The sequence below is a fragment of the Pseudomonas sp. ES4 genome (assembly GCF_050586665.1).
GTDB classification, from domain to species: Bacteria; Pseudomonadota; Gammaproteobacteria; order Pseudomonadales; family Pseudomonadaceae; genus Aquipseudomonas; species Aquipseudomonas frederiksbergensis.
In genome coordinates, this window is record NZ_JBOBDO010000002.1 from 55,021 (window position 1) to 111,928 (window position 56,908).

The 56,908-nt window shown below is 60.6% G+C and carries 52 protein-coding genes (2 of these 52 running past the window's edge); 34 read left to right on the forward strand and 18 right to left on the reverse strand.

The annotated features are described in order from the left end of the window. The 12 genes from ACQ4OB_RS02400 to ACQ4OB_RS02455 all read right to left on the reverse strand — a co-directional run. Positions 1-789: the 5' end (the start) of a methyl-accepting chemotaxis protein gene (locus tag ACQ4OB_RS02400; protein ID WP_102614417.1), read on the reverse strand. Its footprint begins 831 nt before the window's first position; the window shows 789 of its 1,620 coding nt (coding positions 1-789); its start codon is at positions 787-789; the stop codon falls past the left edge of the window. 93 nt (positions 790-882) lie between these two features. Further along, positions 883-1,578: an anaerobic ribonucleoside-triphosphate reductase activating protein gene (locus tag ACQ4OB_RS02405; protein WP_430955046.1), complete on the reverse strand. Its 696-nt coding sequence runs from the start codon at positions 1,576-1,578 to the stop codon at positions 883-885. After that, positions 1,575-1,742, reverse strand: a complete 168-nt coding sequence (nrdD, locus tag ACQ4OB_RS02410) for an anaerobic ribonucleoside-triphosphate reductase (protein WP_017338867.1) — start codon at positions 1,740-1,742, stop codon at positions 1,575-1,577. Before nrdD ends, ACQ4OB_RS02405 begins: the two co-directional genes overlap by 4 nt. A gap of 32 nt (positions 1,743-1,774) precedes the next feature. Beyond that, positions 1,775-3,790: a ribonucleoside triphosphate reductase gene (locus ACQ4OB_RS02415; protein ID WP_430955047.1), complete on the reverse strand. Its 2,016-nt coding sequence runs from the start codon at positions 3,788-3,790 to the stop codon at positions 1,775-1,777. Between the two features lie 262 nt (positions 3,791-4,052). Beyond that, a complete protein-coding gene (moaA, locus tag ACQ4OB_RS02420) occupies positions 4,053-5,045 on the reverse strand; it encodes a GTP 3',8-cyclase MoaA (RefSeq protein ID WP_430955048.1) in 993 nt (330 codons plus the stop codon). 25 nt (positions 5,046-5,070) lie between these two features. After that, positions 5,071-6,030, reverse strand: a complete 960-nt coding sequence (locus ACQ4OB_RS02425) for a peptidylprolyl isomerase (protein ID WP_430955049.1) — start codon at positions 6,028-6,030, stop codon at positions 5,071-5,073. Positions 6,031-6,040: 10 nt separating this feature from the next. Further along, positions 6,041-6,721 carry a respiratory nitrate reductase subunit gamma gene (gene narI / locus ACQ4OB_RS02430; RefSeq protein WP_074877127.1) on the reverse strand — a complete coding sequence of 227 codons (681 nt, stop codon included), beginning with the start codon at positions 6,719-6,721 and terminating at the stop codon, positions 6,041-6,043. Next, positions 6,714-7,469, reverse strand: coding sequence for a nitrate reductase molybdenum cofactor assembly chaperone (gene narJ, locus ACQ4OB_RS02435; RefSeq protein ID WP_102614424.1), 756 nt, complete (start codon positions 7,467-7,469; stop codon positions 6,714-6,716). Before narJ ends, narI begins: the two co-directional genes overlap by 8 nt. A 2-nt stretch (positions 7,470-7,471) precedes the next feature. Then, positions 7,472-9,010 (reverse strand): nitrate reductase subunit beta, encoded by a 1,539-nt coding sequence (gene narH / locus ACQ4OB_RS02440; protein ID WP_430955050.1) that lies wholly within the window; start codon positions 9,008-9,010, stop codon positions 7,472-7,474. 1 nt (position 9,011) lies between these two features. After that, positions 9,012-12,785 carry a nitrate reductase subunit alpha gene (locus ACQ4OB_RS02445; RefSeq protein ID WP_430955051.1) on the reverse strand — a complete coding sequence of 1,258 codons (3,774 nt, stop codon included), beginning with the start codon at positions 12,783-12,785 and terminating at the stop codon, positions 9,012-9,014. A 69-nt stretch (positions 12,786-12,854) separates the two neighbouring features. Next, complete coding sequence (locus tag ACQ4OB_RS02450) at positions 12,855-14,252, reverse strand: NarK family nitrate/nitrite MFS transporter (RefSeq protein ID WP_074877133.1); 1,398 nt, start codon at positions 14,250-14,252, stop codon at positions 12,855-12,857. Next, positions 14,230-15,534: an MFS transporter gene (locus ACQ4OB_RS02455; RefSeq protein WP_074877135.1), complete on the reverse strand. Its 1,305-nt coding sequence runs from the start codon at positions 15,532-15,534 to the stop codon at positions 14,230-14,232. Before ACQ4OB_RS02455 ends, ACQ4OB_RS02450 begins: the two co-directional genes overlap by 23 nt. A gap of 305 nt (positions 15,535-15,839) precedes the next feature. Here ACQ4OB_RS02455 and ACQ4OB_RS02460 point away from each other — a divergent pair, with 305 nt between their 5' ends. From ACQ4OB_RS02460 to ACQ4OB_RS02475, 4 genes are all read left to right on the forward strand, one after another. After that, positions 15,840-17,642: a HAMP domain-containing protein gene (locus ACQ4OB_RS02460; protein WP_074877137.1), complete on the forward strand. Its 1,803-nt coding sequence runs from the start codon at positions 15,840-15,842 to the stop codon at positions 17,640-17,642. Beyond that, entirely contained in the window at positions 17,639-18,286 is a 648-nt protein-coding gene (narL, locus tag ACQ4OB_RS02465) for a two-component system response regulator NarL (protein ID WP_076030943.1), read from the forward strand. The genes ACQ4OB_RS02460 and narL overlap by 4 nt, the downstream gene beginning before the upstream one ends. Before the next feature lie 86 nt (positions 18,287-18,372). Continuing rightward, complete coding sequence (locus ACQ4OB_RS02470) at positions 18,373-19,047, forward strand: Crp/Fnr family transcriptional regulator (RefSeq protein WP_074877141.1); 675 nt, start codon at positions 18,373-18,375, stop codon at positions 19,045-19,047. A 74-nt stretch (positions 19,048-19,121) separates the two neighbouring features. Beyond that, complete coding sequence (locus ACQ4OB_RS02475; protein ID WP_074877143.1) at positions 19,122-19,517, forward strand: putative zinc-binding protein; 396 nt, start codon at positions 19,122-19,124, stop codon at positions 19,515-19,517. Between the two features lie 54 nt (positions 19,518-19,571). Here ACQ4OB_RS02475 and glcC read toward each other — a convergent pair whose 3' ends face one another. Then, a complete protein-coding gene (gene glcC / locus ACQ4OB_RS02480) occupies positions 19,572-20,339 on the reverse strand; it encodes a transcriptional regulator GlcC (RefSeq protein ID WP_102614426.1) in 768 nt (255 codons plus the stop codon). A gap of 234 nt (positions 20,340-20,573) precedes the next feature. On the opposite strand from glcC, the gene glcD reads away from it, so the two are divergent. From glcD to yghX, 5 genes are all read left to right on the forward strand, one after another. Then, the gene (gene glcD, locus ACQ4OB_RS02485; protein WP_430955052.1) at positions 20,574-22,073 is read left to right on the forward strand and encodes a glycolate oxidase subunit GlcD; all 1,500 of its coding nucleotides are present in this window, start codon (positions 20,574-20,576) and stop codon (positions 22,071-22,073) included. After that, positions 22,073-23,137, forward strand: coding sequence for a glycolate oxidase subunit GlcE (glcE, locus tag ACQ4OB_RS02490; RefSeq protein ID WP_430955053.1), 1,065 nt, complete (start codon positions 22,073-22,075; stop codon positions 23,135-23,137). Before glcD ends, glcE begins: the two co-directional genes overlap by 1 nt. Positions 23,138-23,140: 3 nt before the next feature. Continuing rightward, the gene (gene glcF / locus ACQ4OB_RS02495; RefSeq protein ID WP_430955054.1) at positions 23,141-24,358 is read left to right on the forward strand and encodes a glycolate oxidase subunit GlcF; all 1,218 of its coding nucleotides are present in this window, start codon (positions 23,141-23,143) and stop codon (positions 24,356-24,358) included. A 20-nt stretch (positions 24,359-24,378) separates the two neighbouring features. Continuing rightward, the gene (locus tag ACQ4OB_RS02500) at positions 24,379-24,780 is read left to right on the forward strand and encodes a heme-binding protein (RefSeq protein WP_074877152.1); all 402 of its coding nucleotides are present in this window, start codon (positions 24,379-24,381) and stop codon (positions 24,778-24,780) included. A 422-nt stretch (positions 24,781-25,202) separates the two neighbouring features. Continuing rightward, the gene (gene yghX, locus ACQ4OB_RS02505) at positions 25,203-26,090 is read left to right on the forward strand and encodes a YghX family hydrolase (RefSeq protein ID WP_430955055.1); all 888 of its coding nucleotides are present in this window, start codon (positions 25,203-25,205) and stop codon (positions 26,088-26,090) included. A 64-nt stretch (positions 26,091-26,154) separates the two neighbouring features. On the opposite strand, the gene ACQ4OB_RS02510 is transcribed toward yghX, so the two are convergent. Beyond that, positions 26,155-26,472 carry a carboxymuconolactone decarboxylase family protein gene (locus ACQ4OB_RS02510; RefSeq protein WP_008157167.1) on the reverse strand — a complete coding sequence of 106 codons (318 nt, stop codon included), beginning with the start codon at positions 26,470-26,472 and terminating at the stop codon, positions 26,155-26,157. Between the two features lie 212 nt (positions 26,473-26,684). Here ACQ4OB_RS02510 and ACQ4OB_RS02515 point away from each other — a divergent pair, with 212 nt between their 5' ends. The 6 genes from ACQ4OB_RS02515 (at position 26,685) to ACQ4OB_RS02540 (ending at position 33,311) form a co-directional block, all read left to right on the forward strand. After that, positions 26,685-28,058: a glutamine synthetase family protein gene (locus ACQ4OB_RS02515; RefSeq protein WP_102614430.1), complete on the forward strand. Its 1,374-nt coding sequence runs from the start codon at positions 26,685-26,687 to the stop codon at positions 28,056-28,058. 10 nt (positions 28,059-28,068) lie between these two features. After that, positions 28,069-29,460 carry an aldehyde dehydrogenase family protein gene (locus tag ACQ4OB_RS02520; protein WP_430955056.1) on the forward strand — a complete coding sequence of 464 codons (1,392 nt, stop codon included), beginning with the start codon at positions 28,069-28,071 and terminating at the stop codon, positions 29,458-29,460. Between the two features lie 3 nt (positions 29,461-29,463). Beyond that, positions 29,464-30,624, forward strand: coding sequence for an iron-containing alcohol dehydrogenase (locus tag ACQ4OB_RS02525; protein ID WP_074877174.1), 1,161 nt, complete (start codon positions 29,464-29,466; stop codon positions 30,622-30,624). Positions 30,625-30,779: 155 nt separating this feature from the next. After that, entirely contained in the window at positions 30,780-32,345 is a 1,566-nt protein-coding gene (locus ACQ4OB_RS02530) for an amino acid permease (RefSeq protein WP_430955057.1), read from the forward strand. A 186-nt stretch (positions 32,346-32,531) separates the two neighbouring features. Beyond that, complete coding sequence (locus tag ACQ4OB_RS02535) at positions 32,532-32,987, forward strand: VOC family protein (protein WP_074877179.1); 456 nt, start codon at positions 32,532-32,534, stop codon at positions 32,985-32,987. Between the two features lie 162 nt (positions 32,988-33,149). Continuing rightward, the gene (locus ACQ4OB_RS02540) at positions 33,150-33,311 is read left to right on the forward strand and encodes a DUF2986 domain-containing protein (protein WP_074877181.1); all 162 of its coding nucleotides are present in this window, start codon (positions 33,150-33,152) and stop codon (positions 33,309-33,311) included. Positions 33,312-33,368: 57 nt separating this feature from the next. Here the strand turns inward: ACQ4OB_RS02540 and ACQ4OB_RS02545 are convergent, their stop codons facing one another. Further along, a complete protein-coding gene (locus ACQ4OB_RS02545; protein WP_102614434.1) occupies positions 33,369-35,270 on the reverse strand; it encodes a potassium transporter Kup in 1,902 nt (633 codons plus the stop codon). A 310-nt stretch (positions 35,271-35,580) separates the two neighbouring features. Here ACQ4OB_RS02545 and ACQ4OB_RS02550 point away from each other — a divergent pair, with 310 nt between their 5' ends. The 15 genes from ACQ4OB_RS02550 (at position 35,581) to ACQ4OB_RS02620 (ending at position 51,044) form a co-directional block, all read left to right on the forward strand. Further along, entirely contained in the window at positions 35,581-37,020 is a 1,440-nt protein-coding gene (locus ACQ4OB_RS02550; RefSeq protein WP_430955058.1) for a M15 family metallopeptidase, read from the forward strand. A 99-nt stretch (positions 37,021-37,119) separates the two neighbouring features. Further along, entirely contained in the window at positions 37,120-37,791 is a 672-nt protein-coding gene (locus ACQ4OB_RS02555; protein ID WP_174553771.1) for a GntR family transcriptional regulator, read from the forward strand. 114 nt (positions 37,792-37,905) lie between these two features. Continuing rightward, positions 37,906-38,838, forward strand: coding sequence for a 4-hydroxyproline epimerase (locus ACQ4OB_RS02560; protein WP_430955059.1), 933 nt, complete (start codon positions 37,906-37,908; stop codon positions 38,836-38,838). Further along, a complete protein-coding gene (locus ACQ4OB_RS02565; protein WP_430955060.1) occupies positions 38,835-39,950 on the forward strand; it encodes an NAD(P)/FAD-dependent oxidoreductase in 1,116 nt (371 codons plus the stop codon). The genes ACQ4OB_RS02560 and ACQ4OB_RS02565 overlap by 4 nt, the downstream gene beginning before the upstream one ends. After that, on the forward strand, positions 39,943-40,179 hold the full coding sequence (locus tag ACQ4OB_RS02570; RefSeq protein ID WP_102614438.1) for a (2Fe-2S)-binding protein: 237 nt from the start codon (positions 39,943-39,945) through the stop codon (positions 40,177-40,179). Before ACQ4OB_RS02565 ends, ACQ4OB_RS02570 begins: the two co-directional genes overlap by 8 nt. Then, complete coding sequence (locus ACQ4OB_RS02575; RefSeq protein ID WP_430955061.1) at positions 40,176-41,432, forward strand: FAD-dependent oxidoreductase; 1,257 nt, start codon at positions 40,176-40,178, stop codon at positions 41,430-41,432. Before ACQ4OB_RS02570 ends, ACQ4OB_RS02575 begins: the two co-directional genes overlap by 4 nt. Before the next feature lie 74 nt (positions 41,433-41,506). Beyond that, on the forward strand, positions 41,507-42,256 hold the full coding sequence (locus tag ACQ4OB_RS02580; RefSeq protein WP_430955062.1) for a helix-turn-helix domain-containing protein: 750 nt from the start codon (positions 41,507-41,509) through the stop codon (positions 42,254-42,256). 250 nt (positions 42,257-42,506) lie between these two features. Beyond that, a complete protein-coding gene (locus ACQ4OB_RS02585; RefSeq protein ID WP_430955063.1) occupies positions 42,507-43,325 on the forward strand; it encodes a transporter substrate-binding domain-containing protein in 819 nt (272 codons plus the stop codon). 10 nt (positions 43,326-43,335) lie between these two features. Further along, the gene (locus tag ACQ4OB_RS02590) at positions 43,336-45,114 is read left to right on the forward strand and encodes an aconitase X (RefSeq protein WP_430955064.1); all 1,779 of its coding nucleotides are present in this window, start codon (positions 43,336-43,338) and stop codon (positions 45,112-45,114) included. Further along, positions 45,107-45,772 carry an amino acid ABC transporter permease gene (locus tag ACQ4OB_RS02595; protein ID WP_074877198.1) on the forward strand — a complete coding sequence of 222 codons (666 nt, stop codon included), beginning with the start codon at positions 45,107-45,109 and terminating at the stop codon, positions 45,770-45,772. The genes ACQ4OB_RS02590 and ACQ4OB_RS02595 overlap by 8 nt, the downstream gene beginning before the upstream one ends. 10 nt (positions 45,773-45,782) lie before the next feature. Beyond that, a complete protein-coding gene (locus ACQ4OB_RS02600; protein WP_074877199.1) occupies positions 45,783-46,433 on the forward strand; it encodes an amino acid ABC transporter permease in 651 nt (216 codons plus the stop codon). Then, on the forward strand, positions 46,426-47,148 hold the full coding sequence (locus tag ACQ4OB_RS02605; RefSeq protein WP_008157200.1) for an amino acid ABC transporter ATP-binding protein: 723 nt from the start codon (positions 46,426-46,428) through the stop codon (positions 47,146-47,148). The genes ACQ4OB_RS02600 and ACQ4OB_RS02605 overlap by 8 nt, the downstream gene beginning before the upstream one ends. 117 nt (positions 47,149-47,265) lie before the next feature. After that, positions 47,266-48,294, forward strand: a complete 1,029-nt coding sequence (locus ACQ4OB_RS02610; RefSeq protein ID WP_415767312.1) for a trans-3-hydroxy-L-proline dehydratase — start codon at positions 47,266-47,268, stop codon at positions 48,292-48,294. Positions 48,295-48,432: 138 nt separating this feature from the next. Beyond that, positions 48,433-49,350, forward strand: a complete 918-nt coding sequence (locus tag ACQ4OB_RS02615) for a dihydrodipicolinate synthase family protein (protein ID WP_059402454.1) — start codon at positions 48,433-48,435, stop codon at positions 49,348-49,350. A 113-nt stretch (positions 49,351-49,463) separates the two neighbouring features. Then, entirely contained in the window at positions 49,464-51,044 is a 1,581-nt protein-coding gene (locus ACQ4OB_RS02620; RefSeq protein WP_430955065.1) for an aldehyde dehydrogenase (NADP(+)), read from the forward strand. 277 nt (positions 51,045-51,321) lie between these two features. On the opposite strand, the gene ACQ4OB_RS02625 is transcribed toward ACQ4OB_RS02620, so the two are convergent. Further along, a complete protein-coding gene (locus tag ACQ4OB_RS02625; RefSeq protein ID WP_430955185.1) occupies positions 51,322-52,329 on the reverse strand; it encodes an Ldh family oxidoreductase in 1,008 nt (335 codons plus the stop codon). A gap of 236 nt (positions 52,330-52,565) precedes the next feature. Here ACQ4OB_RS02625 and ACQ4OB_RS02630 point away from each other — a divergent pair, with 236 nt between their 5' ends. From ACQ4OB_RS02630 to ACQ4OB_RS02640, 3 genes are all read left to right on the forward strand, one after another. Then, on the forward strand, positions 52,566-53,018 hold the full coding sequence (locus tag ACQ4OB_RS02630) for an Ohr family peroxiredoxin (protein ID WP_074877204.1): 453 nt from the start codon (positions 52,566-52,568) through the stop codon (positions 53,016-53,018). Positions 53,019-53,115: 97 nt separating this feature from the next. Then, entirely contained in the window at positions 53,116-53,556 is a 441-nt protein-coding gene (locus ACQ4OB_RS02635; protein WP_074877206.1) for an Ohr family peroxiredoxin, read from the forward strand. A 133-nt stretch (positions 53,557-53,689) separates the two neighbouring features. Continuing rightward, positions 53,690-54,151: a MarR family winged helix-turn-helix transcriptional regulator gene (locus tag ACQ4OB_RS02640; protein WP_074877208.1), complete on the forward strand. Its 462-nt coding sequence runs from the start codon at positions 53,690-53,692 to the stop codon at positions 54,149-54,151. 13 nt (positions 54,152-54,164) lie between these two features. Here ACQ4OB_RS02640 and ptrR read toward each other — a convergent pair whose 3' ends face one another. Then, positions 54,165-55,049, reverse strand: a complete 885-nt coding sequence (gene ptrR, locus ACQ4OB_RS02645) for a putrescine utilization regulator PtrR (protein WP_046046804.1) — start codon at positions 55,047-55,049, stop codon at positions 54,165-54,167. 100 nt (positions 55,050-55,149) lie between these two features. On the opposite strand from ptrR, the gene ACQ4OB_RS02650 reads away from it, so the two are divergent. Then, on the forward strand, positions 55,150-56,541 hold the full coding sequence (locus ACQ4OB_RS02650; protein WP_430955066.1) for an aldehyde dehydrogenase family protein: 1,392 nt from the start codon (positions 55,150-55,152) through the stop codon (positions 56,539-56,541). A gap of 45 nt (positions 56,542-56,586) precedes the next feature. Here the strand turns inward: ACQ4OB_RS02650 and ACQ4OB_RS02655 are convergent, their stop codons facing one another. After that, on the reverse strand, positions 56,587-56,908 hold the 3' portion of the coding sequence (locus ACQ4OB_RS02655; RefSeq protein ID WP_074877212.1) for a nuclear transport factor 2 family protein. Its footprint extends 50 nt past the window's final position; only the last 322 of its 372 coding nucleotides appear in the window; the start codon falls outside the window, past its right edge; the stop codon is at positions 56,587-56,589.

Consider the following 56,908-nt stretch of genomic DNA (forward strand, 5'->3'; position numbering starts at 1 on the left):
GTGCTTGACCATGGCATTCAGACTTTGCTGCATCTGGTGCATGTTCATCATCACGCTGCCGCCGACACTTGAGTTCACGGGCACCTGAATCGTCAGGTCGCCCTGAGCGATCTGACTCAAAAACCGTGCGGCATCATCCGGCTCGCCGCCCAATGGCCGGGTCACACTGCGTGTGACGATTACCGCGGCGGCGATGACCAGCGCCACACAGAACAAAAACAACCCGAGCATATTGCGCCGGGCATCGCTGTACAGCTCCTGCGCCGACTGTTCCCGGTCGGCGAATATTTTGCCTTGCAGCGCCATCAACTGATCCAGGCTGCCATAAACCTCGCGTTCAGCCGGCACGACCTTTTGCTTCAGCTGTGCCATGGCGTCATCGAAAGCACCTTGCCGGATCAGCACCTGCACTTGAGTGAACGCCGCCACGTAGGCTTCGCGATTCTTCTTCAGCGCGGCATAAGCGCTTTTGCCCTCCGGCAAATAGAACAAAGGTTCAAGCGTTTCGAGTGCCTGGGTGATGCGTTTCTTGGTGGCGTCGATTGACTGCTGCACTTGCTGATTGTCTTTATCGATCAGCAAATCCCGGGTGTTCCGGGCGTTATCGCGCACACCGGTGGCGATGACCATGATCGGGTCGATCTTCGGCCAGTCCTGCTTGACGATGACGACCGCCTGTTCCTTGAGCGTCGCCAGATCGTGCAACGCGTAAAACGCCATGCCCATCAAGGCCAGCGGCGCGATTGCAAAGCCGATGACGATACGTTGTGCCGTGGTTAATTTGGCCATATCAAATGCTCCCCGTTTGATACCTGCCGATTGGCAGCGCATTTGAAAACCTAATGTTGGATATCCCTGTCAAACGTTAAACCTCAGCCTCGGTTACCCCCGTAATACAAAGGCTGGAAACAACTCGCGCATGGCATCCCATAAGTCAGGAAGCAAGGCTTGTGCCGAAACACTCGGCAGCAACGGATCAAACATCCGCTCGGTGCGAACCAGTTGCACGGCGAAGCGTTTGACGCCGAGTTCGCTCAAGCGCCTGGCGAGGATCAGCAGACGCTCCGGTTCGAACAGATGCCAATGCACGGTGGTGCGACATTCGTAGTCGACGCCGCTGGCCAGCAGATGCTCAAGGCTGTGCCAGTTGGCCGTTCCGCTGCCTTCGACCCGGGTGATCGCCTGGCAATCCTCGGGCAACGCCTTGACATCGAAACCGACCCAATCGGCCCCGGTCAGCGCCTTGGCAAATGCAGCAGGCTTGATCCCGGCGCTGTGCAAACCGATGCGAAATCCCATCGCCCGCACTTCATCCATGGCGCCGAGCAAACCGTCCTGCAAGGTCGGCTCACCGCCGCTGAACACCACCGCATCGAGCAGGTCCTGACGCCGTTGCAGAAACGCCAACACCCGCCGCCAATCCACTTCGTCTGTGCCACGAGGCGGGATCAACTGCGGGTTATGGCAGTAACGACAACGCCAGGCGCAACCCTGGCAAAACAGCACGCAGGCGAGCTGTCCCGGATAGTCGATAGTGGTCAGGGGCACCATGCCCCCGACCCGAAGCGTTCGACTCATTGGCGCCCGGCCAGTGCCGCGCTTTCAGTGAAGTGCACCCGCTCGCGGTGTTCCGATTGTTTACCCGGATTGAACGCCGACACAGGGCGGTGATAACCCATTACCCGGGTCCAGACTTCGCAGCGTTGACGTTGAGCCTGGGGCAGTGTTTGCGATGCAGTCATGGTGAAGCTCCTTGCGGTTGAGTGGATCGAAATCAATGAACGCTGCCGAGCTTTTGCTCTTTCAGCAGCAGTGCCTCGTCGCACTTGGGGCAGAACTCATGCTCGCCATCGAGGTAGCCGTGCACCGGGCAGATGGAGAACGTCGGGGTCACGGTCAGGTACGGCAGGCGGAAGCGGCCAAGGGCTTTGCGCACCAGTTGCTTGCAGGCCTGGGTCGAGGAAATCCGCTCGGCCATGTACAGGTGCAAGACCGTGCCGCCGGTGTATTTGCATTGCAGTTCGTCTTGAAGTTCCAGGGCCTCGAAAGGGTCTTCGGTGTAGCCCACGGGCAGTTGCGAGGAGTTGGTGTAATACGGCGCTTGCACGCTGCCCGCCTGGAGAATGTCGGGGTAGCGCTTGAGATCTTCCTTGGCGAAGCGGTAGGTCGTGCCCTCGGCCGGCGTCGCTTCCAGGTTGTACATGTGGCCGGTTTCTTCCTGGAATCGCAGCAACGTGGCGCGCACGTGATCGAGCATCTTCAGGGCAAACTGCCGGCCCTTCTCGGTGTGCATGCCCTCCTCGTCACCGGTGAAATTGCGCAGCATTTCATGCATGCCATTGAGGCCGATGGTGGAAAAATGGTTACGCAAGGTTCCGAGGTAGCGCTTGGTGTACGGGTACAGACCGGCATCCATGTGGTGTTGAATCACCTTGCGCTTGACCTCCAGGCTTTCCATCGCCAGTTCCATCAACGTGTCCAGGCGCTGCAGCAAACCGCTGGTATTCCCCTTGAACACATAGCCCAACCGCGCGCAGTTGATGGTGACGACGCCGAGCGATCCGGTTTGCTCCGCTGAACCGAACAAGCCGCCGCCACGCTTGAGCAACTCGCGCACATCCAGCTGCAAACGGCAGCACATCGAGCGCACCTGATTGGGTTGCAGGTCCGAATTGAGGAAGTTCTGGAAATACGGCAGGCCGTAACGCGCAGTCATCTCGAACAGGCGATCGGCGTTTTCACTGTCCCACGGAAAGTCGTGGGTGATGTTGTAGGTCGGGATCGGAAAGGTGAACACCCGCCCTTTCGCATCGCCGGCCTGCATCACCTCGATGTAGGCGCGGTTGAGCAGCTCCATTTCGACTTGCAGGTCGCCATAGGCAAACGGCATTTCCTCACCGCCGATGACGGGTATCTGCTCGCGCAAATCCTGCGGGCACACCCAATCGAAAGTCAGATTGGTGAACGGCGTCTGGGTGCCCCAGCGTGACGGCACGTTGAGGTTGTAGATGAACTCCTGGATCGCCTGGCGCACCTCTTGATAACTCAGCTGATCCTTGCGCACATAGGGCGCCAGGTAGGTGTCGAACGAGCTGAACGCCTGGGCCCCGGCCCATTCGTTTTGCAACGTGCCGAGGAAATTCACCATCTGCCCCAGGGCACTGCTCAAGTGCTTAGGCGGACCGGCTTCGACACGCCCCGGCACACCGTTGAGCCCTTCGTGCAACAGGGTGCGCAGCGACCAGCCGGCGCAGTAACCGGCGAGCATGTCGAGGTCGTGCACATGCAAATCCGCCTCACGGTGAGCCTGGCCAATAGCCTCGCTGTACACCTCGTCCAGCCAGTAGTTGGCGGTGACTTTGCCTGATACGTTCAACACCAGCCCGCCCAGTGAGTAGCCTTGATTGGCGTTGGCCTGGACCCGCCAGTCTTCGCGGTCGAGGTATTCGTTCATCGAGGTCGCGACTTCGACCAAGGTCCGGCGGTCACGCCGCAAGCGCCCGTGCTGTTCGCGGTAGACGATGTAGGCGCGCATCGCGAGGAAAAAACCGGCGTCCATCAACACCCGTTCAACACGGTCCTGGATTTGCTCGACATGCAGCCTCGGCAACCCTTCGAGCCTGGCCAATACCGCGTCGAGCAAACCTTCGACCTCAACCTCGCCGTACTCCCCTGTCGCCTTGCCGGCGGCGATCAATGCCTGACGGATCTTGTCGGCATCGAAGGCGACCTGACTGCCATCGCGCTTGTGCAAGCGGTTACTTCCTACTGCGATCAGCGTGCTCTGCATTTGGCCTCCAGACACTACATATAGACTTAAACAAACTTAAAACCACAACATGCAGTGAAGGCTACGGACAAAGTGCTGATCTGCAATTGATCGATATCAAGATTTGGCGGTGAATCTGTGACAAGCGCGGGTCCCATGTGGGAGCGGGCTTGCCCGCGATGGCGGTCTATCTGTCAACATTGATGTTGGATGTAATGGCCTCTTCGCGGGCAAGCCCGCTCCCACATGGATTGGTTGTATTTTTTGAATCGTGCAAGACAGCTCAACCCCCACTCATGTTCATGAACCGCACAATCTGTACCTCCCGGTCGGGGCTGAAATCGTGGCGCAATGGCTTGCCGCGCAAGGCCTTCTGCACCGCGTTGATCACCGGCTGGTCATCCAACGGATATCGCCTCAGCAATCCACGCAAGTCCAGCGCATCGTCCTGCCCCAGGCACAACAACAACTTCCCTTCAACCGTCATCCGCACCCGATTACAGCTGCCACAAAAGTTGTGGCTGTTGGGCGAAATGAACCCGATCCGGGTATCGGGATGGCGTTCCAGGCGCACGTAGCGCGCCGGTCCGCCGCTGTTTTCGGTGCTGTCGAGCAAGCGATGCTGGCTGGCGATCAGCGTGCGCACTTCGTCGCTGGAACAAAACGATTCACCCCGGGAACGACCGACGTCGCCCAAGGGCATTTCTTCGATGAAACAGATGTCGATGCGCTGGTCGATGGCGTACTGCACCAACGCCGGGACCTCATCGAAGTTACGCCCCTTCATCACCACGCAGTTGAGTTTGATCCGCTCAAACCCCGCGTCCCGAGCCGCTTCGATGCCGTTGAGCACCTGGTCGAGATCGCCGATGCGGGTGATCGCGCGAAATTTCTGTCCGTCCAGGCTATCGAGGCTGATGTTCATCCGCTTGACCCCGGCGTCGACCAACGGCCGGGCCAGGCGGCTCAGTTGCGAGCCGTTGCTGGTCATCACCAGTTCGCGCAAACCGGGCAGCGCGGCGATGTTGCGACACAGTTCGACAATGCCCGGACGAATCAGCGGCTCACCACCGGTCAGACGGATTTTGCGTACGCCCAACCCGACGAACAGCGTCGCCAAACGCTGCAACTCTTCCAGGGTGAGCACCTGCTGACGCGGCAGGAACGTCATGTTTTTCGCCATGCAATACACACAGCGAAAATCACAGCGGTCCGTCACCGACATCCGCAGATAATCGATCTGCCGCCCAAAGCCATCCTGCATTACAGCGTTCATCACATCTCCCGGTTTGCCTCGAGGCTCACTGCACCAGCGGTGAGTCGGCGCCCTGCAAGTGGATACCGCGAATATCCGCCGCACCGATCAGGGTTTGCAGGTACTGCACCAGCGCTTTTTGCCAGACGCCTTGCTGCAACTGCGTGCGAATCGCCGTCGACACCACTTCATAGGGCAACGGCATGCCTTCGATTCGCTGATCGACGCTGATCACATGCCAGCCGTAGCGACTTTCCAGCGGTTTGCTGGCCAGGCCCGGTGCCAGGGTGAACAACTGACGCTCCAGCTCGGGCACGGTCTGGCCCTTGCTGATCTGTCCCAAAGAACCGCCCTGGGCTTTCGACGGGCAGGCCGAATATTTCACGGCCAGCTCGGCGAAACTGCCGGGGAATTCATCCAGCTGTTGCAGCAGGACTTCGGCCTGACCCTGCGCCAGCTCCCGGGCCTCGACATCGTCCGGCGCGCATTCGAGCAAGATGTGCCGCACCGCCAGCAACGGCGCGCTGTGGAAGCGTCCGCGATTGTTTTCGTAGTAACGCAGACTCGACTCCTCGTCGCACTGCGGCACTTTCACCTCACGTTCGAGCAACAAACGCGTGGCCGCTTCTTCTTCGTTCTCACCGGCGCCGATCTCCAGCGACACACCGAGTTCGGTGATGCGCTGCTGCAACAACTCGCGGATCACCAGCGCCCGGGCGGCCAGGAAGACCGCCTCCTCGCGGCTTTCGGCCGGGTGATATTGCAGTTCCTGGGCCATCGCCTCCGGGGTGATCAACACCTCGTTGACGCTGACGATCGGCCATTCCTGTTCACTGCTGGCGATCAACTGCGCCGGAGCGTCATCGGCCGCGGCGGGCTCTACCGGCAGCGCTTCGAACTGCGCCGCTGCGACCGGCGCGATGTCGAGAACGACCTCGGCTTTTTTTGAAGAACCGCAGCCACCGCTGCCCCCGTTACCGCCACCACATCCACATCCACCTGACATGATTGTCTCCTCAGTACTTCTGACGAACGATTTGATAACGACGCCCCAGGTACCAGATCGGTGCGCTGATCATGTGTACGAGACGGGTGAAGGGGAACAGCACAAACAGGGTCAAGCCGAGAAACACATGCAATTTGTAGATCAACCCGACCGGCGCGATGGCCGCCGCTGCTTCCACCGGCCGCAACAGCACGGTGTTCTGCGCCCAATCGGCGAGCATCACCATCACCGAGCCGTCCATGTGGCCGGTGGACGCGACGATGGTCAGCAGACCGAGCAGCAATTGCGCCAGCAGCACCAGCAGAATCAGGATGTCCGAAGGGCTGGAAGTAGCGCGGACCCGAGGGTCGTTGAGCCGCCGGTTAACCAGCATCAGCAGGCCGATCAGGCACAGCAGGCCGAAGAACCCGCCCGAGACCATTGCCAGCAACTGCTTGTTCTCAGTGCTGATCACGTGGTGATAAATCGACGCCGGGGTCAACAGGCCGACGAAGTGTCCGGCCAGCACGAACAACACGCCGACGTGAAAGAGGTTGCTCGCCACGCGCATGCCGCGCTGATTGAGCATCTGGCTCGAACCTGCTTTCCAGCTGTATTGCGACAGGTCGAAGCGCGCCCAACTGCCGATCAGGCAAATGGCCAAAGCGACGTAGGGATAGACCCCGAACAACAACAGGTTCCATTTAGACATTGCCTACCTCCTTGGCTGGCGCTGCGGCCAGCCCTTCATGCTGAAAATCCACCCAGTGCAACGGCACTGCGCTTTCCTCACGGGCCTTGCCCGGTGCGCTTGGCAGTGAACTGCAACGGTCCTGCTGTTCGGCCTGGAGGAAGTCCACGGCCTCCTCTTCCCAGATCTTGTCGAGAGCTTCGAGGGAGTCGTCACGCGGTTCCGCCGCCACCTGCGCCCGCAGGTCGGCCACCGCCTGATGCGGTTCGGCCCCGGCGATTTGCAGCAGCGCCCGGAAGCAACTGGCATAGGCGCTTTCCCGCTCTTCCAAGCGTGCGGCGAGCAAGGCCAGCAAGTGCGAAACATCCGCCAGGCCCTCGCGGGCCTCGATGTCTTCACGGGTGGAGAGGAATTCCAGGTACAGCGGGATGTAGTCCGGCAGCTCTTTGACGCCGATGGCAAAACCGGCTTCTTCGTACTGCGCCATCATGTCGACCATCGCCTGGCCACGGTCGCGGGATTCACCATGCACGTGCTCGAACAACAGCAGCGACAACGAGCGCCCCCGGCCGAACAGCGCACCGTAGTGCTCCTGCCCATCCATCAGGTCATTGGCGCAGATCAGCTCGAGCAATTCGAACAACGCGCCGCGCTGTTTAGGGCTGATTTCCCGTGACTGGATGATCGCTTTCTCCAGTTCGTCGCGACCGCCAATCAGCGTCTCGGTCGGGTAATCAAGCAGCAGCGAAATCACTTTGAGAATTTGCATGCTCATTCCTCCCACAACTGGACGGTTTTCAGGATGTCGCGGCGGTTGGCTTTCTTCGCACCGAACATGTTGGTGTCGGAGCTGCCGCTGCAACCGCTGCCGAAACTGAAGCCGCAACCGGAGCGTTCGGCAAAGGCGTCACTCATGGCGTCTTCACGGTGCGCGCTCGGTACCACAAAGCGGTCTTCATAGTTGGCGATCGCCAGGTAGCGATACATCTCCTCGACCTGGGCCACACTCAGGCCGACGTCCTTCAGTACTTGCAGGTCCTGAACGCCATCGACTTGCTCGGAGCGTTTGTAGGCGCGCATTGCCAGCAAGCGTTTAAGCGCACGCTTGACCGGTTTTTCATCGCCGGCGGTCAGCAAGTTCGCCAGGTACTTGAGTGGAATACGCAGGCTGTCGACGTCCGGGATCACCCCGTTCATGCCGACGGTGCCGGCAGTGGCAGCGTTCTGGATCGGCGACAGCGGCGGTACGTACCAGACCATCGGCAAGGTGCGGTATTCCGGGTGCAGCGGCAGTGCGAGTTTCCAGTCCACGGCCATTTTGTAGACCGGCGAACGCTGGGCTGAATCAATCACCGACTGCGGTACTCCATCGGCCAGGGCCTGACGAATCACTGCCGGGTCGTTCGGATCGAGGAAGATCTCCAGTTGTTTCTCGTACAGATCCTGCTCATTGGCGGTGCTCGCCACTTCGCTGATGCGGTCGGCGTCATACAGCAGCACGCCGAGGTAACGGATGCGCCCGACGCAGGTTTCCGCGCAAACGGTCGGCATCCCGGCTTCGATACGCGGGTAGCAGAAGATGCACTTCTCGGACTTGCCGCTCTTCCAGTTGAAATAGATCTTCTTGTACGGGCAGCCGCTGATGCACATCCGCCAGCCCCGGCATTTCTCCTGGTCGATCAGGACGATGCCGTCTTCTTCTCGCTTGTAGATCGCCCCGCTCGGGCACGCCGCTGCGCACGTCGGGTTGAGGCAGTGTTCGCACAGGCGCGGCAAATACATCATGAAGGTGTTTTCGTACTCGCCGTAAATGTCCGCCTGGATCTTGTCGAAGTTCTTGTCCTTGCGACGCTTGGCGAATTCGGTGCCGAGGATCTCTTCCCAGTTCGGGCCCCACTCGATTTTTTCCATGCGCTTGCCGGAGATCAGCGAACGCGGACGCGCGGTGGGTTGATGCTCGCCCAGCGGCGCGGTGTGCAGGTGCTGGTAATCGAAGTCGAACGGTTCGTAGTAGTCGTCGAGGCTCGGCAGGTCCGGGTTGGCGAAGATGTTCGCCAACACGCGGAATTTACCGCCGATGCGTGGGTTGATCGTGCCGTTGGGGTTGCGAATCCAGCCGCCCTTCCACTTGTCCTGGTTTTCCCATTCTTTCGGATAGCCGATCCCGGGTTTCGATTCGACGTTGTTGAACCAGGCGTATTCCATGCCTTCGCGGCTGGTCCAGACGTTTTTGCAGGTGATCGAACAGGTGTGGCAACCGATGCACTTGTCCAGGTTCAGAACCATGCCGATTTGTGAGCGAATCTTCATCTCAGTTCTCCTCGATATCGGTCGGCAGCGGACGTGGCAGGTCATCGCCACTTGAACCATCGAGCCAGTCGACTTTGGACATTTTGCGCACCACGACGAATTCGTCGCGGTTACAACCGACCGTGCCGTAATAGTTGAAACCGTAGGCTTGCTGGGCATAGCCGCCGATCATGTGGGTCGGTTTGAGCACCACTCGGGTGACCGAGTTGTGGTGCCCGCCACGGGTTTTGGTGGTTTCCGAACCGGGCACGTTCACGATTCGTTCCTGTGCGTGATACATCATCACCATGCCGTCCTTGACGCGCTGGCTGACCACCGCCCGGGCGGTCAGTGCACCGTTGACGTTGAAGCATTCGATCCAGTCGTTGTCCTCGATGCCGGCGCTTTTCGCGTCGTTCTCCGAGAGCCAGACAATTGGCCCGCCACGGCTGAGGGTGAGCATCAGCAGGTTGTCGCTGTAGGTGCTGTGGATGCCCCACTTCTGGTGCGGGGTGATCCAGTTCAGGACGATTTCCTTGTGGCCGTTACTGCGCTTGCCTTTCACCCCTTCGATGGTGCGGGTGTTGACGGGCGGGCGATAACTCATCAGTTGCTCGCCGAACGCCTGCATCCACGGGTGATCCTGGTAGAACTGCTGGCGACCGGTGATGGTGCGCCATGGGATCCCTTCGTGAACGTTGGTGTAGCCGGCGTTGTAGCTGACGTGATCGTCTTCTAGCCCCGACCAGGTCGGGCTGGAAATGATCTTGCGCGGCTGTGCCTGAATGTCGCGGAAACGGATGGCCTCGTGGGCTTTGGACAGCGCCAGGTGGCTGTGGTCGATGCCGGTGAATTCCGACAGTGCGGCCCAGGCCTTGACCGCTACCTGGCCGTTGGTTTCCGGTGCCAGCGACAGAATCACTTCGGCGGCGTCGATGGCCGTGTCGATTTTCGGACGGCCGTGACTGATACCGGCGTCGCCTTCTTTGTGATTGAGTTCACCGAGGAATTTCACTTCGTCTTCGGTGTTCCAGTTGATGCCTTTGCCGCCGTTGCCGTTTTTCTCCAGCAATGGCCCGAGAGACGAGAACTGCTTGTAGATGTTCGGGTAGTCACGCTCGACTACGTGCAGGTTCGGCGCGTTCTTGCCTGGCTCCGGTGCCACACCGGCGCTTTTCCAGTCGGTGCCGCCAAACGGTTGGGCCAGTTCGCCGACGCTGTCGTGCATCAACGGGATGGTCACCAGGTCCTTTTCAACGCCCAGGTGCCCTTCGGACATGCTGGAAAACGCCTTGGCGATGCCTTTGTAGATTTCCCAGTCGGAACGCGATTCCCACGCTGGGTCGATGGCAGCCGACAACGGGTGAATGAACGGGTGCATGTCCGAGGTGTTCATGTCGTCTTTTTCGTACCAGGTTGCGGTCGGCAACACGATGTCGGAATAGACGCAGGTCGAAGACATGCGGAAGTCCAGCGTGGTGACCAGATCGAGCTTGCCGATGGCGCCCTCGTCCACCCATTCGGCTTCTTCGGGTTTGCAATCGCCGACCTGGCCGATGTCTTCGTTCATCACCCCGTTCTTGGTGCCGAGCAGGTACTTGAGCATGTACTCGTGGCCCTTGCCCGAGGAGCCCAGCAGGTTGGAACGCCAGATGAACATGTTGCGCGGGAAGTTGACCGGGCTGTCCGGCTGTTCGCAGGAGAAACGCAGCGAACCGTCCTGCAGCGACTTGACCACGTAGTCTTTCGGGTCCATGCCGGCGGCAGCGGCGTCGCGGCAAATGTGCAAAGGGTTGGTGTTGAGTTGCGGTGCGCTGGGCAACCAGCCGGCGCGTTCGGCGCGGATGTTGTAGTCCAGGGCATGCTCGGGGAATTGCGATTTATCGGCCAGCGGCGAGAGCACGTCGTGCATGCTCATCTTCTCGTGGCGCCACTGCGAACTGTGGGCGTAGAAGAAGCTGGTGCCGTTCATTTGGCGAGGCGGACGGTTCCAGTCCAGGCCGAACGCCAGGGGCAGCCAGCCGCATTGCGGACGGAGTTTTTCCTGACCGACATAATGCGCCCAACCGCCACCGGTCTGACCGACACACCCGCAGAGCATGAGCATGTTGATCAGCCCGCGGTAGTTCATGTCCATGTGGTACCAGTGGTTCATCGCCGCGCCGACGATGATCATCGAGCGACCCTTGGTCTTGTCGGCGTTGTCGGCGAATTCACGGGCAATCTGGATGGCTTTCTCACGGCTGACGCCGGTGATCTGCTCTTGCCAAGCCGGGGTGCCGGGTACCGAGGCGTCGTTGTAATCCTTGGCCACGTTTTCGCCGCCGAGGCCGCGATCGATCGCCAGGTTGGCGGCCGACAGGTCGAACACGGTGGCGACTTTGGCCATGCTGCCGTCCGCCAGCACCACGTTATGCACCGGCACGCGGCGGTATTGCACCGCATCGCCGGCCACGTGCTGGAAGTGTTCGTGGGATTCGCCGGCAAAATACGGGAACGCCACTTCGGCCACGTCATCGCCGATCAGGCTCAGCTTCAGATCGATCTCACGGCCTTCGCCGCCTTCACGGGGCAGGATGTTCCACTTGCCCTTCTCACCCCAGCGATAACCGATGGAACCTTGAGGGGACACCAGTTCGCCGCTGACATCGAGGGCGATGGTTTTCCATTCCGGGTTGTTTTCCTGGCCGAGGTTGTCGGTCAGGTCGCTGGCGCGCAGGAAGCGGTCCGGCTGGTAACCGGCGCCCGGTGCCTTGTCGGCCATTTGCTTGAGCAGCACCAGCACCGGCAAATCAGTGAAACGCTTGGCGTAGTCAGTGAAATAGGCGCTCGGCTTGTCCAGGTGGAATTCTTTGAAGATCACATGGTTGAACGCCTGGGCCAGCGCCGCATCGGTGCCTTGCTTAGGGTTCAGCCACAGGTCGGTGAGCTTGGCGACTTCCGAGTAGTCCGGAGTGATCGCCACAGTCTTGGTGCCCTTGTAGCGGACTTCGGTAAAGAAGTGCGCATCCGGGGTACGGGTCTGCGGGACGTTGGAGCCCCAGGCAATGATGTAGTTGGAGTTGTACCAGTCGGCCGATTCCGGCACGTCGGTCTGTTCGCCCCAGACCATCGGCGAGGCCGGTGGCAAGTCGCAGTACCAGTCGTAGAAACTCAGGCAGGCGCCGCCGATCAGCGACAGGTAACGCGAGCCTGCGGCGTAGCTGACCATCGACATGGCCGGGATCGGCGAGAAGCCGACGATCCGGTCCGGGCCGTATTGCTTGATGGTGTAGACGTTGGCCGCGGCAATGATCTCGTTGACTTCTTCCCAGTTGGAACGAATGAAGCCACCCATGCCGCGCTTGCTTTTATAGGAGTCGGCCTTGGCCTTGTCCTCGACGATGCTGGCCCAGGCTTCGACCGGCGCCATGGTTTGCCGCGCATCGCGCCAGAGCTTGAGCAACGGCTTGCGGATTTTCGGGTACTTGAGCCGGTTGGCGCTGTAGATGTACCAGCTGTAACTGGCACCACGCGGGCAGCCACGGGGCTCATGGTTCGGCAGGTCGTTGCGGGTACGCGGGTAGTCGGTCTGCTGGGTTTCCCAGGTGATCAGGCCGTTCTTGACGTAGATTTTCCACGAGCACGACCCGGTGCAGTTCACCCCATGGGTGGAACGCACGATCTTGTCGTACTGCCAGCGCGAACGGTAGACGTTCTCCCAATCGCGAGACTCTTTGCGGGTCTCGCCATGACCGTCTGAAAACTCGTTTTGCTTGCGATTGAAAAACCGCAATTGATCCAGTAAATGACTCACGGTGTAGTCCTCTCAGGCTTTGTCGCGGAGTCTGTGCCCCGCCCACGCAATGATTGAATTCGGGCTTTCTCAGCAGGGTGTCGCGGCGCCTTTGCGCGCGTACCACCACCAGGTCACCACGATGCAGCTCAGGTAAAAGCCGACGAACATGTAGAAGGCCATCTCCGGGCCGCCGGTCAGGGCCATCGAAGAGCCGAAGGATTTGGGGATAAAGAACGCACCGAAGGCGCCCATGGCCGAACTGAAGCCCAGGACGGCGGCTGACTCTTTGCCGGCATTCTTCAGCGCTTGTTCGCGCACGGCCGGTGGTTTTCCGACCGAGGCTTTTTCATGCTGGGTGCGGAAGATCACCGGGATCATGCGGAAGGTGGAGCCGTTGCCAATGCCAGTGGTGATGAACAGCAGCATGAACATGCCGAGGAAGCCGTAGAAGTTGCCGCCCTGACCGTTTTGCGGCAGGAAGTGCATCACGGCGAAGACCATCGCGATCATCGCCACGAAGTTCCACAAGGTCACTTTCGCGCCGCCGAGCTTGTCCGCCAGCCAGCCGCCCAATGGCCGTACCAGCGCACCGACCAATGGGCCGAGGAAGGCGAATTTCAAGGCGATAACATCAGGGAACGAGGTTTTGATCAGCAGCGGAAACGCGGCGGAAAAACCGATGAATGAGCCGAAGGTCGCCAGGTACAACCAGCACATCAGCCAGTTGTGTTTGCGCTTGAAGATGACGGCCTGTTCGCTGAACGAAGCGCGGGCACTGGACAGGTCATTCATGCCGAACCAGGCCAGCACCGTCACCAGGACAATGAACGGTACCCAAATGAAGCCTGCGTTCTGCAACCACAACTGGCCGCCATCCGGCAATGCTTGCGGCGAACCGCCCATAAAACCGAACACACCGAAGGTAATCACCAGCGGTACACAGAACTGCATCACCGAAACGCCCAGGTTACCCAGCCCGGCGTTGAGGCCAAGGGCCGTGCCCTGCTGCGACTTGGGATAGAAGAAACTGATGTTGGACATGCTCGAGGCGAAGTTGCCGCCACCAAAACCGCAGAGCAAGGCGATCAACACGAACACACTGTATGAGGTGCTCGGGTCCTGCACGGCGAAGCCCATCCAGATCGAGGGCAACAACAGCGACGCGGTGCTCAGGGCGGTCCAGCGACGGCCACCGAAGATCGGCACCATAAAGGAGTAGAAGACGCGCAAGGTCGCCCCGGACAGGCCCGGCAACGCCGCCAGCCAGAACAACTGGTCGGTGCTGAAGGTGAAGCCGATGGCGTTCAAACGCACGATTACCGTGCTCCAGACCATCCACACCGCGAAGGCCAACAGCAGCGCAGGAATGGAAATCCACAAGTTGCGCGTGGCGGTCTGTTTGCCGCTACTTCCCCAGAATGCTGGGTCCTCGGGGCGCCAGTCATGAATGACCGGGCCTTTGTCAGGCTTTTGCAGAACGGACATGTTCTTCTCCTAGGGCAATGCTGGAAATCGGGGACGGGGTCAGCAGCGGCGTTTTACCCAGCACCGCGCTTTTGCGTATTTCGCTGAAGTACATCCAGGTGAGGGAGACCCAGACCACGCCGTACATCAACATGAAGCAGGAAGAGCGCACGCCGGTGAGGTCCACCAGGGCGCCGAATAGGATCGGCAGCACGAAACCGCCCAGGCCACCGGCGAGGCCGACGATGCCGGACACCGCGCCCATGTTTTTCGGGTAGTCGTTGGCGATGTATTTGAAGACCGAGGCCTTGCCAAACGCGAAGGCGATGCCCATGACGAACAGCAGCACGGTGAACAGCGCCGGGTTCAGGCCGATGTGGAAATCTATCGGGCCGTTGATGGTCTGCACTTGCAGTTGGGTCTGGGGATACGAGAGCAGGAACAGGCAGATCCAGCTGACCCACAACACCCACCAGGTCACGCTTTGCGCACCCCAGCGATCCGACATCCAGCCGCCGACCGCACGCAGCACACCACCGGGCAGGGAGAAACAGGCCGCCAGCAGCGCCGCGCTTTGCAGGCTGAAACCATATTCCTGCACGTAGTACTTGGTCATCCACAGGGCCAGGGCGACGTAGCCACCGAAGACGATCGAGTAGTACTGGCAGTAGCGCCACACCGCCGGGTCCTTCAGCGAGCTCAATTGCTCACGCAAGGTAGCGCCGGAGGCACTGCGGTGGTCCTTGTTTTCGGCACTGAGAAACCAGAACAGCAGCGCGGTAATAAAGAGGATCGCGCTGAAGACTTTTGGCACCAGCTGCCAGCTGCCGGCAGCGATCAGCGCCGGGGCAAGAAACTTGGTCACCGCGGCCCCGGCGTTACCGGCACCGAAGATGCCCATGGCGAAGCCCTGATTCTCCTTGTCGAACCATTTGGCGACGTAGGCAATCCCGACCGAGAACGAGCCGCCGGCCAGGCCGACGAACAAGCCCAGCACCAGGAACTGCCAGTAGGCGGTGGCGTGACTGATCAGGTACAGCGGCGCCACACAGGCCAGCATCAACAGGAAGAACACGCTGCGCCCGCCAAAGCGGTCGGTCAGCAGACCCAGTGGCAAACGCACCAGTGAGCCGGTCAGCACCGGGGTCGCAGCCAGCAGACCGAATTGGGTTTCGTTGAGCTGGAGCAGGTCCTTGATCGGTACACCGAGCACGGCAAACATCATCCAGACCATGAAACACACAGTGAAGGCCAGCGTGCTCATGCCCAGCACCAAGCCTTGTCGTACACGAGGTTGGGTCACAAATGCTCTCCAGTCAGTTAGCCATGGCGGCAGACTAGAGAGGCCAACCCCGCAAAAACTTGATCCATATCAACGAAGCCCCGGGGGGCATAGGCCTATGCTTGCGCGGTCTACCTCTAAGGAGGTAGTACAGGAAAACCCTGAAACCATTGATTTATCAGTGTCTTGAGGTTTTCTTCAAAGGTTTTTGCTGACAAGGATCAGTCGACAACTCTTTAGAGGTAGCGCGCCCGGGATCGGCGGCAAAACCCCTTCCTGGAGCTCCACGTGTGCTGTTTTGCTGATTTCTTCCGGGACCTGCGCTGATGATCCGCTGGTTGCGCAGCTCCCTGCCCGCTCGCGCCGGGCTGGCGGTGATCCTGATCGCCGTCCTCGCCCTCGCCAGTTCGTTGAGCGCCGGACTGATCGCCTGGTTCAGCCAAGGCGATGCGGCCGCCATCAACACCGCCGGCTCGGTGCGCATGGAGACCTACCACCTGAGCTGGAAACTGGCCGCGGGGGTAACCGGCGAAGAAATCATCGCCGTCAGCGACAGCCTGCAAACCCGCCTCAACAGCCAGTCACTCAAGGCGGTACTGGAAGATGGTCCGACCACCGCGCTGCAACTCAGCTACGAGCAAATCCAGCAACAATGGAACGAGGATTTGCGCCCGGCACTGGAGCGTGGCGATGCCGCCTATTTCCAGGTCCAGGCCCTGCCCTTCATTGAACGACTGAACCAGTTCGTCAACCTGTTGCAGCGCCAAAGCGAACAGAAGCAAGGCTGGCAACAGGTGATCCAGGGTCTGGCCTTGTTCACCACCCTGTTCGTCCTGCTGATTGGGCTCTACGAGTTGCAGTACGGGGTCGTCATGCCCTTGAAAGAGTTGGTGGACGCGACCCAGCGCTTTCGTCGCGGCGATTTCAAGGTGCGGGTCAACCATCAGTCCCAGGATGAACTGGGCCAGTTGGCCATGAGTTTCAACGCCATGGCCGAGACAATCGAAGACTCCCATCGCACCCTTGAGAGTCAGGTCCAGCAAAAAACCCTGAACCTGCAACAAGCCAATGCCGCTCTTGAGTTGCTGTACCAAAGCAGTCGCAGCCTGGCCACGCGCCTGGCCAATGCCGAAGGCCTGGATGAGTTGATCCGGCGCTTCCAGCAACGCTTGCCCGGCTTGCGCCTGTCGCTGTGCCTGCAAGGGCAAATGCAGGCACCGGCCCAGCAGTTGCTCGCTCTGCATGGCGCGAACATCCGGGAAGTCTGCGCCAGCAGCGATTGCGCCACGTGCCAGAAGCACCATAAAGCCAGCCCGCAAACCTTCAGCATCAGCAATCAGGGCAGTGAACTGGGTGAACTCAAGGCGCACTTTGTCGACGGGCACCCGACGCAAGCCTGGGAAACCCAACTGATCCAGGCCCTGGCCAACCTGATTGGCACCTCGCTGTCGCTCAAACGCCAGCGGGAACAGGATCACCGCCTGCTGCTACTCGAAGAACGCACGATCATCGCCCGCGAGCTGCACGACTCACTGGCCCAGGCCTTGTCCTACATGAAGCTGCAAGTCAGCCGCCTGCAGACCCTGATGCGCCGTGGCGAACCGGTCGAGACCCTGGAAAACGTCACCGCCGAACTGCGCGAAGGGCTGAACAATGCCTATCGCCAGTTACGCGAATTGCTGACCACCTTTCGCTTGCAGATTCACGATGCGGGGCTGGTACAGGAACTCAAGGACACCGCCGAGGAGTTTTCCCGACGCGGCGAATTCCAGGTGCACCTGCACGTTGACGCGCTGGCCTTTCAGTTATCGGCCAGCGAACAGATCCACATTTTGCAGATCACCCGCGAGGCGCTCTCCAATTGCCTGCGCCACGCCCATGCGCAAAACGCCTGGCTGCAACTGCGTCAGGACGGTGAAACCGTCAGGCTCATCGTCGAAGACGACGGGCGTGGCTTCAGCGGTAACGTCGACCAACGCGAACACCACGGTCTGAAAATCATGGATGAGCGCGCCCGCAGCCTGCGCGGTCAACTCGAAATAGTGTCCAGGGAGCCGCAAGGCACCCGCGTCCAACTGGAATTCCAACCGGAGTTTCTCGGGCAGCAAACAGAAGGTAGCGTCACATGAACCCGTCCCTGCAACACACCATCCTGCTGGTCGACGACCACCCGATGATGCGTCACGGCATCCGTCAGATGCTCGAACTTGAAGATGATTTCCTGATCGTCGGCGAAGCCAATAACGGTGAAGAAGCCCTCAGCATGATCGAACCGCTGCAACCGGATCTGGTGCTGCTCGATAACAACATGCCGCTGATGAATGGCATTGAAACCCTGCGCCAATTACGGGCGATGCACTACACCGGCAAGGTGTTGCTGTTTACGGTCTCGGATGCCGAAGACGATATTCGCGACGCACTGCGTCTGGATGCCGACGGCTACCTGCTCAAGGACATGGAGCCCGAACTGTTGATTCAGTACATCCGCAATGCCTTGAACGGCGAATTGGTGATCAGCCCGGGGCTGACCCAGGTCATGGCCCAGGCCCTGCGCTCACCGCAGCGCCAGACTGTGGTGGAACTGACCGAGCGTGAACGCCAGGTGCTGAAAACCATCGCCAGCGGCTTCAGCAACAAGGTCATCGGGCACAAGCTGGGCATCACCGAAGGCACGGTCAAGGTTCACGTGAAAAACCTGCTGCACAAACTCGGTTTGCGCTCGCGGGTCGAGGCAGCGGTGTGGGCCATGGAGCACCTGCGCAATGCCGGCTGACAGGCATGCCTCTTTGGAGGTAGGCCGGCAGAGGCATAGGTCATCCGGCCGGCGCTCTCTACTATGAGCGTCAGCGGAGGTACGCCATGCTGACCCACCCTTCCATCGTTTTAACGTTGCGCCGTCATCATCTGTTCAGCCAGTTGCCGGAGAAAATCTTCGAGGAAGTCTGCGGCCTGGCCATGCTCAAGCGCCTGGCCTGTCACAGCACGCTCATGCACCAGGGCGACCCGGCCAAGCGTTTTTTCCTGCTGGTCAGCGGCCAGATCAAGTTGTACCGGCTGACCGGTGAAGGCCAGGAGAACCTGGTGGAGATCATTCACCCCGGCCAGACCTTTGCCGAAGCCTTGCTGTTCAGCCAGGCCCGTCTCTACCCGGTGAGCGCAACGGCGCTGAAGGACAGCGTGCTGGTGAGTATCGAGGGCAGCCATTACCGCAACGCCCTTGAAGACCAGCCGAAAGTTTGCCTGGCGATCCTCGCGAGTATGAGCGTGCACTTGCACCTGCGCCTGCGCGACATCGACACCTTGACCATGGCCAGTGCGAGCCGGCGGGTGATCAATTTTCTGTTCCAGGAACGCAACCCGGTCAGCGGCTTGATTGTCTTGCAGGTGTCCAAACGTCTGGTCGCCTCGAAGCTGGGTATTCAGCCGGAAACCTTTTCGCGAATCCTGCACCGTCTGGTGGACAGCGGCCTGATTGCCATGGAACGGCGCAATATCAGCATCCTCGCCGAAGAGGATCTCGCGGCCTTCCAATAGACGGAATTGATAGCAGTCAATGCGCAATGCCACCGGCCTTGCACACTGAAGAGGTCCATCCATGGAGAGCGCTCATGCCCCGTTCAACCTTGCCCTTGATTTACTCCTGCTCAGGCTGCTCCAACGTCGCCCAACTGGCCAACACCCTGGCCGTGCGGCTGGATCGCAGCGGCGTGGCGGAAATGTCCTGCATCGTCGGGGTCGGCGGGCACGTGGCGGCGCTGGTCAACAAGGCACGTTCGGGGCGGCGGATTTTTGCGTTGGATGGTTGCCCGTTGCAATGTGTTGAAAATTGCCTGAAGCAGCATGGCCTGCACGCGGATGTGCATCTGATTCTTAGCCATTACGGGTTGCGCAAGCGTTATGGCGAGGATTGCACGCAAGCAGAGAGTGATGAGTTGTTTGTACAGATCGGGCAGCTGATTGCCAGTGATGCTCGACAGAATCACGCCTCTGAACTGATGGTTTGAAGTCAACGCAGAGCAAATGTGGGAGCGAGCCTGCTCGCGAAGGCGGACCGGGCCTTACGCCCAACCTTCAAGTCGCAGCGTGGCCCTGACCAGACGTTGTTCCTCGCTTTCGATTTCCTTGAGGTTCTCGCAAATGCTCTGGATATGCGCGATGGCCGCCTTGCGCGCCTGTTCGGGCATACGGCCGGTGACGGCGTTGTAGAGCCGCGCATGTTGACGGTCGATCTGACGCTTTTGCGGTTCGCGGTGGTAAAGGTTATTGACCGAGGCAAACACCGTGCTCAGCAGCAAGTCCGTCAGCGAGCGCAAGGTCTGCACCAGCACCGGGTTGTGCGAAGCCTCGCAAATCGCCAGGTGGAACGCGTGATCGAGCCGGGCGTGTTCGCTTGCCTCCAGCGAGCGGCTATGGGCATTACACAACGCCTCGTAGCTGCGGGTGATGAGGACGAAATCGGCGTCGGTTCCGCGCAACGCTGCCAGGCGTGCGGACTCGCCTTCGAGCAGGCTGCGGACCTCGAACAAATCGTAGAGTGTGCGCGGTTGTGAGCTGAACAAGTGCATCAACGGCGACGCGGCACCGTGTCCCGAAAGATCGGCCACAAAAGAGCCTTTGCCCTGCTCTGTCTTGATAATCCCGCGAGCGCGCAACAACTTCAGGCCCTCGCGAAGTGCCGTGCGGGAAACGCCGAGTTTTTCGGTCAGACGACGTTCCGACGGCAACAATTGCCCGGTCTTGAGCACCCCGTCGACGATCAGACGCTCAATACGCTCACAGACCACGTCTGCGACTTGCGGATTACGGTTCGTTTCTGCCCTTTCCATCGACTCTCCAACTGGTATGACCAGCCTCACTACCAAAACAACAGATGTTCAAACACCAAGCTATATTTATGTTTTAGAACATCTTTTTTAAATCAATAAAGAACCATCGAATAAAAAACTGGTTCGACCAGCCAAACAACACATAGACAGTAGAGCGCCTCAGGCCAATGATGCAAGTCAGTGGTAAACGGACACAGACCTCCTATAAAAACAACTGAGGGTCGTCAACCGCCTATGAACATTCTTTACGATGAACGCGTCGATGGCGTCCTGCCCGATGTCGACAAAATTGCCTTGCTGCAAGCCCTGCAAACACAATGGCCGGATCTGGAAGTCCTGCATCAACAGGAAGAACTCAAACCGTACGAATGCGACGGGCTTTCTGCTTACCGAACCACGCCCATGCTGGTGGTGCTGCCACGCAACGTTGACGAGGTGCAAGGTGTGCTTCGACTCTGCCATGAGCGGCAAGTCGCGGTGGTCGCCCGCGGTGCCGGCACCGGTTTGTCCGGCGGGGCCTTGCCGCTGGAAAAAGGCGTGCTGCTGGTAATGGCGCGCTTCAACTCTATTCTGCACATCGACCCCGCCGCCCGTACGGCTCGGGTACAGCCGGGGGTGCGCAATCTGGCGATTTCCCAGGCTGCAGCGCCGTTTGGCTTGTATTACGCGCCGGACCCTTCCTCGCAGATCGCTTGTTCAATCGGCGGCAATGTGGCGGAAAACGCCGGTGGCGTGCATTGCCTGAAATATGGGCTGACCGTGCACAACCTGCTCAAGGTCGACATCCTCACCGTCGACGGCGAACACCTGACCCTGGGTTCCCAGGCGCTCGATTCTCCGGGCTTCGATCTGCTGGCGTTGTTCACTGGCTCCGAAGGCATGCTCGGTGTCATCACCGAGGTCACGGTCAAACTGCTGCCCAAACCCCAGACCGCCAAAGTGTTGCTGGCGGCGTTCGATTCCGTCGAGAAGGCGGGCCGTGCGGTGGGTGACATTATTGCCGCCGGCATCATCCCCGGTGGCTTGGAAATGATGGACAACCTGGCCATTCGCGCCGCCGAAGACTTTATCCACGCTGGATATCCAGTCGACGCCGAAGCCATTTTGCTGTGCGAGCTCGATGGCGTTGAAGCCGATGTTCATGATGACTGCGACCGCGTGCGCCAAGTGCTGCAACAGGCCGGCGCCACCGAAGTGCGCCAGGCCCGCGATGAAGCCGAACGCGTGCGTTTCTGGGCCGGGCGCAAGAATGCATTCCCGGCGGTGGGTCGCCTCTCGCCGGATTATTACTGCATGGACGGGACAATCCCGCGCCGCGAGTTGCCCGGCGTACTGCAGGCGATTGCCGCGTTGTCAGCCGAGTACGGCCTGCGGGTGGCCAACGTTTTTCACGCCGGTGACGGCAACATGCACCCGCTGATTCTGTTCGATGCCAACCAACCGGGCGAGCTCGACCGCGCTGAAGCCCTGGGCGGCAAGATCCTCGAATTATGCGTGAAGGTCGGTGGCAGCATTACCGGTGAACACGGCGTGGGCCGGGAGAAAATCAATCAGATGTGTGCGCAGTTCAATAGCGATGAGTTGACCGTGTTCCATGCCGTCAAAGCGGCCTTCGATCCGAGTGGTTTGCTCAACCCCGGCAAGAACATCCCGACGCTGCACCGCTGCGCCGAGTTTGGCGCCATGCACGTTCACATGGGTCAGTTGCCCTTCCCTGAACTGGAGCGTTTCTGATGCGCAGTGAACACGACAACGACGACAGCGCCTCGCTGCTGGAGCAGGTCAATCAGGCGCTGCAAAACGCCACGCCGTTGCGCATTCAAGGCTCCAACAGCAAGGCGTTTCTTGGGCGCATTGTGGCAGGCGAAGTGCTCGACACGCGCAGCCACCGAGGCATCGTCAGCTACGACCCGACTGAGCTGGTGATCACCGCCCGCTGCGGCACTCCTTTGACAGAACTGGCCGAAGTGCTGGACGCGGCGCAGCAGATGCTGCCCTGCGAACCGCCCTCCTTCGGCGACGGCGCCACGGTCGGCGGCATGATCGCCAGTGGGCTGTCGGGACCACGGCGTCCCTGGTCGGGCTCCGTCAGGGACTTTGTCCTCGGGACCCGCGTCATTACAGGCCACGGCAAGCATTTGCGCTTTGGCGGCGAAGTCATGAAAAACGTCGCCGGCTACGACCTGTCGCGCTTGATGGCCGGCAGCTACGGCTCGCTCGGCGTGGTCACCGAAGTCTCGCTCAAAGTCCTGCCCAAGCCGCGTCAAGCGTTAAGCATCAGCCTGGAAATGGACAGTGACCGCGCCTTGCTGCGCCTCGCCGAATGGGGCCAGCAGCCGTTGCCGATCAGCGCTGCGTGCCACGATGGGCAACGCCTGCACCTGCGACTTGAAGGTGGCGAAGGCTCGGTGGCTGCGGCACATGACCGACTCGGCGGCGAGTTGCTCGACGCCTCGTACTGGAGTGATCTCAACGAACATCGATTGAGCTTCTTCGATGAGGACCAGGCACTTTGGCGCCTGTCCGTCCCTCACAACACACCTCGACTTTCCCTGCCCGGCCGCCAATTGCTCGATTGGGGCGGTGCGCAGCGCTGGCTCAAATCTGACGCGGAGGCAGCGTTCATCCGCTCGATCGTCGAAGAAGTCGGCGGGCATGTGACCTGCTATACCCATGGCCTGATCGACAGTCCGTTTCAACCCTTGCCTGGCGCACTGATGCGCTACCACCAGAGCCTGAAGCAACAACTCGATCCCCGGGGCATCTTCAACCCCGGGCGCCTGTACGCGGAGCTTTGACCCATGCAGACCACCTTGAGCGAACAAGCCCGCCAACTGCCCCGCGCCGAAGAAGCCGAAAGCATCTTGCGCACCTGCGTGCACTGCGGTTTCTGTAATGCCACCTGCCCGACCTATCAATTGCTCGGCGATGAACTGGACGGACCGCGGGGGCGCATCTACCTGATCAAACAGGTTCTGGAGGGCAACGAAGTCACGCAGAAGACCCAACAGCACCTGGATCGCTGCCTGTCGTGCCGTAACTGCGAAACCACCTGCCCTTCCGGTGTCGATTACCACAACTTGCTGGACATCGGCCGGGCGGTGGTCGATGCGGCGGTGCCGCGCCCACTCGGTCAGCGCTTGTTGCGCGAGGGACTGCGCAGCGTCGTGCCCAATCCGGCATTGTTCAAAGGGCTGGTCAGCAGTGGCCAGGTGTTCCGGGCGTTGTTGCCCAACACCTTGCAGATCAAGTTGCCGCGCCGCATCTATCCGGCCAAGCCACGCCCGGTCACTCGCCACGCCCGGCAAGTGCTGATGCTCGAAGGCTGCGTGCAACCGAGTCTGTCACCCAATACCAACGCGGCCGCTGCGCGAGTACTGGATCGCCTGGGAATCAGCGTCATCGCGACCCGCGAGGCCGAATGCTGCGGCGCCGTGGATTATCACCTCGACGCTCAGACGGCCGGCCTGGATCGCGCCCGTCGCAACATTGACGCGTGGTGGCCAAGCATTGAAAACGGTGCCGAAGCCATCGTGCAAACCGCCAGCGGTTGCGGCGCCTTCATCAAAGATTACGGTCACTTGCTCCGCACCGACCCGGCCTATGCCGAGAAGGCGAAAAAGGTCAGTGAGCTGGCCAAGGATCTGGTCGAAGTGCTGCGCGACGAACCGCTGGAAAAACTCGGCATCCACAGCGCCCAACGCCTGGCCTTCCATTGCCCCTGCACCTTGCAGCACGCGCAGAAACTGGGCGGTGCGGTGGAAGCGATTCTGACCAGTCTTGGGTTCAACCTCACGCCGGTTGCCGACAGTCACCTGTGCTGCGGCTCGGCGGGCACCTATTCGCTGACCCAACCCGAACTGTCCCGGCAACTGCGCGACAACAAGCTCAATGCGCTGGAAAGCGGACACCCCGAAGTCATTGTCACCGCCAATATCGGCTGTCAGTCCCACCTCGACGGTGCGGGCCGAACCCCTGTCAGGCACTGGATCGAACTGGTCGAAGCCGCCTTGCCCTAACCGAGTACTGGAGAGTCCCCATGAAAAGCAAAGCCGTACTGAGCCAGACCGAAGTCAGCCAAATCCTCGCGGCTGCACGCACCGAAGCACAGAAAAACCAATGGGCCGTGACCATCGTGATTGTCGATGACGGCGGCCATCCCCTGGCCCTCGAACGCCTCGACGGCTGCGCTCCGATTGGCGCCTACATCGCCACCGAAAAGGCCCGCACGTCGGCCCTGGGTCGGCGCGAATCCAAAGGCTATGAAGAGATGGTCAACGGCGGGCGCTACGCCTTTTTGTCCGCGCCATTGCTGACGTCCCTTGAGGGCGGCGTGCCGATCATTGTCGACGGCCAGGTGATCGGTGCGGTTGGCGTGTCCGGGGTCAAAGCCGAGCAGGATGCGCAAGTGGCCAAGGCCGGTGCGCAATGCTTGAAATGAACTGAACATCACAACTCAACCGGCTATTTGTTTCATATTGTTTGATTTCACCCATTTGCCGGAAGCTTCTTTCGTCTGCCCATCCCAAAAGCAAGCGCCCCAAACCATCTCAGGCGTTTGCTTGAGTCACACGCCCCCCGGATACCGGTCAGTTAAGAAACAACACAATCCGTAGCAGCTGGCGAAGCCTGCGTTCGGCTGCGAAGCAGTCGCAAATTCAGAACACACGGTGTGCCAGGCAGACCGTGGATGTCGGATTTACGACTGCTCCGCAGCCGAACGCAGGCTTCGCCAGCTGCTACAAGAATGAGTTGTTGCGCAGATTGCTTAACTGACCGGCATTAGGCGCCGACCTCTTTTTTTGGTGAGCGGCTACGCTCGATAGGTATCGCTCACCGACCTGCCCAAGAGGAAGCGCACAGATGCCCCGTCTCACTGCGAAAGACTTTGCTCCGGAACTGCTCGAACTGTACGACTACTACGCCCACGGCAAGATCAACCGGCGTGAGTTTCTGGATCGGGCGGCGTTGTTCACCTTGGGTAGCTTGACCGCCAGCGCGCTGCTCGCCGCCCTGAGCCCGAATTATGCGCTCGCCGAGCAGGTTGAATTTACCGACCCGGACATTGTTGCCGAGTACATCACCTATCCATCACCCAAAGGTAACGGGCAAGTCCGTGGCTATCTGGTGCGCCCGGCGAAAGCCACCGGCAAGGTGCCAGCGGTGGTGGTCGTGCATGAAAATCGCGGGCTCAACCCGTATATCGAAGACGTCGCGCGGCGTGTGGCCAAGGCAGGCTTCATCGCCCTCGCCCCGGATGGCCTGACCTCGGTGGGCGGCTATCCCGGCAACGATGACAAAGGCCGGGAGTTGCAGGCGACCGTCGACCCGGAAAAGCTCATGAACGACTTTTTCGCCGCCATCGAGTGGTTGATGAAGCATGACGCGAGCAGCGGAAAAGTCGGTATCACCGGGTTCTGCTACGGCGGTGGTGTCGCCAATGCCGCGGCCGTGGCTTATCCGGAACTGGGGGCTGCCGTGTCCTTTTATGGTCGCCAGCCAGAAGCCAAGGATGTCGCCCGAATCAAGGCGCCAGTGATGCTGCACTACGGTGAACTGGATACACGCATCAACGAAGGCTGGCCCGCCTATGAAAAGGCACTGAAAGCCGCGGGCAAGACCTATGAAGTGTACATCTACCCCGGCGCCAACCACGGTTTTCATAATGACTCCACGCCTCGATACGATGAGGCCGCAGCCAAGCTGGCCTGGGACCGGACGCTGGGGTGGTTTCGGCGGTACCTGGCTTGATAGTGAGGTTGCTCGTCTGTTGCCAAATAGAGTTGGCGGTGCACCAAACAGTCGAGCAGGATCATCACGTCTCAATCACATCATCCGCCCAACTGATGGCCGCAACGACGGTAGGAAAACCGATCGTGCTGGTCAGTGAGATCAGCGTGTGACGGATCTGCTCTGGCGTGGCCCCCGCCTCCAGTGCCCGTCGGGTATGGCTGTGTACCGCGCCCTCAGAGCGAATGGCCGCCGCGGCACCGAGCTGGATCAGCTGGACAACGATCTCTTCCAGGGGGCCGGTATGACGCACCGCCGTACCCAAGGCCTCCACGGCGGCCAGGTAATCCGGGTACTGCTGTTCGAGACGCTGGTAGGTGTTGTGCGCTTTCTTCTTTGTCATGTTTGTTTCCTCGCGTTGGAGGGCGATCAATTCGCACTTCTGCGTCCGAGTCATCAGGTTGCGATTGGCGAAACTTGCACACTGCAACAGTAGGCTACGCTTACAGCAGCTTATTGCACACGATGCTCGCGTCTGCAGGTTTTGGTTGGTTCTGGAGAGCGTCTGCAACAGCTATTTCAGACAGGTCCAAACCATTCACGCAGGACTACGTGATGACCGAGCCCCTCCTCAGTTTTGATCAACTCAAGCGTGCCGCCGCGTCCGGCGAGATCGATACCGTTCTGGTCTGCATGGTGGACATGCAAGGCCGGCTGGTCGGCAAACGATTCCAGGTCGAGTTTTTCATCGACAGCGGCCATGAAGAAACCCATTGCTGCAATTACCTGCTGGCCGACGACATCGACATGGAGCCGGTGCCGGGTTACGCCGCGGCCAGCTGGAGCAAAGGCTATGGCGACTTTGTGCTCAAACCTGACATGGCCACGTTGCGGCGGGTGCCCTGGCTCGAGTGCACGGCGCTGGTGCTCTGCGATGTGCTCGATCATCACCATCGGCGCGACCTGCCGCACAGCCCGCGGGCGATCCTGAAAAAGCAGGTTGAGCGACTGCGCGAGCGCGGTTACACCGGCATGTTCGCCTCGGAGCTGGAGTTCTATCTGTTCGACGAGAGCTACGAGGCGATCCACGAGCGCAATTACCACAAGCCGAAAACCGCCGGTCATTACATCGAGGACTACAACATCCTGCAGACCACCCGCGAAGAGCCAGTGCTGCGGGCGATTCGCAAACATCTGCAGGCCAGCGGCATTCCCGTGGAAAACTCCAAGGGTGAATGGGGGCCGGGCCAGGAAGAGATCAACATCCGTTACGCCGATGCGCTGACCATGGCCGACCACCACGTCATCATCAAGCACGCCTGCAAAGAGATCGCGCAATTGCAGGGCAAGGCGATCACGTTCATGGCCAAGTGGCGTTATGACGCTGCCGGTTCCAGCAGCCACATCCACAATTCGCTGTGGGACAAGAACGGTAAAAAGCCGCTGTTCTTCGACACCAAGGCCGAGTTCGGCATGTCGAATTTGATGCGCTCCTGGGTGGCCGGGCAGCTCAAGTACGCCAACGACATCACCTGTTTTCTCGCGCCTTATATCAATTCGTACAAGCGCTTCCAGGCCGGCACCTTTGCCCCGACCCGGGCGGTGTGGAGTCGGGACAATCGCACTGCGGGCTTTCGCTTGTGCGCAGAAGGCAGCAAATCCATCCGCATCGAATGCCGCATTGGCGGGGCCGACCTCAACCCATATCTGGCCTTCGCCGCGTTGATCGCTGCAGGACTGGCCGGTATCGACGAGAAGCTCAATCTCGCGCCGCCCTTCGAAGGCGATGCCTACGTCGACGAACACTTGCCTGAAGTATCGAAGACCCTGCGCGAAGCCTGCGCCGCACTTCAGGGCTCGACGATGTTGCGCGAAGCGTTCGGCGATGAAGTGATCGACCACTACGTGCACACCGCCGAATGGGAACAGAAAGAGTACGACCGGCGGATCACCGACTGGGAACTGCAGCGCGGGTTTGAACGTTACTGAGACCGCCATCATGACTTCAACGATTCAACTCATCTCACCGGTCGATGGCCGAGTCTATGCCGAACGCCGCTGCGCCGATGCAGCGCAAATCGACCAGGCGCTGGCGGCGGCCGAAGCCGCCCAGGCGCAATGGAAACGCCGGCCACTGACCGAACGCGCAGCTTTTTGCAACGCCGCGGTGGACGCTATGCTGGCCATGAAGGCTGACATCGTGCCGGAACTGGCCTGGCAGATGGGCCGTCCGGTGCGCTTTGGCGCTGGCGAACTGCGCGGTTTCGAAGAGCGTGCCCGGCATATGATCGCCATCGCGCCTGAAGCCCTGGCGGCGATTGAACCCACGCCTATTAACGGTTTTCGACGCCATATCAAACGCGAACCGCTGGGGACGGTGCTGGTCGTCGCCCCCTGGAATTACCCCTATCTGACGGCAGTGAACACGATTATCCCGGCGCTGATGGCCGGCAACAGCGTGATCCTCAAACACGCGTCGCAAACGCTGCTGGTGGGTGAACGGTTCGCCGAGGCCTTTCGCCGCGCCCATATGCCCGAAGGGTTGTTCCAGAACCTGCTGCTCAGTCATGTTTATACCGGAGCGATCATTGCCTCTGGACGCGTGCAGCAAGTGAACTTCACCGGTTCGGTCGAAGGCGGTAAATCCATGGAGCATGCTGCCCTCGGGGGTTTCCTCGGCGTGGGCCTGGAACTCGGCGGCAAAGACCCGGCCTACGTCCGCGCAGACGCCAACCTCGAACATGCGGTGGAAAACCTGGTGGACGGCAGCTACTTCAATTCCGGGCAAAGCTGTTGCGCAGTTGAACGTATCTATGTCGATGAAAAAATATACCCGCTGTTTGTCGAACGCTTCGTCGCGCTGACTCGCCAATACGTGCTGGGCAACCCCTTGGACGAAGCCACCACGCTCGGCCCGCTGGTGAATCCGGGCGCGGCCGATTTCGTCCGCGGGCAGATCGCCGATGCGCTGTCAAAAGGCGCAACGGCCCTGATCGACACAAAGACCTTTCCCGCCGACGCACCGGGCAGCGCTTACCTCGCGCCGCAAGTGTTAGTCGACGTCACCCATCAAATGTCGGTGATGCGCGAGGAGAGCTTTGGTCCCGTGGTCGGCATCATGCCGGTGGCCAGCGACGATGAAGCCATTGCCTTGATGAACGACAGTGAATTCGGGCTCAGTGCTTCCATCTGGACGCAAGACCTTGACGCCGCCGAACGCCTGGGCAACGAGATCGACACCGGCACCGTGTTCATGAACCGCTGCGATTACCTGGACCCGGCCCTGGCCTGGACCGGAGTGAAGAACAGCGGGCGCGGCGTCACGCTGTCGCGCTTGGGTTATGAACATCTGACCCGCGCGAAATCCTTCCATTTGCGCCATGAGATCTAAGCCATGAGCCTGACCGCGAACTGGAATTACCCCACAAGCATTCGCTTCGGTGTCGGCCGCATCGCCGAACTTGCCGAGATTTGCCGCAGCCAAGGGATCCAGCGACCGTTGCTGGTCACCGACAGTGGCCTGGCGCGTGCCCCGATCACCCTCTCGGCAGTGGACGCCTTGCGCGCCGCCGGCCTCGGCGTCGCGCTGTTTTGCGACCTTAAACCCAATCCGGTCGAAGCCAACCTGGCGGGCGGACTCGACGCCTGGCGCGCCGGCAAACACGATGGTGTGGTCGCCTTCGGCGGCGGCAGTGGCCTGGACATGGGCAAACTTATCGCCTTCATGAGCGGCCAGACCCGACCGGTGTGGGATTTCGAAGACATCGGCGATTACTGGACCCGCGCCGACGAAGGCAGCATCGCCCCGATCATTGCAGTGCCGACCACGGCGGGCACTGGCTCCGAGGTGGGCCGTGCGGCGGTGATCATCGATGAGCGTACGCACACCAAACGCATCATCTTCCACCCGAAGATGATGCCGCGCGTGGTCATCAGCGACCCGGCCCTGACCGTCGGTATGCCGGCCAAGGTCACCGCGGGCACCGGCATGGATGCGTTTGCGCATTGCCTGGAATCGTACTGCGCCCCCGGCTTCCATCCCATGGCCGAAGGGATTGCGGTTGAAGGCATGCGCCTGGTCGCCAACGCCTTGGTGCGAGCCGTACACACACCCTCGGACCTGGAGGCGCGAGCGGAAATGCTCGCAGCTGCTGCGATGGGTGCTACCGCTTTCCAGAAAGGCCTGGGCGGGATGCACGCCCTCTCACATCCGGTGGGCGCCCTGTACGACACCCATCACGGCATGACCAACGCCACCTTCATGCCTTATGTCCTGAAATTCAATCGCCCGGCCATCGAGGAACGCATCACCCGCCTGGCGGCTTATTTGCGTCTGCCCTCGCCCGGCTTCGACAGTTTTCTGGCCTTCGTCCTCAAGTTGCGCAAGGACATCGGCGTGCCCCATACGCTGATTGAGCTGGGAGTGGATGACCGGCAGGCCGACCTGATCGCGGACATGGCGATTGTTGACCCCTGCGCTGGCGGCAACCCGCTGCCCTTGACCCGAAATGGCGCGGCAGAGATTTTCGACGCGGCGTACCACGGCCGCCTGTAGGAGCATTGCTTGTCCATGGCCAAGGTGCGAACGCGCAGCATGGACGGGGTTTATCCGTTAGAAAAAGGAGCAGTACGACAAGGGGTTGAAGGCCAGCCCATCCGGCACCGAAAAACCCGGGTGGATGCGTATCAAAACCTGAAGGGGCACACAACATGAAGCCAACAAGCCAGCCTGGCACGAGCGCGCCGCAAGACGATGACGTCAAGCTGCTGCACAGCATGGGTTATGCCCAGGAGCTCTCGCGACGCATGGGCGTTTTCTCCAACTTTGCCATTTCCTTTTCGATCATCTGCATCCTCTCGGGTGGTATCAACTCACTCGCTCAGGGGACCTCAGGTGCAGGCGGTGCGTCAATCGGCATCGGTTGGCCGATCGGTTGCCTGATCTCCGGATTTTTCGCCATGGCCATGGCGCAGATTTCCTCGGCCTACCCCACCGCTGGCGGCCTCTATCACTGGGGTTCGATTCTCGGTAACCGCTTCACCGGCTGGCTGACCGCATGGTTCAACTTACTCGGGTTGATTACCGTGCTCGGTGCAATCAACGTCGGCACCTATTACTTCTTTTTCGGTGCCTTCGGACCCGCCCTGGGAATGGAAGACACCACCACGACCCGGGTGATTTTCCTGGCGATCCTGACCGGCATCCAGGCCTTGTGTAATCACCTGGGTATCGGCCTGACGGCGAAGCTCACCGATTTCTCGGGCTATCTGATTTTCGCCACAGCGCTCGCGCTGACCATCGTCTGCCTGATCTCGGCGCCCAGCTATGAGTTCGCCCGGTTATGGACCTTCAGCAACTATTCCGGCGAGGCTGGCGGCAGCGTTTGGCCACAGGTGTCGAACGGCTGGGTTTTCATGCTCGGCCTGCTCTTGCCGATCTATACCATCACTGGCTATGACGCCTCCGCGCATACCTCGGAAGAGACCCGGAATGCGGCCATGTCGGTGCCTCGCGGCATGGTCATGTCGGTGGTCTGGTCGTTGCTGTTCGGCTGGGTCATGCTCAGTTCGTTCGTGCTGATGCTGCCGAGCATGGACGAGGCGGCGAAGCAAGGCTGGAGCGTGTTCTTCTGGGCCATGGATACCCAGGTCAATCCGACGGTGAAAGTGGCGCTGTACGTGGCGATTTTCATCTCGCAATTCCTTTGCGGGTTGGCGACCGTGACCTCGGTCTCGCGCATGATCTTCGCGTTCTCCCGGGACGGTGGCCTGCCCTTCTCCAAAGCGCTGTCCTCGGTCTCGCCGACCCTTCGCAGCCCGGTGGCAGCAATCTGGACCGGTGCCACGCTTGCGGTGTTGTTTGTCTGGGGATCGTCAGTGATATCCATCGGTGAAACGCCGGTCTACACCATCGTGGTGTCCTGCACAGTGATCTTCCTGTTCTTCTCCTTCATCATTCCCATCGTGCTGGGCCTGTTTACCTATGGGACTTCGAAGTGGCCGACCATGGGGCCGTGGAACATGGGACGCTTCTGGTACACAGTATTCGCCCTCCTCTCGATCCTCTCGATGGTGGTTATTTTCGTCATCGGTATCCAGCCACCAAACGATTGGGCGCTGTACATCACCCTCGGTTTTCTGGTGCTGACGGCGATTGTCTGGTTCGGGTTTGAAACGCGACGCTTCCAGGGGCCGCCGATAGGCGACATGATCGTCAAGCGTCAGGCTGAAATCGCGGCGGCGGAAGCGGCGTTGAATAGACAGGCTGGAAACTGATTGCTAGTTACGCGTGACGTTGACTCTGTGGCGAGGGCGCTTGCTCTCGCCAGACTGCGATTTTTTAAAGGATCATTGCAACGCAAGAGAGGGCGTTAATGGCATTCTCATCTCAGTCTGTGATTGGGCAATCCCAGGATCAGTACCCATGGATCAACAGGGCGCAGGGCCGGCAGGAGGCATGCAATGGAATTGAAGTTCAGTCACGTCGATATATTGGTCAAGAATCTCGAGGAAGCCTGTGCTTACTACGCACAGATACTGAAAGCCAGAATCTCCAAAACGCTCGTCTGGGAGCGAGGTGGTCTGCATGTGCGCTACGCGATTGCGCTGATCGGCCAAGAGCGTTTCATGTTGGTTCAGCCGTTGGCGGGGAACCTGAAGGAACTGTTGGACGCCTCGGGCGAGGGGATGATCTATCGCCACTGCTACTCGACACCGGACATCGAGAAGGCCTATGACGAATTGATGGTCGCCGATGTTCAGCCAGAAGATGAAAACGGCGCGCCGTTGGCCCGAGAGAATCTGCTATCCCCGTCCGGAGCCCGCATCATCTGGTTGCCCAAGCGTTTCGGGCACTTCTCCATCGAGATCCTGGAAGAAAAGGCGCTGGAAGCATTTGTCGAGGCGGCGTTTGCCTGAGAGACACAAGCCCGAACGCACGTAACCCCATCGGTCCAGCAGGTATTCGCTAGGCCGGTGTCATCTTTGTCATGGAAGATGCAGTGAAGCCCTATCTCACTCTCTAGGCTTCGTGCACCAACCTCTGCCATCATTGAAGAGTTTACAAACCGAGCAGAAAACATGAACCGTCGTAAAAAAATACAGCAGTTGTTAAAGGCTCACGCAAAAAAGGCCAGTGCCAAATTGGCACCGGCCAGTAAGTCTAAATATATTAGTAAAGCTGACCGGTTGAAACTGGCTGCTGAGCCTGGTCCGGATTCGATTATTTCCCCTGACAGCTGATCTATTCAACAGCGCGGGTCGCCGTCCAGATGCTGGAGCCAACAGCCTCGTTTATCGCTACATCTCGACCTGTGTGCCCAGCTCTATCACCCTGTTAAGCGGCAATTTGAAGTACTTCAGATTGCTGTTGGCGTTCTTGAGTAAAAAGGCAAACAGGCTCTCTCGCCAACGAGCCATACCCATGCGCTTGGTCGCAATGACCGTTTCTCGGCTGAGGAAATAGGTCGTGCGCATCGGACTGAAATCCAGATCGGCCAAGTGACAGAGACTCAAGGCCAGGGGAACATCCGGCTCCTCGATAAACCCGAAGTGCAGACTGACCCGGAAGAAGCCTTCACCATAGGCTTCGACCTCGAATCTTCTGTCAGCACTGACGCGAGGGCTGTCTTCAGACACTACCGTGAGCAACACGACTTGTTCATGCAAAACCTGGTTATGCAACAGGTTGTGCAGCAGCGCATGAGGAACGGCATCGGCCCGGGCCGTCAGAAACACCGCCGTGCCTTGTACGCGATGAGGAGGCTGCGTACGGATGCTGCTGATGAAGAGCGGCAGAGGCAGCGCGGTTTCATCCAGCCGCTCAACCACAATTTTCCTGCCCCGCTTCCAGGTCGTCATCAAAATGAACAGGCCGATGCCGGCAATCACCGGGAACGCACCGCCCTGAAAAATCTTCGGCGCGTTGGCGGCGAAATACAGACCGTCTACCAGCAAAAATCCGAGCAGCATCGGGATGGCCAACCAGCGCGGGGTTTTCCACAAGAGCAGCACGACAGCCGAAGACAGGATGGTTGTGATCAGCATGGTCCCCGTCACAGCGACACCATACGCTGCGGCCAAAGCACTGGACGACTCGAAACCAATCACCAACAACACGACACCGACCATCAACGCCCAGTTAACCGTGCCGATGTAGATCTGCCCTTGCTCCTGGCTGGAGGTGTGCTGGATAAACATGCGAGGGACGTAACCCAGCTGGATGGCCTGGCGAGTCAGGGAGAAAGCACCGGAAATCACGGCTTGAGACGCGATGATGGTAGCCAGTGTGGAGAGCGCGACCATCGGCAACAGTGCCCACTCGGGCGCCAGCAAATAAAACGGATTGCGCACAGCCTCCGGGTTTCCCAGAATCAAGGCGCCTTGGCCAAAGTAGTTGAGCACCAAACCGGGCAACACGAGAATGAACCAGGCACGAGAAATCGGTTTGCGACCAAAGTGCCCCATGTCCGCATACAGCGCTTCAGCACCGGTCAATGACAACACGACGGCACCCAGGATGGCCACGCCGATCCCCGGATGCGCGATGAAAAAATGAGCGCCCCAGTATGGGTTGAGCGCTTGCAAGACTTCCGGGCGCTGCAAAATGCCATGGATCCCCAGCGCACCTAACACTACAAACCACAGCACCATCACTGGGCCGAACAGGATCCCGATGCGAGCCGTGCCGTGTTTCTGGATCAAGAACAGCGCCACCAGCACGATCACTGACAAGGGCACAACCCAGTGTTCTATTCCGTCAAACGCCAGCTGAAGTCCTTCAACCGCAGAGAGCACTGAAATAGCCGGGGTGATCATGCTGTCCCCGTAAAAAAGCGCCGCACCGAACAGGCCCAGCAGAACCAGTACCTTGCTCAAGTGCGGATAAGGTGTTGCCGCGCGACGGGCTAAAGCCGTCAACGCCATAATCCCGCCTTCGCCCTGGTTGTTGGCGCGAAGGATGAACAGCACGTATTTGATCGAGACCACCCAGATCAGCGACCAGAAAATCAACGACAGAATGCCTAGCACGCCGTCGTGATTTACCTGAACGCCGTAGTGACCGGAAAATACTTCTTTCAACGTGTAGAGGGGGCTGGTGCCAATGTCCCCGTAAACCACCCCGACAGCGGCGACGAGCAAGCCTGCACCTGACGTTTTGGCTTGAGAATTTTCATGTGCAACGGACGTTGTTTCGCTCACGGTAGACTCTCTGAATGAAGGGGGAGAAAGTGCATGCCATCCTTGAGCGAGACGGCTCCCCGAGGCCGTTTGAGACAGGCGGCCGTAAAGAGGCATTGATTCAAACGGTTACTGATGACCTTGGTTGACACCTCGCTTAGCCAAGAGGTGAAGTGCTATACGTAACGAAGACGTTAAAAAACGCGGCCAGTATCGTGTGGGACGAAAATGACCACCGTAAAGAAAGCGTAAAAAATCATATGAGAGGCGAGCCTTGGACATTCGATCGTCCAAAACCCTGACGGGCAGATCAAACCACCCTCGTTGCGCAATGGATCAGCCAAACAGGCTCACGCGGACCTGGCGGCGATGGATCCTGTGCCTGAGCATTGTCGTGCCCGGCATCGCCGGTGCAGAGACACGCCCCGAGAACATGGTGTATCTGCGCACGATTGAGCCGGGCATCGAGCAAGACATTCGCTATGCCAGCGCTCACAACTTCACCGGGCACCCACTCGACGGTTACGCCGCGCCACAGTGTCTGTTATCGCTGGACGCCGCCAAGGCCCTTGCTCGGGTACAAACGGCATTGCGGGCGCAGGGCTACGGTTTGAAGGTGTTTGACTGTTATCGACCGAGCCGTGCCGTTGCCGATATGGGGCGCTTTGCGTCGGAGCCGGGTGACCCGCGCAAGGCCGAGTTCTATCCGCGCGTGGACAAGCAGGATTTCTGGCGCCTGGGCTACGTGGCCCGGGTGTCGAACCACTCCAAAGGCTCAACCGTGGACCTGACACTGACCGGCCCGGATGCCCTGCCCGCCGATACCTGGACCCCTTCAGCCGGACAAGTCGATTGCACCGCCCCTTATGGCCAGCGTTGGCGCGACGGCGCGCTCGACATGGGCACGGGGTTCGATTGCTTCGATGAGCGCGCACATACCGACAACCCGACGATCAGCGCTGCCGCCAGGGACAATCGCCAGAAGCTCAGCAGGGCCATGGAGAAAGAAGGATTTATCGGGTATTCCAAGGAATGGTGGCACTTCACCTACAGCGGGGACGGTTCTCCGAAGAACGTCATGGACTTCCCCATTACGCCGCTGGCTGCGCGCGATGTTCTCGACACCGCCAATCAGCTGATTGTGGTCACCACAAAAAACTGGACTGACATTCAGGGCACTGCCCAGCGCTATGAGCGACAAGACAACGGCTTTCGAAAATACGAAGGGGCGTTTCCGGTGGTGGTCGGCAAGAGCGGTCTGGCGTGGGGCAAGGGCCTGAGCAGCGTTGAGCAACGCGAAGGTCCGGTCAAACGTGAAGGTGACGGCAAAGCACCTGCCGGGGTGTTCAAACTGGGAACCGCGTTTGGCTACGACAGCACGGCCGACACCAGACTGCCTTACCTGGCACTCACCCCGACCATCGAATGCGTGGATGACAGCCAGTCCACGCGCTATAACGAGCTGGTCGACGGAGCAGCTGCTTCGAAAGACTGGGACAGCTCCGAACAGATGCGTCGCGATGACGACACCTATCGAAAAGGCATTTTCATCGAGCACAATACGCCAGCGTCCCCCGCCTCGGGCTCGTGCATTTTCTTCCACATCTGGCGCGGCCCCACCTCGCCGACGCTGGGTTGCACCGCCATGGATCCAGCGGATATTTCTCGATTGTTCAATTGGCTGGAGCCTCGCCAGTCCCCTCTGCTGGTTCAAATGCCCGAAACGGAATACGAGCACTTTCGCGAGAGCTGGAACCTTCCCGAACGTTGATGGCGGGTAGACGGTGGCTGGAGGTTCTGGCCATCGCCGAAGACCAGCCAGTTCAAATTCGTATACCCTATCTGCAATTCAATCCTGACGATCACGACCGTGGCCCTGACCAAACTCAACGCTCCCGACCTTGGCAATTCGCCTTCGACGTCGGAAATCATCACCCGTCATCTGCGTGACGCCATCGTCGCCGGGCATTTCGCCGAGGACGAGCCGATTCGCCAGGACGACATCGCCCGTCAGTTCAACGTCAGCAAGATTCCGGTGCGCGAAGCCCTCAAGCGCCTGGAGGCCGAAGGCCTGGTGATGTTCCAGCGCAATCGCGGGGCGATGGTCACCCGGGTTTCCGATGCAGAACTGGCGCAAATGTTCGAAGTGCGCATGCTGCTCGAAGACAAGGTGCTGCGCTTGGCCATTCCGAACATGACCGAAGAAACCTTCGCCCGTGCCGAACGCATCTGCCAGGAGTTCATCGGCGAAGATGATGTGGGCCGCTGGGCCGAGCTCAACTGGGAACTGCACGCTTGCCTTTACGAGCCGGCGCAACGACCGTTTCTGGTCGGCCTGATCCGCTCGGTCAACGACAAGCTGGAGCGCTACCTGCGCATGCAGATGAGCCTGTCGGCCGGCAAGGAACGCGCCGATCACGAACACCGGGAAATCCTTGCGGCTTGCCGCGCCGGTGACGTGGACCTGGCGGTGAAGTTGCTCGACGAGCACATTGCCGGCGTCTGCAAGACCCTGTTCGAGCACCTGCCTCACCACCACTGACCGCTCGCCGCACTGTGCCGATTTCGTCATCGGCACTGGATAAAACCATCAAGCCGGCAAACCCTCCCACAGGCCACTCTTTCGTTCACTCATCTGAACGGACGTGGCCATCCCATGAAACGCATCACCGTGATCGACTCCCACACCGGCGGCGAACCGACCCGCCTGGTGACCTCCGGCTTTCCTGACCTGGGCAACGGCAGCATGGCCGAGCGTCGACAGCTGCTGGCCGAACAGCATGATCAATGGCGCGCCGCTTGCGTGCTGGAACCCCGAGGCAGCGATGTGCTGGTCGGCGCCCTGCTCTGTGAGCCGGTGGACCCGAGCGCCTGTGCCGGCGTGATTTTCTTCAACAACAGCGGTTACCTCGGCATGTGCGGCCACGGCACCATCGGCCTGGTGGCCTCGCTGGCGCATCTGGGCAAGATCGGCCCCGGGATGCACAGCATCGAAACCCCGGTGGGCACGGTGCAAGCGACGCTGCATGAAGACCATTCGGTCAGCGTGCGCAACGTGCCGGCCTACCGTTACCGCAAAGCGCTATCGTTGCAGGTGCCGGGGATCGGTCAAGTGACCGGCGATGTTGCCTGGGGTGGCAACTGGTTCTTCTTGATCGCCGAGCACGGTTTGCGTATTGCCGGCGATAACCTCGATGCGCTGACCGCCTACACCTTCGCCGTGCAGCAAGCACTGGAAACTCAGGGCATTCGCGGCGAAGACGGCGGCTTGATCGACCATGTCGAGCTGTTCGCCGATGACGAGCAGGCCGACAGCCGCAACTTCGTCCTCTGCCCCGGCAAGGCCTATGACCGCTCTCCGTGTGGCACCGGCACCAGTGCCAAACTGGCGTGCCTGGCGGCCGACGACAAATTGCAGCCGGGACAGATCTGGCGTCAGGCCAGTGTCATCGGCAGCGAATTCGAGGGTTCCTACGAACTTCAGGGCGAACGCATTGTGCCGACCATTCGCGGCCGCGCCTTTATCAGCGCCGAAGCCAGCCTGATCATCGAACAGGACGACCCGTTCGCCTGGGGCATTCGTCCGTGAACGAGGGCCGGGTGGCCGATGTGATCGTGATCGGCGCCGGCATCATCGGCGCCGCTTGTGCCCAGACGCTGGCGGGACGCGGCTTGCGCGTGCTGGTACTGGACGCCGGCCTGCCCGGCGCCACAGCGGCGGGCATGGGCCACTTGCTGGTCCTCGACGACAACCCGGCCGAACTGGCCCTCAGTCAGTATTCCCTGCAACGCTGGCGCGAACTGGCGCCGGCCCTGCCCGACGGCTGCGCCTACCGGTGCAATGGCACCCTCTGGCTGGCGGCCAATGCCGAAGAAATGGCCGTCGCCCACAGTAAATACCTGAATTTGCAGGCCCAAGGCGTGGCCTGCGAATTGATCTCCAGCAGTGCCTTGCACCAGCGCGAACCGGAATTGCGCGAGGGCCTGGAAGGCGGATTGCTGATCAATGGCGACGGCATTCTGTATGCGCCGGCAACCGCCAATTGGATGCTCGACACACCGAACATCAGCCAACGTCGGGCGCGGGTCAGCGAAGTCGATGGCAACCGTGTGCGCCTCGACGACGGTCACTGGCTAAGCGCCGAAGCGGTGATTCTGGCCAACGGCGTCCAGGCCAACGCGCTGTGCCCGGAGTTGCCGATCGAGCCGAAGAAAGGCCACTTGCTGATCACCGACCGCTACCCCGGCAAAGTCACTCACACCCTGGTGGAACTCGGCTACGTCACCAGTGCCCACAACGCCAGCGGCCCTTCGACGGCTTGCAACATTCAACCCCGGCCGACCGGACAACTGTTCATCGGCGCCTCACGCCAATTCGGCACCACCGACCCGCAAGTCGAGGGCTGGATGCTGGCGAAAATGCTCCGGCGTGCCACCGATTACATGCCGGGTCTGGCTCAGCTCAACGGCATCCGCGCCTGGACCGGTTTTCGCGCTGCCAGCCCCGACGGCTTGCCGCTGGTGGGTCAGCACCCGCAACGCAAAGGCTTATGGCTGGCGGTCGGTCACGAGGGCCTTGGCGTGACGACCGCCCCCGGCACCGCTGACCTATTGGTCGCGCAGCTGTTCGACGAAACGCCGCCGCTGGCCGCGCAACCGTATCTGCCGCAACGTTTTCTCGGAGAGCCCGTTTATGCCTGAATTGATGCTCGACGGACGTACCCTGCGGGTCGCCGAAGGCACCAGCGTCGCTGCTGCACTGGCCCTGAGCGGCGACGGCTGCGCGCGCACCTCGGTCAGTGGCCAACGCCGCGCACCGTTGTGCGGCATGGGCATTTGCCAGGAATGCCGGGTGACCATCGACGGTCGGCGGCAGCTGGCCTGCCAGACGCTGTGCCGTGATGGCATGCACGTGGAGACTCAAGCATGAACGAATACGCCGACCTGCTGATCATCGGTGCCGGTCCCGCCGGCATGGCCGCTGCGCTCGCTGCGGCGCCCAGCGGTGCGCGCATCGTCTTGCTCGATGACAACCCGTTGCCAGGCGGACAAATCTGGCGTGACGGCCCTCAAGCCCAGTTGCCGAACCCGGCGCGTCAGATGCGCGAGCGATTGGAAGCGTGCAGCAACATCCGCCGTCATTCAGGCACTCGAGTGATCGCCTGCGCCGGGCCGAAACAACTGCTGGTCGAAGACGCCGATCGTGGCTGGCTGATCGGCTACGACAAACTGATTCTCTGCACTGGCGCCCGCGAGTTACTGCTGCCCTTCCCCGGTTGGACGTTACCCGGCGTGACGGGTGCGGGTGGCCTCCAGGCATTGATCAAGGGCGGGCTGCCGGTGCAGGACGAACGCATTGTGATTGCCGGCAGCGGACCGTTATTGCTGGCCAGCGCCGCCACCGCAAAACACAACGGCGCCCGGGTATTGCGCATCGCCGAGCAGGCCAGCGCGGTCGCCGTCGCCGGTTTCGCCGCGCAGTTGCCACGCTGGCCATACAAGCTGATGCAATCGGTCACGTTGTTCGACCACCATTACCGTCCCGGCACCCATGTACTGGCCGCCCTGGGCAATGAGCGGCTGGAAGGTGTGCGTCTGCAACAGCAAGGGAAAATCGTCGAACTGGAATGTGATCGCCTGGCCTGTGGCTTCGGTCTGATCCCCAATACCCAACTCGGCCAGGCCCTTGGCTGCGAACTTGAAGGTCTGGAGATTGCCGTCGATGCCTGGCAGACCACTCGCCGCGCTGATCATTACGCGGCGGGCGAATGCACCGGTTTCGGTGGCAGTGAACTGGCATTGGTCGAAGGCGCCATCGCTGGCCACGCCGCCGTCGGCGACCTTGATTCGGCCCGAGCATTGTGGCCGCGCCGTGCGCGTTGGCAGGGTTTCGCCGACGCCCTCAACAAGGCATTCGCCCTCGACCCGCAACTCAAGTCGCTGGCGCAACCCGACACCCTGGTGTGTCGTTGCGAAGACGTGCCTTACGCAGCGCTTGCCGAGCACACGGACTGGCGCGAGGCCAAATTGGCCAGTCGCTGCGGCATGGGCGCCTGTCAGGGCCGGGTGTGTGGCGGTGCGCTGCAGCACCTGTTCGGCTGGCAACCTTCGGCACCACGCCCGCCGTTCAGTCCGGCGCGGATCGAGACCTTGCTGTGCCTGGACGACACCCCGCCGGCCTGAATGCCGGCTCGGGGCTTTCGGCTCCGTCGCCGAGTCTTTATGATCCGGGGCATTGCCTTCAGACGCCCTGCGCCATGTATGCCTCGCTCACTACCTTCAAACCCTGCGACCTGCCCACCCTGCTGAGCAGCCTGCAACCGATTGCAGCGCTGCTCGATACCCTGTCGGACGTGGTGTTTTTCATCAAGGACCGCGAGGCACGCTACGCCTTCGTCAACCAGACCCTGGCCCGGCGCTGTGGCTTCAAACACAGTGACGAGCTGCTCGGGTGCACCGCCGACATGGTCTTTCCCGAGCGCTTCGGTCCGCTGTACACCGAACAGGACCGGCGGGTGCTGTCCACTGGCCGAGAACTGGCCGACCAACTCGAACTGCACCTGTATTACGGCAACCAGCCGGTCTGGTGCCTGACCCACAAACTCGCGCTGCGTGACCTGCAAGGTCAGATTGTCGGCCTGGCCGGCATCTCCCGCGACCTGCAAGCGCCACAGTCCAGCCATCCGGCCTTCCAGAAACTCGCAGCGGTGGACGCGCATATCCGCAGCCATTTCGCCCGTCCGATCAGCCTCGCCGAACTGACCGCGATCGCCGGGTTTTCCGTGGCGCAACTGGAGCGCCACTGCAAACGAGTGTTCCAGCTCACCCCACGACAGATGATTCACAAGGCGCGCCTGGAAGAAGGCTCCCGACTGTTGCTGCACACCGACCTGCCCATCACCGAGATCGCCCTGCGCTGCGGTTACACCGACCACAGCGCGTTCAGCCGGCAGTTCCGCGCCTTGACCAGTCTGGCGCCAAGTCAGTATCGCGAAAGCCGTCGCTGAACCCGGGCAAGTGTTCCTTTAAGGGGCGCCCGGCGTTTCCACTGCTCCTTTCTGTAACACCGCCTGCTACGGCCCGCCGAGGCGTTCTTCTCCAACGTCCTATTCCCACAATCTTGTAAGACCTTTAGCTCAACACTCGGCGAATAATTCTCGCCTCAGTTCGGAAACAGGCACGCTCATTGCTAATCACATATCGTATACGAAATCCCCAATACGATATCCAACAGCACTTTCCGACAACGAGGCCTCTATGAAAAACCCCGCATTTGCCGTAGCCCTCAGCGCTGTTCTCAGTACTTCCTTTATCGCCACCGCCCAGGCCGACAAGCTCGACGACATTATTGGTTCGGGCAAGCTGCGCTGCGCCGTGACCCTGGACTTCCCGCCGATGGGTTTTCGCGATGAAGGCAACAACCCGGCCGGTTTCGACGTGGACTACTGCCGCGACCTGGCGAAAATCCTCGGGGTCGATGCCGAAGTGGTTGAAACGCCCTTCCCCGACCGAATTCCGGCACTGGTCTCCGGGCGCGCCGACGTGATCGTTGCCTCCACCTCCGACACCCTTGAGCGGGCCAAGACCGTCGGCCTCACCGTGCCGTACTTCGCCTTCCAGATGGTGGTGCTGACCCGCGACAACACCGGCATCAACAGCTTCGCCGATATCAAAGGCAAAGCCCTGGGCAACACCAGCGGCACCTATGAAGCCATCGCTCTGGAAAAAGACGTGAAGAGCTGGGGCATCGGCACCTTCCGCGCCTATCAGTCGCAGAACGACACGCTGCTGGCGGTCGCCCAGGGCCACATCGACGCCACCGTGGTCACCAACACCGTGGCCGCCGCCACCATCAAGTCGGGCAAATACAAGAACCTGAAAATTGCCGGTAACGCGCCGTACACCATCGACTACGTGTCCCTGGGCGCCAAGCGCAACGAGTATGGCCTGCTCAACTACCTCAATCTGTTCGTCAATCAGCAGGTGCGCAGCGGCCGTTACAACGAGCTGTTCACCAAATGGGTCGGCACCGAGATTTCACCCACCGACCTGACCGTGCCCAAGGTCTATTACTGAGGTGTCCGGCATGCCTAGGCCAACCTCACTGACCGGTCGCAGCCTGGTCGCCGGCGCCGCACAAGGCGCCCTGCTGTTTGCCGATGTCGGGCTGAGTTTCTGGGGCGGGGTCGATCCATTTAGTGGAGAGATCATCGACCGTCACCACCCACTCAGCGGCGAACATCTGGCCGGCCGGGTGCTGGCGATTCCCAGTGGTCGCGGTTCGTGCACCGGCAGCAGTGTGCTGATGGAACTGATCAGCAACGGCCATGCGCCGGCCGCACTGGTGCTGGCCGAACCCGATGAGATCCTGACCCTGGGCGTGCTTGTGGCACAGACCATTTTCGAGCGTTCCCTGCCGGTGCTGTGCATCGGCCGGGAGGCCTTCGCCACCTTGCGCGGCAAGGCCTTTGCTCGGGTCGAAGCATCAACGGTGACCTTGTTCGAACACCGGCCGGGCGATGCCTGGCAGGCACTCGACAGTCCGTTGCAGACAGTAGAAAAAACCACCGCCATCGAACTCACCGAACACGATCAGGCTCTACTCGACGGCGAGCATGGCAAAGCCGCGCAAGTGGCGATGCAGATCGTCTTGCGCATGGCTGAACTGCAAGGTGCGCGCAGTCTGGTAGACGTCACCCAGGCGCACATCGACGGCTGCATTTATACCGGACCTGCGAGCCTGCGCTTTGCCGAACAACTGGTGCAGTGGGGAGCCAAAGTGCGGGTGCCGACCACCCTCAATTCGATTTCCGTCGACCAGCGCCGTTGGCGCGAGTTGGGCATTGATCCGGAGCTCGGCGTACCGGCCAGCGCCTTGGGCGATGCGTACATGGCGATGGGCGCGCAGCTGAGTTTTACCTGCGCGCCCTACCTGCTCGACAGCGCGCCGAAGGCCGGCGAGCAAATCGTCTGGGCCGAATCCAACGCCGTGGTGTATGCCAATAGCGTGCTCGGCGCACGCACCCTGAAATACCCGGATTACCTGGATATCTGCATCGCCCTGACCGGCCGCGCGCCGCTGATCGGCTGCCATCTGGACGCGCAACGTAAAGCGAGTCTGCAAATCGAATTGCCGGATTTGCCTGAGTTGGACGATGCCTTCTACCCGCTGCTCGGTTACCACAACGGTGCCTTGGCCGGCAGCCGGATTCCGCTGGTGCTGGGACTGGAACAGAGCAAGCCGAGCCTGGACGATTTGAAAGCCTTCGGCGCCGCTTTCGCCACTACCTCCGCCGCGCCGCTGTTCCACATCGCCGGGGTGACCCCGGAAGCACTCGACCCGGCACAGGTGCTGGAAGCGAATGTCCCCGTGCCGGTGGAAAAGATCCGCCTGAAGGATTTGCTGCTCAGTTGGCGCGAGCTCAACAGTGCCCGCGACAGCCGGGTGGATGTGGTCTCGCTGGGCAATCCGCACTTCTCTCTTAGCGAATTCGCGCATCTGGCGCGACTGTGCCGAGGGCGGCACAAACACCCCGAGGTGGTGCTCGCCATCACCTGCGGTCGTGCTGTGCTGGAGCAGGCCCGCGAGGCGGGACATATCGCGGTGATCGAAACCTTCGGCGCAACCCTGGTCACTGACACCTGCTGGTGCATGCTCGGCGAGCCGGTGATCCCGCTGGCCGCCAAAACCTTGATGACCAACTCGGGCAAATACGCCCATTACGCACCCGGCCTGGTGGGCCGCAAGGTGCACTTCGCCAACCTCGCCGAATGTGTCGACGCCGCCTGCAGCGCCACGGCCAGTGGTCGTTTGCCGACCTGGCTGCAATCGGCCGCCTCACTGGAGAGCCACGCGCATGTTTGATTACACCTTCCAATGGCGCGCGACCCTGCGCGCCCTGCCGGACATGCTGGCCGGCGCCTGGGTCACCTTCGAGACCGCCGCGCTGTCGATGATTTTCGGCGTGCTGATCGCCCTGGCCCTGACGGTGATGCGCGAAGCCAAACAGCCGTTGTTGCGCGGCATCGGCAACGGCTGGGTGTCGATCGCCCGCAACACGCCGTCGCTGTTCCAGATCTATGTCCTCTACTTCGGCCTCGGCTCACTGGGTTTGCATGTCAGCTCATGGTTCGCGCTGCTGGCCGGGATCACCTTCAACAACGCCGGTTACCTGGCGGAAAACTTTCGCGGTGGCCTCAAGGCGGTGCCCGGCACGCAGGTGCGCGCCGCGCGTTCGCTGGGCATGAGTGCCTTCCAGGCTTACCGGATGATCATCGTCCCGCAGCTACTGCGCATCGTGTTCTACCCGTTGACTAACCAAATGGTCTGGGCGGTGTTGATGACATCGCTGGGGGTGATCGTCGGGCTGAACAATGACCTCACCGGCGTGACCCAGGATTACAACGTCAAGACGTTCCGCACCTTCGAATATTTCGCCATCGCCGCGGTGCTGTATTACCTGATTGCCAAGGCGATCGTCGCCGTCGCCCGGCTGATGGCCTGGCGACTGTTCCGCTACTGAGGAGGTGAGCATGTTGACCACCAGTTTTTCCTGGAATGACCTGTTGTTCTTGCTGGATGGTGCCTGGGTCACTCTGAAACTCACGTTCTGGTCGATCATCCTCGGCTCCGTCGCCGGGTTGCTGTTCGGCTTGCTGCGGGCGCTGTTGCCACGCGCCAGCCTGCCGCTGGCGTGGGTGCTGGACGTGTTTCGCAGCGTGCCGTTGCTGATCCAGTTTGTGTTGTTCAACTCGCTGAAAAGTATTGTCGGCTTGAACATCAGTGCCTTCAGCGTCGGCTGCATTGTGCTCGGGGTCTATGCCGCCGCGTACTTCACCGAGATCGTGCGCAGCGGCGTCCTTTCAGTGCCGTTCACCGTGCGCCGGGCCAGTCGCTCCCTGGGCCTGAGTTTCCTCCAGGACCTGCGCTGGATCGTCCTGCCGATGGCCACGCGGGTGGCGTTTCCCGGCTGGCTGAACCTGGTGCTCAGCGTGATGAAAGACACCGCGCTGGTGATGTGGATCGGCATCGTCGAACTGCTGCGCGCCTCGCAAACCATCGTGACCCGCATTCAGGAACCGCTGCTGGTGCTGTGCATCGCGGGCCTCATCTACTACGTCATGAGCCTGGTGGTCGCTCGCCTCGGCGCTCGTCTGGAAAGAAGGTGGCAAGAAAATGATTGAGATCGACAACGTACACAAATCCTTCGGCAACCTCGAAGTGGTCAAGGGCGTCAACCTGACGGTGAACAAGGGCGAGGTGGTGTCGATCATCGGCGGCTCCGGCTCGGGCAAATCGACCCTGCTGATGTGCATCAACGGCCTGGAGCCGATCCAGAAAGGCAACATCCGCGTCGACGGTGTCGAGGTCCATCACAGCGCCACCGACCTCAACCGCCTGCGGCAGAAGATCGGCATCGTCTTCCAGCAATGGAACGCGTTCCCGCACCTGACCGTGCTGGAAAACGTGATGCTGGCGCCGCGCAAAGTGCTGGGCAAGAGCAAGGCCGAAGCCGAGGAACTGGCGGTGAAACAACTGACCCACGTCGGTCTGGGCGACAAGCTCAAGGCCTTTCCCGGCAAGCTCTCTGGCGGCCAGCAACAGCGCATGGCGATTGCCCGCGCCCTGGCCATGTCGCCGGACTACATGCTGTTCGACGAAGCCACTTCGGCCCTCGACCCGCAACTGGTGGGCGAGGTGCTGGACACCATGCGCATGCTCGCCGAAGACGGTATGACCATGGTGTTGGTGACGCATGAGATTCGCTTTGCCCGGGATGTGTCTGATCGTGTGGCGTTCTTTCGCAATGGGCTGGTGCATGAGATCGGTTCGCCGGATCAGGTGATTGGGAATCCGGTGCATGCCGAAACTGCGGCGTTTCTGAAATCAGTGAAGTAACCGATGGCCCCATCGCGAGCAGGCTCGCTCCCACAGGGTTTGGTGGTGTACACAAAATCAGTGTGGGAGTGAGCCTGCTCGCGATGAGGCCCTAACAGACAAAACAAGGAGCAGACCATGCGCTCATCGAAAGTCATCCATGTCGTCAGCTGCCACGCCGAAGGCGAAGTCGGCGATGTGATCGTCGGCGGCGTCGCGCCGCCACCCGGGGCCACCGTGTGGGAACAGTCGCGCTGGATTGCCAAGGATCAGACCCTGCGCAACTTCGTCCTCAACGAGCCGCGCGGTGGCGTGTTCCGCCACGTCAACTTGCTGGTGCCGGCCAAGGATCCTCGGGCGCAGATGGCCTGGATTATCATGGAACCGGCCGATACACCGCCGATGTCCGGTTCCAACTCACTGTGCGTGGCCACCGTGTTGCTCGACAGCGGCATCCTGCCGATGACTGAACCGCAAACCCGGCTGGTGCTCGAAGCGCCGGGCGGGCTGATCGAAGCGGTGGCCGACTGCCGTGACGGCAAGGTCGAACGGGTGGAAATCAAGAACGTGCCCTCCTTCGCTGACCGCCTCGACGCCTGGATCGAAGTCGAAGGCCTCGGCTCATTGCAGGTCGACACCGCGTACGGCGGCGACAGTTTTGTGATCGCCGATGCCAAGCGCCTGGGCTTTTCCATTCGTCCTGATGAAGCGGCGGAACTGGTCGAGGTCGGGCTGAAAATCACCCGCGCGGCCAATGAACAACTGGGCTTCGTTCATCCGCTGAACCCCGAGTGGTCGCACATTTCCTTCTGCCAGATCGCGGCGCCCCTCGTCTATGAAAACGGCATCGCCACCGGCGCCAACGCGGTGGTGATCCAACCTGGCAAGATCGACCGTTCGCCGACCGGCACCGGCTGCTCGGCGCGCATGGCGGTGCTGCAGGCGAAGGGCTTGATGCAGGTCGGCGAGCGTTTTATCGGCCGTTCGATCATCGGTTCCGAGTTTCACTGCCGCATCGATTCGCTGACCGAAGTGGCCGGACGCCCGGCGATCTACCCGTGCATTTCCGGCCGGGCCTGGATCACTGGCACTCACCAATTGCTGCTCGATCCGAGCGATCCGTGGCCACAAGGCTATCGCCTCTCTGACACTTGGCCTGGGGCCTGAGCACAGCCTTACAAACCCTCATCCAAAACTCTGACAAACGGCTAGCAAAAAAAACCCTCGTAACTGAAAAAAGCACTGGCCGAGTCTATTCACTTGAAATATCGTATACGAAATACAATTAACAAACCGGAGGCAACAATGAGCAAGCGCATTAACTGGAGTGGTGTTTTCCCCGCGGTGACCACTCAATTCAACGACGACTTCTCCATCAACCTGGAAAAAACCCATCAGGTGATTTCCAACGTGATCCGTGACGGCGTGTCGGGCCTGGTGGTGTGTGGTTCGGTGGGGGAAAACACCTCGCTGAGCGCCGAAGAAAAAATCGCCGTGACCGAAGTCGCGGTCGACGCTTCCCGTGGTCGCGTGCCGGTGATTTGCGGTGTGGCCGAATTCACCAGCATTCAAGCGGCCAAGGTGGCCAACGCAGTGCGCCGGGTCGGCGTCGACGGCGTCATGCTGATGCCGGCGCTGGTCTACGGTTCCAAGCCGTTCGAGACCGCCGAGCACTACCGCTACGTGGCGAAAAACGCCGACGTACCGCTGATGGTTTACAACAACCCGCCGATCTACAAAAACGACGTGACCCCGGACATCCTGATTTCCCTGGCCGATTGCGACAACGTGGTGTGCTTCAAGGATTCCTCCGGTGATACCCGTCGTTTTATCGACGTGCGCAATGAAGTGGGCGACCGTTTTGTACTGTTCGCCGGCCTTGATGACGTGGTGCTGGAAAGCATCGCCGTGGGGGCCGAAGGCTGGGTCTCGGGCATGTCCAACGTGTTCCCGAAAGAAGGCGAAACCATTTTCCGCCTGGCCAAGGCCGGTCGCTTCGCCGAAGCCATGCCGATCTACGAATGGCTGATGCCGATCCTGCACCTCGACGCCCGTGCCGACCTGGTGCAGTGCATCAAGCTGTGCGAAGCCATCGCCGGTCGCGGCAGCGCCCTGACTCGCCCTCCACGCCTGGCCCTGCCGGAAGCCGATCGGGTTTTCGTCGAGCAGATCATGGCCAAGGCCCTGGCCAATCGTCCGGAACTGCCGGACGTCGGTCTCTGAGTGATTGCCGGGCGGGGGCCATCGCGGATCGCAGCGCCGGCCCCACCATCCCTCGCCACAGTTTTGTGTCCGGCGCGCCTTTCCCTTTGCCCCCATTTCGACGGGAGTTTTCCATGCCCCACATCATCGGCCACAACTACATCGGCGGCGCACGCAGTGCCGTCGGCAACATCACCGTGCAAAGCCATGACGCCAGCACCGGTGAAGCGCTGCCCTACTCGTTCACGCAAGCCACCGTTGAGGAAGTGGACGCCGCTGCCCAGTCCGCGGCGGCAGCCTACCCGGCCTTTCGCAATTTGCCGGCGAGCCGCCGCGCAGAATTCCTCGAGGCTATCGCCGCGCAACTGGATGCGCTGGACGATGAGTTCGTTGCCCTGGTCACCCGTGAGACGGCGCTGCCGACCGGGCGCATTCAGGGTGAGCGCGGCCGCACCAGCGGTCAGATGCGCTTGTTCGCTCAGGTCCTGCGCCGTGGCGATTTCTACGGTGCGCGTATCGACCGCGCCTTGCCCGACCGTCAGCCGCTGCCACGTGTGGATTTGCGTCAGTACCGGATCGGCGTCGGTCCGGTCGCGGTGTTCGGTGCGAGCAATTTCCCGTTGGCGTTCTCCACCGCCGGTGGCGACACCGCTGCCGCCCTGGCCGCCGGTTGTCCAGTGGTGTTCAAGGCCCACAGTGGGCATATGGCGACTGCTGAACTCGTGGCCGATGCGATCCTGCGCGCCGCCGAGCAAGCCGGCATGCCCAAGGGTGTGTTCAACATGATCTACGGCGCGGGTGTCGGCGAAGCGTTGGTCAAGCATCCGGCGATCCAGGCAGTGGGTTTTACCGGTTCACTCAAGGGTGGACGCGCCCTCTGCGACATGGCCGCCGCACGGCCTCAGCCGATTCCGGTGTTCGCCGAAATGAGCAGCATCAATCCGGTGCTGGTGCTGCCCGAAGCCCTGCGACTGAGGGGCGAGAAAATCGCCAGTGAACTCGCCGCGTCAGTGGTGCTCGGTTGCGGCCAGTTCTGCACCAATCCCGGCTTGGTAATCGGCATTCGCTCCCCCGAGTTCAGCGCATTTGTTGAATCACTCAGTGCGGCAATGGCCGACCAGCCGGGGCAAACCATGCTCAATGCCGGGACGTTAACCAGCTACGTCAAGGGCGTGCAGGCACTGCACGCGCATCCGCACATCAGCCACCTCGCTGGCCGCGAACAACAGGGCAAGCAGGCCCAGCCGCAGCTGTTCAAGGCCGACGTCAGCCTGTTGCTCAGTGGCGATCCGCTGTTGCAGGAAGAAGTTTTCGGGCCGACTACCGTGTTGGTAGAAGTGGCCGACAAGGCCGAACTGCAACGGGCATTGCAGAGTTTGCACGGTCAACTCACGGCCACTCTGATTGCCGAAGCCGGTGACTTGCAAACCCATGGCGAACTGCTGCCGTTGCTTGAACAGAAAGTCGGCCGGGTGCTGTTCAACGGCTACCCGACCGGCGTCGAAGTCTGCGATGCAATGGTGCATGGCGGCCCTTACCCGGCCACCTCCGATGCCCGTGGCACCTCGGTCGGCAGCCTGGCCATCGAGCGTTTCCTGCGTCCGGTGTGCTATCAGAACTGCCCGGATGAGCTCTTGCCCGACGCGCTGAAAAATGCCAATCCGCTGGGCATTGCCCGTCTGGTCGATGGCAATAGCCACCGCGAACCGCTGTAAAACCACTCAATCGAGTAGCGACCTCCTGTAGGAGTGAGCCTGCTCGCGATAGCGGTGGGTCAGCTTGCAGCAGTGTTGAATGTGCCGCCGTCATCGCGAGCAGGCTCGCTCCCACAGTTTGACCTGCGGCGGTCCTTGATTGTTGTGTCACTACCAATCCCCTGTGGGAGTGAGCCTGCTCGCGATAGCGGTGGGTCAGTTGGCAGCAGTGCTGAATGTACCGCCGCCATCGCGAACAGGCTCACTCCCACAGGGGGGTTGGTTGCCCTCCGTTTCTTCAATCCAGCAGGGCTTTCAAGTCGTTGTACAAGGCTTCGGGAATCTGCACGCCCTCCACCAGGCTGCGCGCTCTCGCCTCGTAACGCCGTTGCGACGGCAAGCGCGCGCCCTGCCCTTGTATGCTCTGGAACATCACTTCGGCACGGGCCAGATGCTGCTCGGTGGCCTCGCCGAGAAAGCGTCGCGGATCGAGGGCGATGATCAGCTCGCCGTGGTACGGCGACGATTTGCTGCCCGCGTCGTACGCCAACGATTCGGCACTGGTCAGGTCACCAATCAACGGCCCGGCGATCAATTCCACCATGGCGGCCAGCGCCGAACCCTTGTGCCCACCGAACGTCAGCATCGCGCCCGCATCGAGTACCACGTTCGCATCAGTACTCGGCTGCCCGTCTGCATCGACGCCCCAACCTTCGGGAATCGCTTTGCCGGCACGTCGATGCAACTCGATCTCGCCACGGGCAATCGCACTGGTGGCGAAGTCGAACACAAACGGATCCTTGCCCGAACGCGGCCAGCCAAACGCAATGGGATTAGTGCCGAACACCGGCTGACTGCCCCCCGCCGGCGCGACCCAGGCATGGCTGGGATTACACGCCAGCGCTACGAGGCCGGCAGCAGTGAGCTGCTCGATCTCGACCCACAAGGCAGAAAAATGCACACAGCGATTGATCGCCAGCGCTGCAATCCCGTTTGCCCGGGTTTTCTCCTCCAGCAATGGCAGCCCCGCCTGAAATGCCAATTGGGAGAAACCACCCGCCGCATCAACCCGCACAATCGAAGGTGCCTGATCGATCACCCGTGGCTCGGCATCGGCCACCACCTTGCCGGCCCTCAGCGAATTCACACAGCCCAATACCCGATACAAACCGTGGGAGGCGCAGCCATCGCGCTCGCCGGCAATCACCGTGGCGGCCACCGCCTGAGCGTGGGCAAGGTTAAAACCATTGTGCAGCAAGATCGATTCGGCCAGCTCGCGAGCTTCGGCAAGGGACAGTCGTTTCATCATCAACTCCTTGGTCAGACCGTCCAGACTGGCCCATTCCTGACGCCACGGCTTGATCGCTTTAAGCCCGGTCGACGACGAATTCGGCATATCCCGCCAATAAGCCATTCGTCGGCTGGACCTGCCACCGCCCCTTGACACTGATTGAGCTCTGCGCGAGTATTATTTCAATCGCATACGATACAATCGTATACGACACACAAGCCGCACCTATTGAAACATTGAGGATTCATTCCATGAGCAAGATCGAAAAAGTACTGGCCACCGGCAAAACCCACACCACCGTCAGCCACGCTGGCACTACCTCGCGCGGCCATGACGGCAGCCTCGACATCACCTTGTCGACACCCGGCATCGCCAAGCCCGCCCACGTGTTCGCAGCCACCCAGCCGCACCCGACTGCCGAGCAACTGTTCGCCGGCGCCTGGTCGGCCTGCTACACCGCCGCCGTCGGGCTGGTGGCCGGTGAGATGAACGTGGTGCTGCCGTCTGATCTGTCTGTCGACATCGAAGTCGATCTGGGTCAGACCGGTCCAGCCTATTTCCTACAGGCTCGATTGACCCTGCGGGTGCCGGGTTTGTCCCACGATATCGCCACGAGACTGGCGCACACCGCCGATCAAATCTGCCCGTACTCAAAAGCGACGCGGGGTAACATTGACGTGGCCCTGAACGTCCTCACGGCTTGACGCACCGCTTCGATCGGCATTCAAGTGCGCCATATATATCGCATACGCTTTATGCGCATACGAATCACAACCCCTACCAAATATTGAGGACACAACCATGAACAAGATTGAAAAAGTCCTGGCTACAGGCAAAACCCACACCACATTCAGCGACGGTAACAACTCTTCCCGCGGCCTCGCCATGCAGCTCTCGTCGCCTGGAAACCCTCGGCTGGCACACGAGTTCGCCGCCATTGTGCCGCACCCCACTGCAGAGCAGTTTTTCGCCGGCGCATGGTCGGCCTGCTACACCGCTGCCGTCGAACTGGCGGCGAAAAATATGCAGGTGACACTGCCGCCCAATCTGGCCATCGATATTGAGGTCGATCTGGGCCAAACCGGCCCGGCCTACTTCCTCCAGGCCCGGCTGACCCTTCGCGTGCCAGGCTTGACGCAAGATGTCGCGACGGAGCTGGCGCACGCCGCCGACCAAATCTGCCCGTACTCGAAGGCAACGCGCGGCAATATCAACGTGGTCATCAACGCCCTGACCGCGTGATGCAACGTACGACCGGTTCGACTTTCGCCGTCGAACCGGTTGCTACCTCAGTTAGAGTCATGCCGATACTATCGCACACGAGTTATATTTCACTTTTTTGCGAGCCATTCGTCTTTGGCCAACGAGGATGTACATGAAACCCACCGACAACGTCGTCCCCGACAACCTGAAGCTTTCCGAATTTCTGTGTTTTGCGGTCTATTCCACCAACCTGGCCTTCGGCAAGGCGTACAAGCCAATACTCGAGCAGCTTGGGCTGACCTATACGCAATACATCACCATCGTCGCGCTATGGGAGGAAGACCATCAGACCGTCGGCAGCCTGGGCGAGAAGCTGTTTCTGGAATCGAACACGCTGACCCCGATCCTGAAGAAGCTGGAAGCGATGGGCTTTTTGCAAAGGCAGCGCGATCCCGAGGACGAGCGCCAGGTGCGCATCAGCCTGACGAAGAACGGTCGACAGCTGCGCGAAAGCCAACCGGAAATGGGCCTCGCCGACGCGACAGGCCTGACGCTCGACGAGTTCGCGCTCCTGCAGAAGGCGATCGTGAAGTTGCGCGGCAATCTGATCAAGTCGACGAAAGCCGGGGAATGAGCCGGCGTGTGCACTAGCGCACAGCTTCATCCCGCACCACCCCGCGCTCCTCCAGCAAGCGCACAAACATGGTCAGGCTTTGCGACACCGTCCCCCGGCGCCACACCAGCCAGGTGCGCAAATAGCGGAACGATTCCGATAGCGGCCAGACGCTCACCGTGGTGCATCCGGGCATGCTGTTGAGCATGCTGCGGGGCATCAGCGCCAGGCCAGCACCGGCGCTGACGCACGCCAGCATGCCGTGGTAGGACTCCATTTCGAAAATCTTGCCGGGCACCGCCGCGTCCTTGGCGAACCAGCTTTCGAAGTGGTGTCGATAGGAGCAATTGGAGCGAAAGGCATAGATGTTTTCGCCATTGACGTCTCGCGCACGATGGATCGGGGAATGGTTGAGCGGTGCGATCACCACCATTTCTTCCTCGAACGCCGGCACGCCCTCCAATGCCGGGTGCAGCACCGGCCCGTCGACAAACGCGGCCGCCAGTCGTCCCGACAACACGCCGTCGATCATGGTCCCCGAAGGTCCGGTGGACAGGTCCAGCTCGACCTTGGCGTGCTTCTGGTTATACGCAGCCAATAGCTCAGGGATACGCACCGCAGCGGTGCTCTCCAGTGACCCCAGCGGAAACGATCCCTGCGGTTCTTCGCCCGCCACGGTCGCGCGAGCCTCCTGGACCAGATCGAGAATGCGCCGGGCATAGTCGAGGAAACTCCAGCCGGCCGGCGACAGGCGCAGGCGACTCTTCTCGCGGATAAACAGGTCCACGCCCAGATCCAGCTCCAGCTGCTTGATCCGCGTCGTCAGGTTCGACGGCACCCGGTGGATGTGCTGAGCCGCCGCGCTGATGCTGCCGTGCTCGGCGACGGCTTTGAAAATTTCCAGCTGTACCAGATCCAAGTCATTCTCCAAACGTGAACGTTATGCTCAGTATTATTCAGTTTCCAGAAAACAATCGCCACCGTAACCTGAGCGCATCCCCACCTCGCAGGACGGTGCCATGACCCAAGTTTCCAGCCTCACCCATGCCATTTCGATCAACCCCGCCAACGGCGAGCAGATCGGCCACTACCCTTTCGAATCCGCATCGGCACTGGATGCCGCCCTGTCCCGCGCCGCTGCCGGGTTCCGCGCCTGGCGCAGCAAACCGGTTGATCAACGCTCGCAGTTGTTGATCGCCCTGGCTGGAGCATTGCGCGGCAACGCCGCCGCGATGGCCAACATGATCACCCTGGAAATGGGCAAGCCGATCACTCAGGCGCGCGGCGAAATCGAAAAATGCGCGCAGCTCTGCGAGTGGTACGCCGAACACGGCCCGGCGATGCTGAGCGCGGAACCGACGTTGGTGGAAGGCGGCAAGGCGCGCATTGAATACCGCCCGCTCGGCCCGATTCTCGCCGTGATGCCGTGGAACTTCCCGATCTGGCAGGTCCTGCGCGGCGCCGTTCCAGCGTTGATCGCCGGCAACACCTACGTGCTCAAACATGCGCCCAACGTGATGGGCAGCGCCTATCTGTTGCATGAGGCCTTCAAGCAGGCCGACTTCCCTGAAGGTGTCTTCGAGGTCATCAATGTCACGCCGGACGGCGTCTCCACCGCGATCGCCGACCCGCGCATCGCGGCAGTCACCCTCACCGGCAGTGTGCGAGCCGGCATGGCCATCGGCGCGCAGGCCGGCGCTGCATTGAAGAAGTGCGTACTGGAACTGGGCGGGTCCGATCCGTTCATCGTCCTTAATGATGCCGACCTCGACGAAGCGGTCAAAGCCGCCGTGATTGGCCGCTACCAGAACACCGGGCAAGTTTGCGCGGCGGCCAAACGCTTGATTGTCGAGCAAGGCATCGTCGAGGAATTCACGCGCAAGTTCGTCGAAGCCACGCGAAAACTGGTGGTCGGCGATCCACTGGCCGCAGACACTTACATCGGTCCGATGGCTCGCTTTGATCTGTGTGATGAACTGGATCAACAGGTGCGCGACACCCTGGAAGAAGGCGCGACGCTGTTGATGGGCGGCAAGAAGGCTGAAGGCCCTGGCAACTTTTACGAGCCCACGGTCTTCGGTGATGTCACCGACCAGATGACCTCGTTCAAACAGGAGCTGTTTGGCCCGGTGGCCTCGATCATCACGGCACGCGATGCGGCCCATGCTCTGGCACTGGCGAATGACAGTGAGTTCGGCCTCGCTTCAACCATCTACACACGCAACGTCGAGCTTGCCGAGCAGATGGCCGATGAACTGGAAACCGGTGGTGTGTTCATCAATGGCTATTGCGCCTCCGATCCGCGCGTTACCTTTGGCGGCGTGAAGAAAAGCGGGTTTGGCCGTGAGCTCTCGCATTTCGGTGTGCGCGAATTCTGCAATGCCCAGACGGTGTGGCTGGATCGGCGCTGATTGCATAACGAAACCCGGGAGCCTTTGGGCTCCCGGGCTCGCGCGCTATTCGTTCAGGTAATACAGCTTGTTCACAATCATCCAGCGATAGTTGATGTTCAGTAGCGACAGGTAATCGGTAAATCGCATGCCGAGATATTCATCAATGACTTTTACCGCGGCGGCATCGCCCGTGATATCGATGCTTTGCACTTCCCAAAACGGTTTGACCTCTTTGGGTGCCGGCCCTTCGGCCTTGATCGCGCCGATAAATTCCTCCAGGGTTAACCATTCAAGCTTGTCTTCGTAATGGCCGATGATGCGGCAAGAAGGATGAAAGGCTTGTCGCAGCAACGCTTCATCGGCGAACACCATGCCTTCCACATAA

What these genes read in the sequence shown, in the direction of transcription:
- ACQ4OB_RS02405 (WP_430955046.1), bottom strand. Translation starts at nt 1,578, where the DNA reads ATGAGTCGAACGCTTCGGGTCGGGGGCATGGTGCCCCTGACCACTATC.
- nrdD (WP_017338867.1), bottom strand. Translation starts at nt 1,742, where the DNA reads ATGACTGCATCGCAAACACTGCCCCAGGCTCAACGTCAACGCTGCGAA.
- ACQ4OB_RS02415 (WP_430955047.1), bottom strand. Translation starts at nt 3,790, where the DNA reads ATGCAGAGCACGCTGATCGCAGTAGGAAGTAACCGCTTGCACAAGCGC.
- moaA (WP_430955048.1), bottom strand. Translation starts at nt 5,045, where the DNA reads ATGAACGCTGTAATGCAGGATGGCTTTGGGCGGCAGATCGATTATCTG.
- ACQ4OB_RS02425 (WP_430955049.1), bottom strand. Translation starts at nt 6,030, where the DNA reads ATGTCAGGTGGATGTGGATGTGGTGGCGGTAACGGGGGCAGCGGTGGC.
- narI (WP_074877127.1), bottom strand. Translation starts at nt 6,721, where the DNA reads ATGTCTAAATGGAACCTGTTGTTGTTCGGGGTCTATCCCTACGTCGCT.
- narJ (WP_102614424.1), bottom strand. Translation starts at nt 7,469, where the DNA reads ATGCAAATTCTCAAAGTGATTTCGCTGCTGCTTGATTACCCGACCGAG.
- narH (WP_430955050.1), bottom strand. Translation starts at nt 9,010, where the DNA reads ATGAAGATTCGCTCACAAATCGGCATGGTTCTGAACCTGGACAAGTGC.
- ACQ4OB_RS02450 (WP_074877133.1), bottom strand. Translation starts at nt 14,252, where the DNA reads ATGTCCGTTCTGCAAAAGCCTGACAAAGGCCCGGTCATTCATGACTGG.
- ACQ4OB_RS02460 (WP_074877137.1), top strand. Translation starts at nt 15,840, where the DNA reads ATGATCCGCTGGTTGCGCAGCTCCCTGCCCGCTCGCGCCGGGCTGGCG.
- narL (WP_076030943.1), top strand. Translation starts at nt 17,639, where the DNA reads ATGAACCCGTCCCTGCAACACACCATCCTGCTGGTCGACGACCACCCG.
- ACQ4OB_RS02470 (WP_074877141.1), top strand. Translation starts at nt 18,373, where the DNA reads ATGCTGACCCACCCTTCCATCGTTTTAACGTTGCGCCGTCATCATCTG.
- ACQ4OB_RS02475 (WP_074877143.1), top strand. Translation starts at nt 19,122, where the DNA reads ATGCCCCGTTCAACCTTGCCCTTGATTTACTCCTGCTCAGGCTGCTCC.
- glcC (WP_102614426.1), bottom strand. Translation starts at nt 20,339, where the DNA reads ATGGAAAGGGCAGAAACGAACCGTAATCCGCAAGTCGCAGACGTGGTC.
- glcD (WP_430955052.1), top strand. Translation starts at nt 20,574, where the DNA reads ATGAACATTCTTTACGATGAACGCGTCGATGGCGTCCTGCCCGATGTC.
- glcE (WP_430955053.1), top strand. Translation starts at nt 22,073, where the DNA reads ATGCGCAGTGAACACGACAACGACGACAGCGCCTCGCTGCTGGAGCAG.
- glcF (WP_430955054.1), top strand. Translation starts at nt 23,141, where the DNA reads ATGCAGACCACCTTGAGCGAACAAGCCCGCCAACTGCCCCGCGCCGAA.
- ACQ4OB_RS02500 (WP_074877152.1), top strand. Translation starts at nt 24,379, where the DNA reads ATGAAAAGCAAAGCCGTACTGAGCCAGACCGAAGTCAGCCAAATCCTC.
- yghX (WP_430955055.1), top strand. Translation starts at nt 25,203, where the DNA reads ATGCCCCGTCTCACTGCGAAAGACTTTGCTCCGGAACTGCTCGAACTG.
- ACQ4OB_RS02510 (WP_008157167.1), bottom strand. Translation starts at nt 26,472, where the DNA reads ATGACAAAGAAGAAAGCGCACAACACCTACCAGCGTCTCGAACAGCAG.
- ACQ4OB_RS02515 (WP_102614430.1), top strand. Translation starts at nt 26,685, where the DNA reads ATGACCGAGCCCCTCCTCAGTTTTGATCAACTCAAGCGTGCCGCCGCG.
- ACQ4OB_RS02520 (WP_430955056.1), top strand. Translation starts at nt 28,069, where the DNA reads ATGACTTCAACGATTCAACTCATCTCACCGGTCGATGGCCGAGTCTAT.
- ACQ4OB_RS02525 (WP_074877174.1), top strand. Translation starts at nt 29,464, where the DNA reads ATGAGCCTGACCGCGAACTGGAATTACCCCACAAGCATTCGCTTCGGT.
- ACQ4OB_RS02530 (WP_430955057.1), top strand. Translation starts at nt 30,780, where the DNA reads ATGAAGCCAACAAGCCAGCCTGGCACGAGCGCGCCGCAAGACGATGAC.
- ACQ4OB_RS02535 (WP_074877179.1), top strand. Translation starts at nt 32,532, where the DNA reads ATGGAATTGAAGTTCAGTCACGTCGATATATTGGTCAAGAATCTCGAG.
- ACQ4OB_RS02540 (WP_074877181.1), top strand. Translation starts at nt 33,150, where the DNA reads ATGAACCGTCGTAAAAAAATACAGCAGTTGTTAAAGGCTCACGCAAAA.
- ACQ4OB_RS02550 (WP_430955058.1), top strand. Translation starts at nt 35,581, where the DNA reads ATGGATCAGCCAAACAGGCTCACGCGGACCTGGCGGCGATGGATCCTG.
- ACQ4OB_RS02560 (WP_430955059.1), top strand. Translation starts at nt 37,906, where the DNA reads ATGAAACGCATCACCGTGATCGACTCCCACACCGGCGGCGAACCGACC.
- ACQ4OB_RS02570 (WP_102614438.1), top strand. Translation starts at nt 39,943, where the DNA reads ATGCCTGAATTGATGCTCGACGGACGTACCCTGCGGGTCGCCGAAGGC.
- ACQ4OB_RS02575 (WP_430955061.1), top strand. Translation starts at nt 40,176, where the DNA reads ATGAACGAATACGCCGACCTGCTGATCATCGGTGCCGGTCCCGCCGGC.
- ACQ4OB_RS02580 (WP_430955062.1), top strand. Translation starts at nt 41,507, where the DNA reads ATGTATGCCTCGCTCACTACCTTCAAACCCTGCGACCTGCCCACCCTG.
- ACQ4OB_RS02585 (WP_430955063.1), top strand. Translation starts at nt 42,507, where the DNA reads ATGAAAAACCCCGCATTTGCCGTAGCCCTCAGCGCTGTTCTCAGTACT.
- ACQ4OB_RS02590 (WP_430955064.1), top strand. Translation starts at nt 43,336, where the DNA reads ATGCCTAGGCCAACCTCACTGACCGGTCGCAGCCTGGTCGCCGGCGCC.
- ACQ4OB_RS02595 (WP_074877198.1), top strand. Translation starts at nt 45,107, where the DNA reads ATGTTTGATTACACCTTCCAATGGCGCGCGACCCTGCGCGCCCTGCCG.
- ACQ4OB_RS02600 (WP_074877199.1), top strand. Translation starts at nt 45,783, where the DNA reads ATGTTGACCACCAGTTTTTCCTGGAATGACCTGTTGTTCTTGCTGGAT.
- ACQ4OB_RS02605 (WP_008157200.1), top strand. Translation starts at nt 46,426, where the DNA reads ATGATTGAGATCGACAACGTACACAAATCCTTCGGCAACCTCGAAGTG.
- ACQ4OB_RS02610 (WP_415767312.1), top strand. Translation starts at nt 47,266, where the DNA reads ATGCGCTCATCGAAAGTCATCCATGTCGTCAGCTGCCACGCCGAAGGC.
- ACQ4OB_RS02615 (WP_059402454.1), top strand. Translation starts at nt 48,433, where the DNA reads ATGAGCAAGCGCATTAACTGGAGTGGTGTTTTCCCCGCGGTGACCACT.
- ACQ4OB_RS02620 (WP_430955065.1), top strand. Translation starts at nt 49,464, where the DNA reads ATGCCCCACATCATCGGCCACAACTACATCGGCGGCGCACGCAGTGCC.
- ACQ4OB_RS02625 (WP_430955185.1), bottom strand. Translation starts at nt 52,329, where the DNA reads ATGAAACGACTGTCCCTTGCCGAAGCTCGCGAGCTGGCCGAATCGATC.
- ACQ4OB_RS02630 (WP_074877204.1), top strand. Translation starts at nt 52,566, where the DNA reads ATGAGCAAGATCGAAAAAGTACTGGCCACCGGCAAAACCCACACCACC.
- ACQ4OB_RS02635 (WP_074877206.1), top strand. Translation starts at nt 53,116, where the DNA reads ATGAACAAGATTGAAAAAGTCCTGGCTACAGGCAAAACCCACACCACA.
- ACQ4OB_RS02640 (WP_074877208.1), top strand. Translation starts at nt 53,690, where the DNA reads ATGAAACCCACCGACAACGTCGTCCCCGACAACCTGAAGCTTTCCGAA.
- ACQ4OB_RS02650 (WP_430955066.1), top strand. Translation starts at nt 55,150, where the DNA reads ATGACCCAAGTTTCCAGCCTCACCCATGCCATTTCGATCAACCCCGCC.